Source organism: Devosia sp. LjRoot3 (assembly GCF_964252865.1).
In the GTDB taxonomy this organism is placed as follows: Bacteria; Pseudomonadota; Alphaproteobacteria; order Rhizobiales; family Devosiaceae; genus Devosia.
Genome location: NZ_CAXUPK020000005.1, coordinates 224,589 through 279,765, shown reverse-complemented (window position 1 = coordinate 279,765; position 55,177 = coordinate 224,589). Strand labels below are relative to the sequence as shown.

Below are 55,177 nucleotides of genomic sequence, written 5' to 3'. Positions count from 1 at the left end.
TTTTCACCACTCGGGTCACCGAGGCTCTGCTTGCCGATCACCCCGAACTGGGCGCCGATCTGCTGTCGCGCGTTGTGGTGGAACCCCCGCGAGACCCCGCCCATGGCGATCTCTCGACCAATGCCGCAATGGTTGTGGCCAAGCCCCTCGGCAAGAATCCACGGGAAGTCGCTGCGGCGCTGGTTGAGCGCTTCAAGGCCGATTCCGACGTGACCTCGGTCGAGGTTGCGGGGCCAGGCTTCATCAATTTCCGCCTCGCCACGCCGATCCTGCACAAGGTGCTGAAGGCCATTGCCGAGCAGAAGGACGCCTATGGCAAGTCCAACCTTGGCAAGGGCGAACGGGTCAATGTCGAGTATGTCTCGGCCAACCCGACCGGTCCCATGCATGTGGGCCACACCCGCGGCGCCGTTTTTGGCGACGCTCTCGCCTCGCTCATGGCCTATTCCGGCTATGATGTGACGCGCGAATATTACATCAACGACACCGGCGGCCAGACCATCATTCTCGGCCAGTCGGCGCTGCTGCGCTACCGCGAAGCGCTTGGCGAAACCATTGAAATTCCCTCGGGCTTCTATCCGGGAGACTATCTCGTTCCTGTCGGCAAGGCACTTGCTGCCGAATATGGCGCTTCGCTGCTCGAAAAGCCTGAGCAGGAAGCCGTGCTGATCGCCCGCGAGGCTGCCCTCGCCGAAATGATGGAACTGATCAAGGCTGACCTTGCCCAGCTCAATATTCATCACGACGTCTTCTTCTCCGAACGCACCCTGCATGGCCAGGGCGGCGATATTCAGACGACGCTCGATTGGCTGCGTGAAGAGGGCTTGGTCTACCAGGGCCTGCTCGAAGCGCCGAAGGGCAAGACGCCCGAGGACTGGGAAGAGCGCGAGCAGACGCTGTTCCGCGCCAAGGATTTTGGCGACGACACCGATCGCGCACTGGTCAAGTCGGACGGCAGCTATACCTATTTCGCCGCCGACATTGCCTATCACCGCAACAAATATCTCCGCGGCTTCAAGCACATGGTCAATGTGCTCGGCGCCGATCACTCGGGCTATGTGAAGCGCCTGCAGGCGGCCGTTAAGGCCGTGTCGCAGGGCGAAGCCGATATCGACGTGCGCATCTGCCAGCTCGTGCGGCTGCTCAAGAACGGCGAGCCCTTCAAGATGTCGAAGCGCTCCGGCGACCTGGTCCTCCTTTCTGACGTGGTCGAGGAAGTTGGCGCCGACGCCACGCGCTTCATGCTGCTCTTCCGCCGCAACGACGCCTCGATGGATTTTGACTTCGCCGTCGTCAAAGAACAGACCCGCGACAACCCGGTGTTCTACGTGCAGTACGCGCATGCTCGCGCCTGCTCGATCTTCCGCAAGGCGGGACTCGAAGTGCCGGGGCTCGATTTCAGCGCCCCTGCCCTTGCCAACGCCGAAGTCGAGCGGCTGACCTCGGCTGCCGATCTTGAGTTGATCCGGCTCCTTGCCGCATGGCCGCGGACGGTGTCTGCAGCGGCCATTGCGCACGAGCCCCACCGTATTGCATTCTATGTCCACGACCTCGCCGCGGCTTTCCACGGCTTCTGGGCAAAGGGCAACGACGACCATTCGTTACGCTTTGTTAACGCTGCCGATCCAAAGCTCACTTTGGCGCGACTCGCACTTGTGGATGCCGTACGTCAGGTAATCCGCAATGGCCTTGGAATTCTGGGTGTTTCGGCTCCCGAAGAGCTTTCATAATTCGGGCGCATTAGTGTGAAAACTCGCTGCAAACTCCCCAAAGGAGCTGGCAGCAATCTAGGGGCGCTGGCCGATGACGACAGCGAAACCGAAACATATGGCAGGACAGACCGATAGCGCGGACGACCTGATCGCGGAACTCGCTCGCCTCATGGCTGAGGACGCTCAAGGCGACAAGCCCAAGAGTGAACCGGCTGTGACGGTTCGAATACCGGGCGGCGATAGTCCTGCAGCGGTTGCGCCCCAGAAAGAAGTAGAGGCACCGAGCCGCCCGGTACGTATTCCGGGCGATAATGCTCCTGCTCCTGAACCTTTTGTTTTCGGTTTCGACCGCAAGCCGCAGGCCAGCCAGCCCAAGGTGGATTCGCCGCAGCGCGTGGAGCCAGCGGCGTTTGCTCCTGCCTTTGGTGCCGCCAAGCCGGCCGTGAATGAGGCGCCGGTCGTGGAGCGGCGCTTTACGCCCCAGCCTGCACCCGCACCGACAACGCCCGTCGAGCCTATTGCTATTGCCCCACAGGATGTCGCGCCGCCCGCTCCGGTGTTTGTGCGCGCCGAACCTACGGCGCCGCCGGCCGAAGAGATGCCGGATCTGGATCAGGATAGCCTTGCCAGCCTGATCGCAGCTGAACTGGCCGTTGGCGACGAGCCAGAACCCCGAGTTCAGACTCAGGACGATCCAATCGACGAACTGGACGTAACTGGTGCGGTTCGTGGCCAGACTTTCCCGCGCGAAGCCGATGCCTTTGGTATTCCTCCGGTTTTCGGCCTCGCCCCAAACCTGGCCAACCGGCCTGAGGTTCGCCCTGAACCTGCGGAAGTTGTGGCTCCCGAGGTCAGGCCGGCCGAGGCTCATTCTGCTCCTCAGCCAGTTGAACCGCCGCAACAGCCCAAACCTCAGTCCCTGCCCGATCCTCTCGAAGAGATCGAGCGGCTGATTGGTCCCGCAGCCCGCGTTCAGCAGGCGCCCACGGCCCCTAGCCCGGCCTTGCGCAGCCTCGCGACGCCGACCTTGCCGTCGCGCGAACCCCAGCCGGCCGCTGTGGTGCCACCGGCACAGAACAAAACCCGTGTCTCATCCGTGGAAGAGGCCATTCTGGCCGCTGCCGAGACCAGTGGGGCCCGGGTGGAATGGGTAGAGCCGGCTATCGAAGCGAGCCTGCCACCCGAAGAGCCTGCAAAATCTCCCAGGGCACCACGCGGCCGTGTGCTTGGCTTGACGCGTTCGCTTGCTGGACCCGTCGTCGCCACGCTGCTGCTGGCAGTTGCGGCAGTCGGCCTCTACACGGTCCTCGGCCTTGGTAGCGGCACGCCGGAAGGCCCTGCCCCGCTTGTTGCTGCGGACACAACACCCACCAAGGAAGTCCCCGAGCCGACACCTGCTGCCGACGCAGCCAGCCAATCGGTGGTCTTCAACGAAATTTCTGGCGTCGATACCGGCGCTGAAGAACAGATCGTCTCGCGCGACCAGTCCGACGTGGAGGCAGTGACTCAGGTCGCGGCCGCCGCCGATGTCAGCGAAGAAGGTTTGGTCAACCGCAAGGTTCGTACGGTCACGGTACGGCCGGACGGCACCATCGTGAGCGGCGGCGACAGCCTCGCCGGTTCGGCGATGCTGCCTGTCGATCGTCCCTCCGTGCCGGAGGTTCCTGGCGCCGATTTCTCGACGCCGGATCTGATTGCCAATGCCATTGCGAATGCGCCGGCCGCCATTCCTGAGCCAACGCCAGCCGCTGCGACACCCACGGTCGTTCCCGTGCAGCCCGGCTCGACCGTACCGGTTGTCGACCTGACCGGCACGCCGGTTGGTGGCAAGACGGCGCCTGTTCCGCTCGTTCGTCCGACGAACTTTACACCCCAAGCGGCCGTCGCGGCGCCTGTTGCCGCAACGCCGGCCCCCGCCGTGGCAACTGCGCCTGCGCCGACCTTGCCGACTGTAGCTCCTGCCGCACAACAGCCCCAGCCAACCGCCACGGCGTCAGCCGGCGACTCTGCGCCCGCCTATGTGCAACTGTCGTCCCAGCGGACGGAGGAAGCGGCCCGCCAGACGGCCGAGCAAATCGCCAGCCGCTTTGGCTCGCTTTTTGGCGGCGCCAGCCTCGAAGTCCAGCGCGTTGATCTCGGTGATCGTGGGATTTTCTATCGCGTTCGCGTACCGGCCAATTCGCTGCAGGACGCCAATACGATCTGCTCGAACGTCAAGGCCAATGGCGGCGACTGCTTCACCCTCTAAGGGGGGTTGATGCCGCAGCGCTAGATCGCTGCGGCTACGCGTTCTCAGAAATCGGCGAACTGCGGTGCGATGGACTCGGCCAGCGCTGCTGCATTGGCGCGATCCTCGGGCCGCGCCATTGACGATGCCCGGTTAAGCAGCTCATCGACCTGTGCCTGATCGGCGGTGCCGCGGCAACGGTCGTGGGACAGGTTCAGCCACATGAGCCCTTCGATCGGCTGGGCCTCGATGCCTTCCATGCCGGTAAAGAGCAGGTCGCCGAGGCGGGCCTGCGCCAGGCAGTGGCCCTTGCGGGCGGCAAGCGAAAACCAGCGGGCGCTTTGCAGCGGATTTACGCCCAGGCCTTCGTCCTGCAGATAAAGCAGGCCAACGCGGTACTGGGCATCGGCATCACCAAAATAGGTAGCGGCATGGAGCAGCAGCGCATGCGAGCGCTCGACATCCGCCGGAATGCCGGCATCGGGCACGCCTTGGCGATAGTAGTCGCCCATCTTCACAAAAGACTGCGCAACGATATCGGACTCGACGCCGCGTGGCGCCGCATCGGCGTGCTGATTGGCGATCTGGGCAAAATAGCCGAAGGCCTTTGCAGGATCCTTGGCAACGCCTTCGCCATTTTCATACATGGTCCCAAGCTGCCACATGGCCATGGGCTGGCCAGCAGCGGCCGCATTTTCAAGCGCGGAAAGATAGGCATCGCCAGACACGCCGCCGCCAGCGCCGTCCAGCATATTGGCTAGATCGAGCGCGGCTTCGGCCGCTGTCTGTGCCTGTGCGGGGATCGCTGCTGTCAGAACCGACAGCGCAAGTCCGGTTACCGCGGATGCCAGATAAAAAGCCGGCGATTTCCGCATCTTACTCCTTTTGCCCATAACGGCATGGGCGGGTGCTACAAATATCTGCTGTTCAACCGACATACGCGAGGAATTTGACCCCGATGCCGGCTGAGGAAAAGCGAAGTGTGAAGTTTTGGTAAACTCGCATTGCGGCAGGATTTGAGCCGAGGACATCACATCCCCGCGGGCACCGCCGACGGCCATCAGGCCGCTCAAATATCTGGAACTGATCGTATCCTGTCTGCGCACGTGCTCACCAAGAACTGGCGGATTCCCGCCTATTTTCAAGCAGTCAGGCGCGCCACAGACAGGTCAAAGACGAAGCCCGGCGGCTCCATCCCCGAATTGCCGACACCCGCCCCCGAATGCCTAGCCATCTCGTTTAAGATGAGATTGTGGCGGGAAACATCGCCAAATTCTTTATGCCGCGCGGCGCCGCAGTGAATCCCGGGTGCTGTTGCCAATTCGTCACAGAGATCGAGAGCCTGATTGGCCGGGGCGAACACGGCGTTGTGAAAGAGGCGCGAAGCACCCATACTTCGGCGGCTTTTTGCGCCGCATATAGGAGTTCGAAATGAAAGCGATCCTGTTCCCGATCAACCACACGGAAATTCATCAGGACATGATCGTTAATGCATTCGAAAAACTCCTCGGAAGAAGCGCGCCCGGACAATACTAGCCGCTCTCTTCGCGACACTCTTTCCGACTTCTTCGCGCGGCCCGGCTGTCAACGGGCTCGCAAATTCGTCTCCTATTATCGGCCCTACCGGCACTTGCTGGTCATGGACCTTGTCTGCGCAGCGTTCATCGCGGCAACGGCGATCGCTTTGCCGCTCTGCGCCAACTATGTCACGACGCGCTTGCTGATCCTCGACGACAGCGGCGAGGCGCTCTCGCAGATATTCGCCATGGGCGGCGTCATGATCCTGGTGCTCATTGCCCAGGCCGGCGCAACGTTTTTTGTCGACTATCAGGGCCACGCCATGGGCGCGCGCATCGAGGCCGACGTGCGGCGGGAGCTGTTCGAGCACTGCCAAAAGCTCTCTTTCGGCTTTTACGACCGTAGCCGTGTCGGGCAATTGATGAGCCGGATCACCAATGACACCTTCGCTCTGGGGGAAATGTTCCACCATGGGCCGGAGGATATCGCCATTGGCCTCCTGAAGTTCACTGGTGCGCTCACCGTGCTGTTCTTCATCGATGCGACCCTGACGGGTTACATCGCCATCCTTCTTCCGGTTGCAGTGGTTTATGCGCTCTACTTCAACCGACGCATGAACAAGGCGCTGGCACTGAGCAGGGAGAAGATCGCCTCGGTCAATGAGCGGGTCGAGGATGCTCTGGGCGGCATTCGCGTGGTGCAATCCTTTGCCAATGAGGGTTTTGAGCTCGCCCGGTTTGAAGCTGAGAACCGGACCTTTGTCGAAAGCCGCAAGGATGGCTATCGCAGCGAGACATGGTTCTTCGTGGGTATGGAGGTCTTCGTCCATCTCGTGACGATCATCGTGATCATCGCCGGCGCCATGCGGATCCTTGCCGCGGACATGTCGGTGCCCGACCTGCTGACGTTCCTGCTCTGCGTCGGCGTTCTGGTCGATCCGGTCAACCGTCTCGCCAATATCGTCCGCCTCTGGCAGGAAGGGTCCACCGGCTTCACGCGCGTCATGGAAATCCTCGAACAGGTTCCTGATATCGTGGATGCACCGCATGCCCGCCCTGCCCCGCATTTCCGTGGCAATATCCGCTTCAACGACGTCGGCTTCGGCTACGGCGATGGCCGGACGGTGTTTTCAAAACTGAACATCGATATTGCACCGGGCGAGTTCGTGGCCCTGGTTGGTCCATCCGGGGTCGGCAAGAGTACGCTCTGCGCCCTCATCCCACGGTTCTACGAGGTGGAAAGCGGGGGCATCACGATAGACTGTCAGGATATCCGCGATTTCGAGCTGGCCTCGCTCCGGCGCCAGATCGGTGTCGTGCAGCAGGATACCTACCTGTTCTCGGGCACGGTGGCCGAAAACCTGCGCTATGGCCGGCCGCACGCCAGCGACGATGACGTATTTGCCGCTGCGAAGGCTGCCAATGCCCACGACTTCATCATGGCCCTTCCACAAGGCTATGACACCGATGTCGGGCAGCGGGGCGTGAAATTGTCAGGGGGGCAGAAGCAGCGCCTGACCATCGCCCGTGCTTTCCTCAAGGACCCGGCTATCCTCATCTTCGATGAGGCGACCAGTGCTCTCGACAATGAAAGCGAGCGCGCGGTGCAGATGGCGCTGCAATCGCTCGCCAAGGGTCGCACGACGCTGGTGATCGCGCATCGGCTAACCACCGTGCGCAATGCCGACCGCATTCTCGTGCTCACCGAGGATGGGATCGTGGAGCAAGGCCGGCATGATGAGCTGATGGCGGCAAACGGCTACTACGCTCGCCTTCAGGCGGTCCAGGCCAGCATCTAGGCCTCTTGCCAATGTCTCTCCCCACTGGGGAGGGACAGCACGTCTAGAACAGACGGCTTTTGCGCATCCACCAGACGAGCCCACCGGCCAGTACGATCAGGATGGCGCAAACCACCCAGAACGCCCCGCCGAACTCTGCCAAGGGGATGCCCGAGACATTCATGCCGAGCATGCCGCTGATAAGGGTCAGCGGTGAAAACACCACCGTCACGGCCGCCAGCAGCAGCATGGTCCGGTTCATTTGTTCGGCGCGGTCGTCAACGATTTCTTCGTGCACCAGCACTGCGCGTTCAGACAGGGCCTGCAGTTCGTCGCCAATGCGAGCGGTGCGCATCGCTGCATCGCGCAATCGCAACCGGTCCCGGTCGGAGAAAAAGGATAGGTCCTCGATTTCCAGTGTCGTCAGCGCATCGCGCTGCGGCCAGACGAGGCGGCGGAAGTTGATGAGGGTTCGGCGCAGATGCTCAAGATTGTCCTGCGCCTTCTCCGTGCGATGTGTAATCAGGGTCTCTTCGACCTCATCGAGCCGATCGCCCAGCATTTCGATCAGCGGTTCCAGACGGTCAGTGGCCCGCAGCGCCAGGCGCGCAATCAAGTCCGCCGGCGACACCGGAGCATGGACCGCCTGCTCCCATTTGGACATGCCGAGGAAATCCAGAATGTTGAGCTCTGACGCGATGATGACGCGGCCTTGTTCGATCCACAATGTGAGGAACTGACGACCAACGTCATGCGGCGCGGCGCCCGGGCGAACCACACGCAACATCACCAATGCCCGATCATCCATGACGGTGCATCGCGCTCGCGAAGTTGGCGACGTAAGCAGTCCCGAATTGAACTCGCCAAGCTCCCCGCGCAGCCAGAGCTTGAATTCGGGCGCCTTGGAATTACCGACAACCAGCTTGAAGCCGCGCGGCGGTACGACCGGCGGTATCTCGCTCGGTTCGTACCGCTTCATGCCACCTTCGCCGTCGAAAACGAGGACGGCGCCGACACCTACGAGACCGTTATGCTGGGCGCGGTCGCTGGGCTGCTTCGGGCTGCCGTCCATGTTGTCAGCTCAGGCGCTTGAGGGCTTCGAGGATCTTCTGGCGCCGGTCGACCGCAGCTTCGCGTCGGGCCTTCTGCTCCTCAATCACTTCTTCCGGTGCCTTCGAAACGAACTGCTCATTGCTCAGCTTCTTGTCCACGCCAGTGATTTCGCCGTCGAGCTTGCCCACTTCCTTTTCGAGGCGGGATTTTTCGGCGGCGATGTCGATCACACCGGCCAGCGGCAGCGCGTAGGTGGCATCGCCAACCACGAACTGGGCGGACTCGCCCGGTACCTGGTTCTGCGGCGAAATCTGCTCAAGACGAGCCAGCCGCGTGATCAGCGACGTACCGGCGACGAGACGCGCCAGTGTCTGCTCGCCCGCCCCGGTCACGACCAGTTGCAGCTTGGCGCCGGCCGGCACGTTCATTTCGGCGCGCACCGAGCGAACATTGGAGATGACGTCGATGAGCCATGCCAGTTCGGCGTCGGCTGCTGCGTCCTCAAGACCCTGATAGGTCGGCCATTCGGTGAGGATGAGCAGGTTGTCGCGCTTCGGACCGGCCTTGCCGGTTTCGGCCCACAGCTCTTCGGTAACGAATGGCATCATCGGATGGAGCATGATCAGGATCTGATCGAGCGCCCAGGCCGCGGTTGCCCGCGTTTCCGCTTTGGCGGCCTCGTCCTCGCCGTTGAACACCGGCTTGGCGAATTCGACATACCAATCGCAGAACGTACCCCAGACGAAGTCATAGGCATTGTTGGCGGACTCGTTGAACTTGTAGTCCTCGATGCCCTGGCGGACGCTCGCGAGAGCGCGGACGGTGGAACCGACGATCCAGCGATTGAGCGCCAGCTTGTTGGCCTTGGGATCAAAGCCTTCCACGCGGCGGCATTCGTTCATCTCGAGGAAGCGCGCGGCGTTCCAGAGCTTGGTGACGAAGTTGCGATAGCCCTCGACGCGCGAAATGGCGAGCTTCAGGTCGCGGCCCTGCGCTGCCATAGCGGCCAGTGTGAAGCGGGTGGCATCGGCGCCATATTCGTCGACGAGCTTGAGAGGATCGATGACGTTCCCCTTGGTCTTACTCATCTTCTGGCCCTTTTCGTCACGGACCAGGGCATGCATGTAGACGGTGTGGAACGGCTCCTCGTCGAGGAATTCCAGGCCCATCATCATCATGCGGGCGACCCAGAAGAAGATGATGTCAAAGCCGGTGACCAGAACGTCGGTCGGGTAATAGCGCTTGAGTTCAGCCGTTTCATCCGGCCAACCGAGCGTCGAGAAGGGCCACAGGGCCGACGAGAACCAGGTATCGAGCACGTCGGGATCGCGCGTCAGTTCGACGGCCTTGCCATAGTGCTTGGTCGCAGCTTCCTGCGCTTCGGCTTCGCTATAGGCGACGAAGGCCTCATTGTCCGGGCCGTACCAGGCCGGGATCTGGTGGCCCCACCAGAGCTGACGCGAAATGCACCACGGCTTGATGTTTTCGAGCCAGGCGAAATAGGTGTTTTCGTATTGCTGTGGCACGAACTTGGTGCGGCCTTCGCGCACCGAAGCCAGCGCCGGCTGGGCCAGCACATCGGCCTTCACCCACCACTGGTCTGTAAGAAAGGGCTCGATGACGACGAGTTTGGATTTCTCGTCGTGCGGCACCATGATCTTCTTGTCTTCGATATGGTCGAGACCGCGCGCGGCGTTTTCTTCGGCCAGGGCCGTCAGGTCGGCGACGATCGCCTTGCGCGCCTCGAAGCGATCCAGACCGCGGTACTTTGCGGGAATGAACTCGGCATCGATGATGGCACCGCGGGTCGTGAAGACGTTGATCGGCTCGACGCCGGCGCGCACGCCAACTTCGAAGTCGTTGAAGTCGTGCGCTGGCGTGATCTTCACTGCGCCGGTGCCGAGGGTCGGATCGGCGTATTCGTCGGCAACAACCGGAATGCGGCGACCAACGAGCGGCAGTTCGATGAACTTGCCGACCAGTGACTGATAGCGCTCATCTTCCGGATGCACGGCGACGGCGACGTCGCCCAGCATTGTTTCCGGACGGGTCGTCGCGACAATGATGTAGTCGCGCGTGTCGTGGCCAGTGACGTTGCCTTCTTCGTCCTTGATCGGGAACTGATAGGTTACGCCATCCGCCAGCGGATAACGCAGGTGCCACATGTGGCCCTTGACCTCGATGTTCTCGACTTCGAGGTCCGAAATGGCGGTCTCAAGACCCGGATGCCAGTTCACGAGGCGCTTGGCACGATAGATCAGGTCGCGCTTGTGCAGCTCCACGAAAACCTTGGTGACGGCGCGCACCATCTGATCGTCGGCCTGGCCGCGCTCGCCCATGGTGAAGCGCTCGCGCGAGAAATCAGCCGAAGCGCCGAGGCGCTTGAGCTGGTTCATGATGGTGCCGCCGCTCTCGGACTTCCATTCCCACACGCGGTCGATAAAGGCCTCGCGGCCCATCGAACGGCGGTCCATCTGCTTTTCGGCAAGCTGGCGCTCGACGATCATCTGGGTGGCAATACCGGCATGGTCGGTACCCGGCTGCCAGAGCACGTCCTTCTTCAACATGCGGTTGAAGCGGATGAGAATGTCCTGGATCGTGTTGTTGAGCGCGTGCCCGATATGAAGCGAGCCCGTTACGTTGGGCGGAGGAATGACAATGGTGAAAGTCTCGGCACCCGGCTTTGCGCCCGCACCTGCGGCGAAGGCCTTCGCGTCGAGCCAGGCATCATAGATGCGGCTTTCCACGGCAGCGGGTTCGTAAGTCTTTTCAAGCATAGGTCACTCGCAACAACATTGACCCGCCAGGCAGAACATGGCGGGCCCAATCAGGGTTGGCAACTTCAAGCAAAAGCGCGTCGCAGGGTCAACTGCGACGGGGCAGGAAAAGCACCCTGCCCCTCATATGGGAAATCAATCGCCGCGTGCAACGCGGGCGATTTCCTTCTCGACCATGCGTTCGACGACGGATGGCAGGTTTTCGTCCAGCCATTCCTTCAGGATCGGGCGGAGCATTTCGCGGACCATGGTTTCGATGGTCAGATTTGCATTGCCGAGAGAGGGCGACGGGACAACACCGATGCCGGCAGCGCCAAGCTTGTCGATCGAACTGCGAATGGCGGCCTTCGTGGTCGTCTCGAGGAGACCGTCTGCGATATCGGCGCTCAGCGTTGCATCCGGCATCGGCGAGGCAGCCGCAACGGACGGGCGGGCGAAAGCGATCGGTTCTGCCGCGGTCTCGGCTACGGAGAAGTCTTCATCGATATTGACGGCAGAAAGCACGGGGGCGGCCTCAACTTCTGGTTCGGGCGTAAATACGGGTTCGGCGATCGCTTCGACTTCGTCGACGACGCTCGGCGCAGGATTGAAACTCGGCAATTCCGGCTCGGCGGGCGAGAAGCTGATGTCATCCGGCACAACCAGGGCCGGAGCTTCAACCTGCTCTGAGGTCTCAGCCTGAGCATCGGCCAGCAGCGCATCAAAGCCCATATCGGCCGCCGCTTCCGTTTCCGGAACGATCTGCGCGGACGAAAGCTCTAGCGGCTCATTGTCCTGATCCGCACCAAAGCTCACAGCTTCCATCGGATCGGGAGCAACCTGCAGGGAGGGACGGCGCGGCGCGGCACTCTCATCGTCATCGGCAATGATCTGCCGGATGGAAGACAGAATCTCGTCCATGGAGGGTTCTTTGGCGGCCGGCTTGTTCATAAGTGCCTCTTAAACTCATGCGCGACGCTCGAGAGGGCTTCCGCATGCCACCCAACCCGATTCGTTACTGACACCTTAACTCGTTCTGCCCAGCTTAGGAATCCACAGGACGACGCGCCGGCCAACTTCCACAAAAAGTTGTGGCCGGGACATCCCCGGCCACAAGACTTGGATTCGTTGCGCAGATTACTCGGCGACGGTACGCAGTTCCTGCCAGACGTCCTCGACAGCCTGCGTATAGTTGACCGCGGATTTCACGGTGACCGGCAGGCCAAGGTTCGAGGCCGTCAAACGGCCCATGGCGGAAAGTAGCGAGAAGGTCGCGACCACTTTCGAGGTCTGGGCATTGATCAGCCCTTCCTTGGCACTGGTCAATTCGGCCTGCGAGTTCAGCACGTCGAGCGTCGTGCTCGTACCGAGGTCGCGTTCCTGGATCGTACCGTCCAGCACCGTGGTGCCTGCCTGCACGGCAGCCTGGGCCGCCTGAATCTGGGCGTCAGCGCTCTGAATGCCGGCCCATGCAGAAATCACGGCTTCGCGGACCTGATCATAGGTGGACATGGCTTCCACCTCGGACTTGATCTGACCGAGATTGGCCTTGCGAACGCTGGCACCCAGGGCGCCGCCTGCATAGATCGGCACAGTAACCTGGAAACCGACCGAGCCGCTGAAGCCATCGGTCACGCCGCCATTGGTCCAGCGGCTACCGACCTGCCCAGTTACCGACGCAGTTGGCCCGAAGGCTGCCTCGGCGGCGTCAGTACCAGCCTGAGCAGCACGGATCGCGGCCTTGGACATCATGATGGCCGGGTGGCCGACTTCGGCTTCGGCCAAAGCCGAGTCGATGGAGTTTGGAATGAGGCGCGCATAGTTGTGCGTGGAATTGAGCTGCTGCGGGCGCACGCCCACGAGACGCTGGAAGGTCGCCTGACTGACTTCGAGCGTGCTGAGCGATGCACGATAGGACGCCTCGCCCTGGGCAAGGCGCGCCTGGGCCTGGGCGACGTCGATACGCGTGCCCTCACCCACGTCCAGTCGGTCTTGAGCGGACTGCAACTGCGCCTGGAAGAAGCGGATGTTCTCTTCGCGCAAGGCAACGAGCTGCCGGCCGCTCAGCACGTTCATATAGGCTTGGACGACAGAGAGCAGGACGTTCTGCTCGGAATTGCGGATCTGATACTCGGCAAGTTCGGCAGCAGCCCGGGCGGCCTCGATCTGCGCTTCAGTCTTGAAGTTGTCGAAGATGGTCTGGTTGTAGGAAACGCCGGTGGTGATCGACGGCCCGCCGGAGAATTGGCCGCCAACGAGGCTCCAGCTCTCGGAGCCGCTGATTGAGGCGCCGATTGTCGGTAGCTTGGCCGATTTTGCCAAGGCAATGCTTTCGGCCGAGGCCTTCGCCTCAAGCAAAGCTGCCTGCAGGTCCGGCGCGTGATCATAGGCAGCGGTCAACGCCTGGGTGATCGACTGGGCCTGTGCCCCGCCTGTCGCCCCGAGCGCCAATAGAATGGCGACCGCGCTCGCCGTCACGAACTTATTTACCATAGGTACCCCGCATTCCGACCCTATTACCAATACGCCCGGCATATGGGGTCTACAACCAACCATACCCATGCCTACCAAAAATTAACGTACGCTTCGTTTCAACCCGTGGCCGTTTGGCAACAAATCGACCGCTAAAAAACGAATTCGTCCTTCTGCGCCCAGCTCCACAAGCGCGGTATGGTTGCATCGAACTCTGACGTGAACATTACGCCATCATGGTTCCGGCGGAAAACATGGATGACCGCGATGCCACGACGCAGAATCGGCACGACGATTCGTCCGCCTGGCGCCAGCAGCCGGATCAGGTCATTGGGCTCCGCATCGACCGCGCCCTCAACCAGGATGGCATCAAAAATCTGGCCTGCGACGGCCTCGATATCTCCAGCAATCACGCTGGCATTTTCGATCCCGAGCTGGGTCAGATGGTCATTCGCGCGGGAGGCAAGGCTCGCATCGGCCTCGACGCCGACGACCAGCCCCGCCACCCGAGCCAGCACAGCCGTAGAATAGCCACTGGCAGATCCAACATCGAGGACCCTGTTGCCCTCAGCGATCTCGGCCAATTGCGCCATGCGGCCAAAATGCGCCGGGGACAGAATAAAGCGTTGGGAGGTCAATGGCTGCAGGTCATCGACATAAGCGACGGACTTGCGGCCTTCGGCGACGAACATTTCTCGCGGTACGTCGGCAATGGCGGCAAGCAGCCGCCGCTCCGTAACGCCGCTGGTGCGCAATTGGCTATCGATCATAGCCATTCTTGCGCTTCGATATTCGTCCATCAGCCAGCGATCCGGAACTCGTTGATATGCTGGACGTGAATATAGACGAGCTGATCAACTGGCAAGCCATCGTGGATGGCGGCCGCCGAAACGCGGCAGGAAACAGGGGTCGACCGCGCTGGACTGGCGGACAGGAACAGCAATGTCGGGAAAGTTGGAGGCCGCGTCCGGAATCGAACCGGAGTGCACGGATTTGCAATCCGCTGCGTAACCACTCCGCCACGCGGCCTCTGCGTCTGTACCTATTTGACCTCTCTGGGCGATGCAACAGGATTGTCGCTGCAGGACGAATTTCCCAAAGCTTTGGAAAACGCTTCGTTCAGTTCTCCGGCGCCAGTGGGATCAAGCGGCGTTCCAGACCCTTCTTCTGCTGGGCAAAGTGATCAATGGCGTTGCGCAATCCACGCTTGGCACCCTGGGCTATCCTTTGAGCACGGTACCGGATGGGGTGCCGCTGGGCATAAAGATGCCGCGTACCATCGGCAACGATATTGCTCTTGCCAACACTCGCTGTGCGCTGATCATGCTCCCCGATCTGCTGGCAAAGCGCGGGATCAGTGAGAACACGTGACACAAGGGCCCCTGGCTGCTCGAAGGGGTCGTAAAGCACCAAGTCTACCGGTCGCAGCCTGAGGGCGGGATGTCCGAGGAATTTCTCGGCGGCCGAGCGGGTAATCACGTAACCAGCCGCTCCGATCGGCGTCGAACGAAATCGCCGTAAGGCGATTCCATCCGCTGTCTCCGCGTGCACGGGGTAGACCCTTATCGTGCCACCCAGCGCATCAATACGGATGAGTTCGTCGTCAATCCGGTCGACCGCATCGAGAAATGCGGGGAGGCGCGACGATATCTTCACGTCATCCTCAAAAACCAGCGCCTGGTTGGCGCCCATGTCGAGCATGGTCTGCCAGCATCGTTCATGGCTCAGCGTACAGGCCAGTTCGTTTTTGCGCAGAAACGTCGGTCTCTCGCCATTGCAGTAGAGGTCAATATCCGCGGGGCTAATGTCCGCGGGCGTTACCGCCTCAATACGAATTCCGTTGAGCCCCAGCTTGTGGAATTGGGCTTCCATAAACTCCCGGCGGTCCGGCCGGCTTGCCAGGTTGATGTAGAAGATCGGCAGCATCCAGAACCACTCCACGGGATCTTATCGGCCGCAGACATAGAAAACCGACCGGCGCTTGGCAATGCCATGGCCCCCCTTCACCCCTGCCCAAAGCCAAGCAGCACGTTGACAGCGGCCGCCAGGAGGATGGTGTTGTAAAAGTGGGAAAAGATGAGATGCACCATCACGCGACGCCGCATGGCATTGCTCGATACTTTGGTGTCCGAGGTCGCGACCGACGTGCCAACGGTGAACGAGAAATAGAGGAACGCCGTGCCGTCAGGCGCCTCGCCGCCCGGAAAGTCGAGTCCACCCTCGACCTTTTTGCTGCGCGGTCGATCCGGCACTTGATAATATTCATAGGCATAGTGCAGCGCGCCCATGACCTGCACCGTGAACCACCCCAGAACGACCGACGCAACGCTGGCAATGATCTCGCCCAGTTCCGCGCCATCGTCCTGGTTGAGCGCCAGGAACAGTGAGACTACGGAAGCTACAATGACGATCAGGACGATGAGCAGGATGCCCTTTCCGGGCGTATCCTCCTCGCGGGCATGCTCGTGTAGATAGCTTGCGGTCAGGTGCGGCAGCTTGATAAGTGCCAGGATCAGGTAGCCTGCGAAAAGGCAATTGGCGCCAAGGCTCACCGCGTATTTCGGTACGAGCAGCAGCGATACGACCAGGCCAACGATGCCGAGCAGGAGGCCGAAATAAAACGGGGCGTGTCGCGGCATGACATGCCCGACGGCTACCGCATGCAGGTTTCGCCTCGCCTGTTCCGGCATTCGATAGTTTCCTCCGCGAAATCGCCGCGGAGGAAACGCCGTCAGCCGCTAATGGCTCCCGGCCCGGGCTTTGCTCCCGGCGGCACCTTGCCCATGATGATCATGCCGAGGACTTCGTCCTTGGTGACGTCGCTGGTGCGCGCTTCGCCCACGACCTGCCCGTTCTTCATCACCACCAGCCTGTCCGCGAGGTCGAAGACGTCGTGGATGTCGTGGCTGATGAGGAAGATGCCGATGCCTTCGGATTTGAGCTGCTTGATCAGTTCGCCGACTTGCGCAGTTTCCTGCGGACCGAGCGCCGCCGTCGGTTCGTCCATGACGAGGATGCGCGCATTGAACAGAATGGCCCGGGCAATGGCCACGGACTGGCGTTGCCCACCAGAGAGGGCTTTCACCGGCTCCTTGAAACGGCGGAAATTGGGGTTGAGGCGCCCCATGACTTCCCGCGCTCGCGATTCCATGGCGGCATCGTCCAGCGTGCCGATCGGCGTTACCAGCTCGCGACCAAGGAAAAGATTGGCGGCGGCGTCGACATTGTCGGCGACAGCGAGCTGCTGGTAGATCGTTTCGATCCCATAGGCCTTGGCATCGCGCGGATTGCTGATGGAGGCTGGCTCGCCATTGATCCGGATATCGCCGGCGTCACGCTTGTAAGCGCCCGAGAGGATCTTGATCAGTGTCGACTTTCCCGCGCCATTGTGGCCCAGGAGGCCAACAACCTCGCCGCGGTGAAGGTTGATCGAGGCGTGATCGACGGCCTTGATACCCCCGAAGGCGATGGAGATATCGGTCATTTCGACCAGGGGTGTGCTGGCATCCAGCATGGCGGGCACTCCTAGTGCTTATTCCGGCGGTAAAGCGTGTCGAGCCACACCGCGAAAACCAGAACAATACCGACAACGATCGACTGAAGCGGGCTATCGAGCCCCATCAGCACCATGCCGGATTGCAGCGATTGCATGACCACGGCGCCGAGCAGCGCGCCGGCGATCGTGCCGACACCACCAGCCAGGGACGTGCCACCGATAACGGCAGCCGCGATCACGTAGAGTTCGTCGAGCGTACCAAGGGCGTTGGTTGCCGCATTGAGACGCGCGCTCGAAATGGCGGCCGCGATGGCACAGAGGCCGCCCATCAGCATGAAAATCTTGACGGTCACCCAGCGTGTATTGATACCCGCCAGCTCTGCCGCTTCCGGGTTGCCGCCCATGGCATAGACATAGCGGCCAAAGCGCGTCCGCATGGTGAGGAAGGTCATGAGAACCCCTACCCCAACGGCGATCAACACCGGCACCGCGATGCCATGCGAGATGAACAGCCCGCCTTCCGGCACGGCGATGCCGTTGGCCTTGGCATAGTTCTCGGCAATGCGCACCGGCCAGGGGTAGGCATTTGCCACCCAGATCGCCCCAATGGTCGCGCCGCAGCCAAGAATGGCCAGCGATGCTTCGGCCCAAAGCGGACGTTGGGGGAAATTGAAACGGCGGCGCTGACGGCGACCGAAGTAAAGCCCGGCAACGATGGCCACGCAGGCGATGGCCGCAACAATCCAGCTCCAGGTGAAGCCTATGGAACCAGCCGGCCCGCCACCGATCAGCTGGAAGGTCTGATCCATGGGCGCAACGGTACGGCCCATGGTCACCCACCAGGCGGCACCGCGCCAGACGAGATAGCCGCCGAGCGTAACGATAAAGGCCGGCACGCGCAGGTAAGCGATGATCGTGCCCTGCAGCGCGCCAATGCCGACGCCGACGACAAGGCCGGCCAACAACGACAGGCTCCAGATCAGCGGATGGCCGAGGCCGAGCCCCAGCTGCACCGGCAGGATCTGCGTCTGCATGACGCCCATGACCATGCCAACGACGCCCAGAATCGATCCCACCGACAGGTCGATATTGCGGGTGACAATGACGAGCACCATGCCGGTGACCATCACTGCAACGGAAGCCGTCTGCACCGACAGGTTCCAGAGGTTGCGCGGGGTCAGGAATAGGCCGCCCGAAAAGATATTGAAGCCGATCCAGATGATCGCCAAGGCGCCAATCATGCCCAGGAGGCGCGTATCCACCTCAGTCGCGATGAGGAAGCGCTGAATGGGGTTCTGCGTGAATGTGCTCGGATGGGCTGGCGTGGAAATGGCGTGTTGATCAGCCATTCAGGTCTCCCGTGGAAACGGCGCCCCAGCAAGAAGCCGGGGCGCAGTTCGGTTGCGATCAGGCAACCAGTTTAGCCTTTTATGGGCTCAGTTACAGGCGGCAACCGTACCGGCGGCAACGCCCTGGCACACGACATCCTTGGATACCCAACCAGCGTCAATCACGACATTGAGGTTCTCCTGGGTGATCGGCACGGGCGGGAGCAGCACAGCGTTCATCTCGACGCCCTTCGGGCCATCGGAGAACTTGGTTGCGCCGGTGACGGCATCGAGAGCCGTGCCGCCGCCGAGTTCAACTGCAATTTCCGCTGCCTTCTTGCCGAGTTCGCGCGCGTCCTTCCAGACCGAAACCGTCTGGGTTCCGAGTGCGATGCGGTTGAGGGCAGCGTGGTCGCCGTCCTGACCGGAAACAGGCACGGAGCCGGCGAGACCCTGTGCAGCCAGCGCTGCGATTGCGCCGCCAGCGGTACCGTCGTTGGAAGCGACAACAGCGTCGACTTCGTTGTTATTCGCCGTCAGGAACTGTTCCATGTTCGCCTGCGCGACTTCGGGGTTCCAGTTGTCGGTATAGGCTTCGCCGACATTCTTGATGGCGCCCGAATCGACGGCAGCCTGGAGCACTTCCATCTGGCCGGCGAACAGGAAGTCAGCATTGGGGTCGGCCGAATTGCCCTTGATGAAGACGTAGTTACCTTCAGGCTTTACGGCGAACACGCCCTGAGCCTGCATGCGCCCGACTTCCTTGTTGTCGAAGGTCAGGTAGAAGGCATCGGGGTTTTCGATCAGGCGGTCGTAGCCAACCACCGGAATGCCTTCGGCCACGGCAGCTGCCACCGCAGGGCCGATGGCTTCGCTGTCCTGAGCCAGAACGATCAGGGCGGTTGCACCCTGGCTGATCAGGCTTTCGATATCGGTAAGTTGCTTCGAGGCAGACGACTGGGCGTCAGCCGAAATATACTCAGCGCCGGCCGCCTCAAGAGCGGTCTTGATCGCTGCTTCGTCGGTTTTCCAACGTTCTTCCTGGAAGTTGTTCCAGGAGACGCCGACGACGATTTTGTCCTGTGCCAAGGCGGCACCAGTCAACACGGTCGAGGCAAGCAAGACCGCTGCAAAGAGCTTATTCATCAATGTCCTCCCAATGGGCCATTCGGGCCCAAAATGCCATCCGCAGCCTTCACATCCCTAGGCAGGCGGGCACGCACTAGAGCATTATTTTCAATGCTCGAAAAAAGAAGTCGCATGTCAGATCGCGACGTGTCAACGTCAATTTCGAGTGCCGAACAAATTCAAGGTTGCGTCGAAGCGGCAGCTTTGATGTCTTGGGCTTGGGAGTGAGGGAGTTGACTGCTTGACGCGAACCGTCAGCGATAGCGACAGCGTCCGGCGGCAAAACCGTGGACTGGTCTTGAGTGCCCTGCGCATGCAGGGCGCACAATCGCGCACGGCCCTCGCCAGCCTCACCGGCCTCAGCCACGCCAGCATGACCGCCATAATGTCGGACCTGCTCACGCAGGGCCTCGTCGCGGAGCTGACAGCGGACCGGCCAGATGGGCGGACGCGCGGCCGACCGGCCACTTTCGTCAACTTCGCGCGCAAGGCCGCCCATGCGGCGCTTTTCGAGCTCGACGTCAATCGAGCGAGGCTTTCGCTCATCGACTATGGCGGTGTGCTGGTCGACCGCATCGAAACCGACCTGACGCCGACCACCTTTGCCGGCATCGCGCCATGCCAATTCCTGTCCGACCGTCTCGATGCCCTGCTTGCCCGCACGCCGGCCGCCAAGAAGACACTGCGGCGCATCGCTATTTCCGTGCAGGGCATTTTGGAACGTGACGGTCGTGGGCTGCGCTGGTCGCCGATCCAGCATCTGGCGGGTGCACCCTTCGCGACCGAGCTTTCCGAGGCTCGCGGCCTGCCCGTAACGCTGCACAAGCGCGGACGCCTCCTTGCGGAGGGTGCTCGCTGGCTCGATCCGGCCCTGCATGAAGCCAGTGTTGCCACGGTCTTCGTCGGCTCAACCGTGGCCATGGGTGTTACGTTCCGCGGTCAGATTATGGGCCGGGGCGACGAGGGCGCCACCGAGTTCGGCCACATGAACCACGTTCCCAACGGGGCGCTCTGCCGCTGTGGCATGCGCGGCTGCATCGAGGCCTATGCCGCGGACTACGCCGTGCTCCGCAACGCTTATTCCGTGCCGGAGACCGCGCCCCCTGCCCCGGCCGTACCGGCTCAGCAATATGAAATGCTGATGCAGCGCGCCGAATCCGGCGACCGCAGCGCTACCCACGCCTTCAATCTTGCCGGACGCGCCATCGGTTTTGGGCTCAGCCGCATGCTGGCGATCTACGATCCCTCGCACATCCTGATCGTGGGACCGGGCGCGCGAGCCCTTGAACTCATGCGCCCGGAAATCGATCAGGCCATCAAGGCTTCTCTCGTCGGCAGCATAAATGGCGCGCCCCACATCATCGCGCATCGCGATGAAACGGAACCCATCTTCAAGGGCCTGCTTATGAAGACCCTCAACGACATCGACCAGGTCGATTTCGCGCCGCTTCCGACCTCGGAACGGGCCGGCTGAACAGCGTCAGATCTTCAGCCAGTCGTGTAGCTTGTCGGCCATGGCCGCAGGCTCTTCCTGGCCGCCATGCAGCGTCACATCGGGCGTGGTCGGCACTTCGAACGGGCTGTCGATGCCGGTGAAATTCTTGATCTCGCCGCGCCGAGCCTTGGCATAGAGCCCCTTGGGGTCGCGCCGCTCCGCCACTTCCAGCGAAGTGTCGACATAGACTTCCGTGAAGCGGATATCGCCGGCGATTTCACGCGCCAGCTGCCGTTCCTTCTCAAAGGGCGAGATGAAGGAGACGAGCACGATCAACCCGGCATCCGCCATGAGCTTTGCCACCTCTGCCACGCGGCGAATATTTTCGACACGTGCTGCTTCGGTGAAGCCCAGATCCTTATTTAGCCCGTGGCGCACATTGTCGCCATCGAGGATGTAGCAATGCCGGCCTTCTGCGGTCAGGCGTTTTTCAAGGAGGTTGGCAATGGTCGATTTGCCCGAGCCCGAAAGGCCGGTGAACCAGACGATCTGCGCTTCCTGCCCCTTCTGCTCGGCGCGCACCTGGCGGTTCACGTCGAAGGATTGATAGGTCAGGTTCTGCGCGCGGCGCAGGCCGAACGAGATCGTGCCTGCTGCCAGGGTGGCATTGGAAAGCCGGTCAATGAGAATGAAACCGCCGGTCAGCGGATTGTCGGCATAGGGATCGAAGGCGATAGCGCGATCAGTCGCGATGGTGACGGTGCCAACCTCGTTGAGGTCAAGCTTGTTCGCGGCCACATGCTCGAGCGTATTCACATTGGTTCGGAACTTGATGTCCGTGATCGTCGCTGGGACGGTCTGTGAGCCTACCTTGAGCAGATAGGAGCGCCCCTGATAGGCCGGCTCGTCGTTCATCCAGACCAGGCGCGCCTGGAACTGGTTGGAAAATTCTGGAACAGCGCCCGGATGAGCCAACACATCGCCGCGCGACACGTCGATTTCCCGATCGAGAGCCAGGGTCACCGCCTGCCCGGCAATGGCGCTGTCGAGATCACCGTCCATGGTGACGACGCGCGCGATCTTCGCCGGCTTTCGCGAGGCAGCGACCAGAACCTCGTCGCCGACCTTCACTTCACCAGAAGCAACGGTGCCGGAGAAGCCGCGGAAATCGAGATTGGGGCGATTGACCCACTGCACCGGAAAGCGGAACGGCTGTGCTGCCTTGTCCTGCGCGACCTCGATAGTTTCGAGATAGGGCACCAGCGGCGTTCCCTTGAACCACGGCATGCGTTCGCTATTGGCGAGGATATTGTCACCGCGCAGCGCCGAGACCGGCACTGCCGCCAAGGTCTGGAACCCGAGGTCCCTGGCAAAGGCGCGATAGTCCGCCTCGATCTGGTCGAAGGTCGCCTGGTCGTAGCCGACAAGATCGATCTTGTTGACCACGAGCACCACGTGCTTCACGCCCACCAGCGACAGAATGAAACTGTGGCGGCGGGTCTGGGTAAGCAGACCCTTGCGCGCATCGACCAGCAGCAAAGCAAGGTCGGCATTGGACGCGCCGGTCGCCATGTTGCGGGTGTATTGCTCATGGCCGGGCGTGTCGGCGACGATGAACTTGCGCTTGTCGGTCGAGAAAAACCGATAGGCCACGTCGATGGTGATGCCCTGCTCGCGTTCGGCGGCGAGGCCATCGACCAGCAGCGAGAAGTCAATGCCTTCATCGCCAACCGTGCGGTTGTGGCTTTCCTTCTTCAGGCTCGCCAGCTGATCATCAAGAATGAGCTGGCTGTCATAGAGCAGCCGTCCGATCAGGGTCGATTTGCCATCGTCGACGCTGCCGCAGGTGAGGAAGCGCAGGAGCGACTTGTCGGTCTGCTGGGCGAGCCAAAGGTCGAGATTCGTATCAGGCGTGGCCATGGCGAGGGTCATACTCAGAAATAGCCTTCCTGCTTCTTCTTTTCCATCGAACCGACGGAATCGCTGTCGATCAGCCGCCCCTCGCGCTCGGAGGTGCGGCTCGCCTGCATTTCCATGATGATCGAAGGCAGGTCGGCGGCGTTGGAACGAATGGCACCGGTCAGCGGGTAGCAACCAAGGGTACGGAAACGAACGGTTTCCTGGCGCGGCGTCTCGCCTTGCGCCAACGGGAGACGTCCATCGTCCACCATGATCAAGGTGCCGGAACGTTCGACCACCGGCCGGGGCTTGGCGAAATAGAGCGGCACGATGGGGATGTTTTCCGCATAGATGTAGGTCCAGACGTCCAACTCGGTCCAGTTGGAGATCGGGAAGACGCGCATGCTCTCGCCCGGATTGAGGCGGGTATTGAACGTCCGCCACAGCTCTGGCCGCTGGTTTTTCGGGTCCCAGGCGTGACTGGCATTGCGGTGCGAAAAGACGCGTTCCTTGGCCCGAGACTTTTCTTCGTCACGCCGCGCGCCACCGATCGCCGCATCATAGCGCCCGGCATTGAGCGCCTGGCGCAAAGCGGCTGTCTTCATGATGTCGGTGTAGCGCGAGGAGCCATGGTCAAAGGGATTGATACCGTCCCGCACGCCATCCTGGTTGGTATGGGTGATCAGGTCGAAGCCGTATTCCTCGGCCGTCCGATCGCGAAAGGCGATCATTTCCTTGAACTTGAACGTCGTATCGACATGCAGCAGCGGAAACGGAATCTTGCTCGGAAAAAACGCCTTGCGCGCAAGATGCAGCAGGACGCTCGAATCCTTGCCGATCGAATACATCATCACCGGCCGCTCGAAACTCGCAGCAACCTCGCGCAGAATCTCGATGCTCTCCGCTTCCAGAGATTGCAGATGGGTGAGAGGAGTTGGGGTCACGTTGGTCCAGCCTGTTGATGGCGATCCGGCATATTCAGCTTGTACCTACTTGCGTAGCCCCCTTCCCAGCAAGGTAGAAAATGCCTGAAACGCTGGGGTTTCAGGGGCTTGAGGCAAAATAGTGCGGCGCCGCTTCGCGCACTGATAAACCTCTCCATCTGAGCCCGCGTCACACCCCTGCACCGCTCGCGGCGAGCCACCCACGCGCAAAAATAATTCTGCGCGCCGTTTCGGGCGCTGAGGCAGACATATTGATGGAGGGAAGTGTGGTGCCGGCAACAGGGTTCGAACCCGTGACCCCCTGATTACAAATCAGGTGCTCTACCAACTGAGCTATACCGGCTTGCTGAGGGCCGTTTAGCATTGAGGATCGGTACCCGCAAGGCACTTGGCGCGACGCTATCCGCGTCGCTCGTCATTGGGCGCCCTTTTCTTGGGATCGACAGGCTGCTCGAGCATTTCCTTGTCTCCCTTGTGGCCGAGGTCGTCGACATTGTCGTCCATCTGGTGACCTGGCCGCGTTTCAAACGGCGCGGGCGAAGATTTGTGTTTTGCCATGGCACACCTCCTTCCTAGGGAAGCAACCCGCGAGGGGGATCGAGGTTCCGCCAGCGTTCCTTACTGAACCCAAACCAAACATCCGGTTCACGCCCAGTCGAAGTCACCTCCGGTAGCAAGTGCGCCATCGAAGCGCCGATGCGCTCAAACAACAGAGGAGAACACCATGAAGACTTTTGCCCTTTCACTCTCGCTTGCCGTCGCCTTTACGGGCCTTGTCTCGGCCCTGCCCGCTCAGGCCGCAACACGCAATGTCGAACTGCCGGCCAGCATTTTTGCCGAGCGCTGCGACAAGCACAGCGGCATCTTCAGCATCGAAGGCAACGTCTTGCAGTGCCAGACGCAGACCGTGCCGGTCGCCTGTGCCTATCTCAACGTAAACCAGGCCCAGTGTCGCTGGCCGGGGATCGACAACCAGATCGCCGTCAACCGCGTGATCGGCCTGCCCAGCGCGAACGCGCTCTCCGCCGGTGGTGGTGGCTTTGGTGGCGGCAACATCGGTAACGGTGGCAATGGCGGCGGGTTCTCTGGTCCGGGAGACTTTGTGAACCCGGACAACGATGGTCCAAACTGGCAGGGTCCCAAGGACTTCCAGTCCAACTGATCGTCTGGACACCGCGGCCGCCCCTGCAACGCAGGGGCGGCCGCTCCTTCTCGAAAAACAACCAAAACCCAGCCCCCAGAAAGCTATCGCTCGCCTTTCGGTCCTGCCTTTGCTACTAGCGACCCCATATTCCAGCGGCACTTCGCACTTGGTGGCCACGAGGCACCCAAGGACGAAGCGCGGCGACAAAGATGTGCCTGTTGGCACTGCCTGCATTCGATTTTGGGGGGCAATGTGAGCGGTTCGGCACTTCCTCGCGTAGCAATCGTGACCAATGAAACGCCTGGCTCCGAGGTCGCGGCGGAACGGCTCCGCAAGGTCTTGGGCGACGTTTCCATCGACGATGCCGACTATGTCGTAGCCCTCGGCGGCGATGGCCTCATGCTGCAGACCCTCCATCGCGTGATGCCGCACGGAACGCCGGTTTACGGCATGAATTTCGGTTCGGTCGGCTTCATGATGAACGACTTCGCCGAGGCAGATATTGTCCAGCGCCTGCAATCGGCGCAGCGCACGAAGATCTATCCGCTTTCGATGGAAGTGCTCGACGCGTCCGGCAAGCGGCGCATCGCCCTGGCCTTGAACGAAGTCTCGCTGTTCCGCTCGACCCATCAGGCGGCCAAGATCCAGATTGCGGTCGACAATGAAATCCGGCTCGATGAACTGATCTGCGACGGCATTCTATTGTCCACGCCCGCCGGCTCGACCGCCTACAACCTCTCTGCACACGGCCCGATTCTGCCGATCGAGGCACCGCTGCTCGCGCTTACCCCGATCTCACCCTTCCGACCCCGTCGTTGGCGGGGTGCGATTCTCAGCAATCGGGCGGAAGTTCGCTTCGTGCTGCACGAGGCCGAAAAGCGCCCCGTCAGTGCTGTCGCGGACAATATCGAAATTCAGAACGTGCGCGAAGTTACCGTGCGCGAGGATCGCTCGCACGGTGTCACGCTGCTCTTCGATCCGGGCAAGAGTCTTGAAGAGCGCGTACTCAGCGAGCAGTTCAAGTTCTAGTGCCACTTAGGCTGCGGGCAGTTCCAGCATCCGCTCGGTAGCCGCCGGCGGTAGCGCCATTGCAAGGTGAGTTGTTTCGGCGAAGGCGCGCATAACGCCGCGCGCGGCCTTGCGGGCCAGTGCGATATTCTGCTCGCTGAGATAGGCGAAGGTCTCTTCCAGAGCCGGCGGAATCACACCGTCATGATCGTTGATCAGTTCCTCGGTGAGCGCCGTCACGACGTAGTGACGGGCCGTAATGTCGTCGGCGAGATCAGCGGTTCGCGCGTAAAGAACCAATTGCACCAGCACCTTACCGAGATCGGTTGACAGGCCTGCCCGCGCGAACATGGCCGAAAGCGACGCACGGCTGCCGCCTTCGAGCAGGGTAAAGACCTTCTCGCGCGAGACTTCGGCCAGCTCGGCGACGCAGGAGGCGAAGAACATGACGTGGCCAGTGACAACCGCATGGAGGAGGATGCGCGAATTGAGCTGGCTCGATCCGACCAGCCCCTGCACGAAATCCTGTCTTTGCTGGCATGCCTCGTTTTCGCCGATCGAAGACAGCGCTGTATCGGAGCCATCACGCAGCAAACGGGCCAATCTGTCCGGGGCCAGAGAGCCGCGGACGAGACGCAGCTCTCGCAGGGCTTCCGTAACGCGCTGAACGAGGATCAGGCGAGCGGGCGCCGGCAGATCCGGACGAGACAGCAAGGCACCGCGCATTTGCGCGTCCTGGCCTTCGCTCCTTGCTAGTTCCACCAGAAGCTCGGAATCGATTGCGACGTCTGCGCGGCGCAGAACGTGCTGAGTAATATTCCGATCCTGCCGCGCAATCAGCTCGGCGGCGATTCGGGGCGAAAGCTTGCTGCGCTGGGCGATGGCGAGCCAGATGGACTGATCGCCCTTGCGGATACATCCGAGCAGGTCGGCATCGATAAGTATCGGCGAATACTGCAGAATAGCGCGCGATATGATCGGGCTATCCTGCAACAGGGCAATCATGATCGGCCGCGGTGCATCGAGCGAATGGAGCAGCCCATAGGCCAAGGCGGCTCGCACCTTCACCGAAGGATCATCAAGGAAGTTGATCAGGGCGGCGTAGAGGGCAGCGTGCTCGTCAGCGGGGCCATGGTGGTCGAGAAAAGCCAAGGCAGCCAGGTGAGCAGCGTGACCGCGCTCATCGCTATCATTGGACCGGGACAGCCGGACGAACTCGCTATACTCGATCATTACTCTCTCCACACCCGAGTGGAGAAAGCCTAGTCGAGACTATTTAAGGAACCGTTCACCATAAACAGCAAGCCGCTGTTAACGGGCGTAGAGCTGGGTGAAGAAGGCGGAGCCGCCGGCGGGTGGTGCCTCGGCCTCTTCGGGGACGGTCTTGAAGAGACCAGTGAAGGACATGTTGTCGGTCGAGAATCGCGACGGCACGACGGGGAGCGGTTCGGGTTGTCCGGCGCCCTGCCCGGCCATCTGCTGGGTAGAAAACGCAGCGTTTGTAACACCTTCGTGCTTGGCGACGAGGGTGCGGTAGACGTCCCGAATGGTGCGCGGCTGGCCGTTGCTGTAGAAAATCGCCTGGTTGGCGTCTGCCTGACGGGGAAAGAGGTTGACCGCCAGCTGGTCGGGATTTTCGAGGCCAGCCTTGAACATGCGCTCGGCACCCTCGGCCCCGAGAAAATGGGCGATATAGAGTTCGCCGGCGCTGGGGTTTCGGCCGAATCTGGATTTCAGGTATTCGCCATTGGAGCGGGTGAAGGCGGCGGCAAGGTCGGCGGCAATCTGTGGATCTTCGCGCAGTTTGAGGATTTCGGCTTTGCGCGCGGGGTCGGCGACCGTGTAGCTGCCGTCGCTACGCCGTTGAATTTCATTGGCAATATTGCCGTAGCCCAGGCGCGGGCCTTCCTGCTTCATCACCTGCAGCCAGGTGCCTTCGAGGAACTGGAAGAGGCCGACAGCAGACGAGGTGCTGGCTTTTGCAGACGGGTTGAGGCTGCTTTCGCGCATCGCCGTCTGCAAGAGGTAGGAGAAGTCCACGCCGCTGCGATTGCCGGCCGCGGTGAGCGCGGTGGCCAGATTCTGCGGAACGGAGATGGACTGGACGCCCATTAACAGCCTGAGGTTAGCGCGGAGACTGCGTTAACCTCTGCATTATTATCGCTAACAGACTGTTAACATCGAGCCTGTTACGGGCGCCATTCTGTTACGATTTCGGCCAGGTCCGGACGAGGACGGTCTTCGATCGTGGTTGTCGGGGTACCGATATGAACGAAACCGACGAACCGCTCGCCTTCTTTCGCGCCGAGTGCGGCAGCGGCTTCGGCGTCGAATGTGTACCAGCGGGTGATCCAGGTGGCGGCATAGCCAAGAGCATAGGCGCCGTGGACGAGGTTGAAGGCGACGTTGCCGGCCGAGAGCAATTGCTCGAATTCCGGAATTTTCACATGCGGCTTGGCGGTTGAGATGACGCCGATGACCAGCGGTGCGGGGAGGAACTGGCGGCGCTCGATTTCGATGCCGGCTTCATCAATCTCCGGGCGCTTGCGCTTGGCGATTTCAGCGAGTTTCTCGCCGGCTGCGGCACGGGCATCGCCGGAGAAGAGGACCAGACGCCAGGGGGCAAGCTTGCCATGATCGGGAACGCGCGTCGCGATGGTCAGCAGCGTCTGCAGATCGGCGCCGGTCGGAGCGGGTTCGGCGAGAAACGCCTGACCGACGGAACGGCGAGTAAGAAGGTGGTCACGCAGGGCTGGGTTGGCGGGCATGGTCTATCCTTGAGGGCAGCTTGAAATGGGCGGGCCTACGGAAAATGCTTTGACCCAAACCAGCACCGGTTTTCAAGCCGTTCCGAGTGTGACACAGCTTTTCCGTAATCGCGCTCTATCCTGAAAAGAGTCGGGGCGCCCTGACCTTCTCTATTGGCCCGAACAACCATGCTGCCTGTCTATCGCCTGATTGCCTGTGCCATTCTCGGCTTTGCGAGCGTGACGGTTGCCTCTGCGCCTGTCACCTTCGCGCAAGAGAACGCCGAGATACCGCCCCTGCCCCGGCCGCGCCCCGATCCGAACAATCTGCCACCCCCGGCGGCCGCGCCCGCCGCGGGTACCGCAGCCGATGCCATTGCGGCAGTAACCAGCGTTCCGCAGTCGGTGACTTTGACCGCCCGGATTACGCAGGAAGGTCCGTCTATTCCCGAGGGTGTCGTCTGGCGGGTGTTCGACAGCGTGCCCGATGCTCAGGGAAATATGACGCTCGTCGCCAAATCCGAGGAATCGACGGCGCGGCTCGATCTGCCGCCGGGCGAATATGTGGTGCATGCCGCCTATGGACGGGCGCAGCTCAGCGAATCCCTCTCGGTGGTGCCGGGCAATAATGAAAAGGTGGTCGATCTCGAAGCTGGCGCCTTGCGGCTGAATTCGGCCGTGACCGGTGACATTCCGATCGCGCCTACCCAGTTGCGCTTCGACATTTTTACCGCCGGCGAAGAGGCCAGCCGCGTGCTGATCGCGGAAAATCTGCCGCCAAATGACATCGTCACGCTCAATGCCGGCACCTATCACATCGTCTCGCACTTCGGGACGATCAATGCCGTGGTGCGGGCCGACCTGCGCGTGGAAGCGGGCGAACTGACCGACGCAACGCTCTACCATCATGCGAGCGAGGTATCGTTCAGGCTGGTTTCCGAGGAAGGCGGCGAGGCCATTGCTGACGTCGAGTGGACGGTGAAGACACCGGACGGCGCTACCGTATTTACGGATCGCGGGGCTTTCCCGTCCACCGTGCTGGCCGAGGGCGACTATCTGATTTTCGCCAAGCAAGGCGAGAAGGTCTACAATCGCGAAGTGCAGGTGGTTTCGGGCGGATCGCGTGAAATCGAAGTGCTGACGAGTGTTTATGGCGGCGCCTGAGGGCCGCGCATCCCCACGGTGTCATTCCCGCGAACGCGGGAATCCCTGTTTCGGAAACGGAGGTTCCCGCTTTCGCGGGAATGACGCAGTGGTCGGGGTCAGCCACCGTCGCTCGTTGTCATCACCGGGCTTTTCCCGGTGATCCCTAGCGGAGGCGAGATGGATTGCCGGGACGAGCCCGGCAATGACGACGGTGGGGATAGTTCGCGGGCGACGTGAGATCCGCTACTTCCCGTAGACATCCTTCGGATCGAACAGTTTTGGCAGGCCTGTGTCCTCGAGCTCCGCGATACCGTTTTCCGTCTCGACGCTGCGATAGAAGCAGCTTTTACGGCCAGTGTGGCAGGCGGCGCCGCGGCCGGTCTGGCGGACGGTCATGACGAGGCAGTCCTGGTCGCAGTCGGTGCGCAGTTCGACGACTTCCTGCAATTCGCCTGAGGTTTCGCCCTTCTTCCAGATCGCTTTTCGCGAGCGCGACCAATAGTGGGCGATGCCGGTTTCCAGCGTCAGACCAAGGGTCTCGGCATTCATATGCGCGACCATGAGGACGTCCTTGGTGCCGTCCTCAATCGTGACGACCGTGATGAGGCCATGCGCGTCGAAGCGCGGCGCGAAGACCGTGCCTTCTTCGAGTTCGTCGTGGCTCAGCAGTTTGGGGTCGGCGAAAGCAGTGGTCATGATGCGCACCTCTGGCTCAGGCTTTGAGCCTCTAGCGCGCATCACGATCGATTGCCAGTGCTTCAGCTCTTGAGGCCGAACCAGATTTCAATATCGCCACTGCCGCTGCGACCATCGAAGGCTGGTCCGTAATATTCGAGGAAGCTGTAGGTCGCCTCGCTCGCTTCGTAGCCGTTGGCGGTCAGCCACTTTTCGCCTGCTCCGATGGTTTGGCGGATGGTGGAGAGGTCGCCCTTGTGCAGAAAGCGCGCCCACCGGAGAGCGGGAACCGACACGAGTTCCAGATCGGCCGGGGCTTCGGCACCCGCGCGCATCTCGACAGCCACTACATATTCGAACTTGTCGTCAGCGATCTCCCCGACGATGCCGTAGGCTGCGCCGATGATGGCCCCGTCGATATGACCGATATGGGGCTGGAAGCGCTGCCACTGGGCAGGAAGGCCCGCAGGATTGTTCATGTTGTGACGCTCGGCAATGCCGGCGAAATACATGGCGGGGCGATTTTCGAACCGGGGCGGCTCGACGGTGACTTGGGCTTGAGTATCCATTCTTTGAGGCTCCACGAGGGTGATCCCTTCAAGGTTGCGCCTTTGGCGAACCGCTTGCGGCGTGACGCCGAACTGATCGCGGAAAGCGCGGGTGAATGCCTCATGCGAGCCGTAGCCGGCGTCGAGCGCGACCGACAGGATATCGGGGGCGCCTTCAGCCAATTGACGTGCCGCATCGCTCAGGCGCCTTGCCCGTAGATAGGCCGTGACCGAATAGCCGGTCACCAGGGGGAAGACGCGCGAAAGATAGCTTTTGGAACGCCCGGTCACCTCCGCCAGCTCGACGAGCCCCAGCGGCTCGCGCGAGCGGCTTTCGAGAACCCAGAGCATTTTGGAGACAACTGACATGGCATGAACCCGCTTGAGACGGGTAGTCTATGCCATAAGTGGGACAAGCGCATTTGATCGCGCTTGTCCTAAGCGGGAAGAGTTTAGCGGCGCGAAATCATCGCGAAGAAGCGGTCCTGTTCGACGCGGTCTTCGGCAAAGACGCCGGTGAAGCGATGGGTGATCGTCTTCACGTCGTGAGCGCGAACGCCGCGCATGGTCATGCACATATGTTCGGCTTCGAGCATCACGGCAGCGCCGCGGGGGCCGAGGTTCTCGTTGATGGCGTCGACGATCTGCGCCGTCATGGTTTCCTGTGTCTGGAGACGGCGGGCGAAGACTTCCACAAGGCGGGCGAGCTTGGAGAGGCCAACGACGCCGTCATGTGGCAGATAGGCGATGTGGGCCTTGCCGAAGAACGGCACCATGTGGTGCTCGCAATGGGCATAGAACGGAATGTCGCGCACGAAGACGATGTCGTCGTAGCCGCCGACTTCGCGGAACATTTTCGACAGGACTTCCTTGGCGTCCTGGCCATAGCCCGAGAAGAGTTCCTCATAGGCCTTGGCGACACGCGCCGGAGTCTCCAGCAGACCCTCGCGGGTCGGATCGTCGCCGGCCCAGGCGATCAGCGTGCGAACAGCCGCTTCGGCTTCTTCGCGAGTCGGGCGCGGCATTGAAGTGGACGTGGCAGGCGCGGGAAAAGGTAGCTTTACGGACGCGTCCAATGGATTACTCCTAAACTCGGAACCGGAGTGGCTGCGGTGTCGCGGGCAGTTTGGACGACCAGAGAGCTTCTACCCTGGCAGTCCGTGTCGGACCATCTATATAGAAGGCGTACAAGACGGGAACAAGAAGTCAGATTTCCTTCATGGCGCTAAGCGAGCTTTATTCGGACAAGATTCTCGACATTGCCGGAAACGCATTGCAACCCGGCCGGTTGCCTGCGCCAGATGCCTCGTCGAGAAAAGTCAGCCGCATCTGCGGTTCGGTGATCGAGGTGGATATCGTTGTGACCGACGGTGTGATCACCGGCTATGGGCACGAGGTTTCGGCCTGTGCACTGGGGCAGACCTCGGCGGCTATTGTGGCGCGCGAGATCGTCGGGACACGGGCTGACGATTTTTTGGCGCTGGCGCGGCAAATGCGGGAAATGCTGAAGGCCGACGGGACGCCACCGGACGGAAAATGGTCGGACCTGGCTTACCTCGAGCCGGTGCGGGAGTTTCCGGCGCGGCACGCCTCGACGCTGCTGGTGTTTGATGCCGTTGTCGATGCGATAGAGAAAAGATCGACAAAACAAATCGTTGCATCGACATCCTGATGCAGAACATTGCTTCCTATGTGCTGCGGGCGGTCGACTTTCCGTTCAAGCTCGCGGCGATTTTGCTGATCACGATCTATCGCTACACCCTTTCCGCTTTCGCCGGGCGGACCTGCCGGCACCTGCCGACCTGTTCGGAATATACGCGCGATGCGATCTGGCAATTCGGATTCTGGCCGGGCGGCTGGATGGGGCTGTCGCGGTTCGTCCGTTGCCGGCCAGGTGGAACGCATGGCTATGATCCGGTGCCGGAGGCTGTGCCTGACGAAGCACGGTGGTATCTGCCGTGGACCTATGGCCGGTGGAAGTGACGCCTCTGCCCGCCGGACCTACCCGACGGCAAAGAAATCCTCGCTCCCCTTCGTCGAATAGCTGGGGCCGGTACTGAGGGACCCGCGCAGTGTCTGCTTTGTCCTTCAAGGGCTGGCACGGCGCGAAAAGCATGCTATTCAGGCCGCCTTGCAGCGATTGGCGCTGCATAATTCCAATTTCTGGAGACTGAAAATGTCGATCAAGGTGACGTTCCCCGATGGTGCAGCTCGCGAATTTCCGCGCGGCACCACCGGCACCACCGTGGTCGAAGGGATCTCCAAGAGCCTGGCCAAGAAGACCATTGCCATGCGCTGGAACGGCGTGCTCTCCGACCTTTCGGATGCGCTCGACGCCGATGGCCAGATCGAGTTCGTGACGCGTGATTCCGGTTCCAAGGATGCGCTCGAACTCATTCGTCACGACGCGGCTCACGTTTTGGCCGAGGCCGTGCAGGAACTCTGGCCCGATACGCAGGTGACCATTGGTCCGGTGATCGAGAACGGTTTCTACTACGACTTCTATCGTCAGGCCGGGCCGTTCACGGAAGATGAGCTGCGCATCATCGAAAAGAAGATGAGCGAAATCATCGAGCGCGGTGCGGCCTTCACCAAGGAAGTGTGGACGCGCAACCAGGCCAAGGACTGGTTCGAAGCCAAGGGCGAGGCCTTCAAGGTCGAGCTGGTGGACGCCATTCCGGCTGACCAGTCGATCAAGATGTATGGCCAGGGCCAGTGGAAGGACCTCTGCCGCGGCCCGCATATGCGGACCGTGAAGGATGTCGGCCAGGCGTTCAAGCTGACCAAGGTGGCCGGTGCCTATTGGCGTGGCGACAGCAATCGCCCGGTGCTTTCGCGCATCTATGGTACCGCCTTCCCGACCAAGGAAGAGCTCGACGCTTACCTGACCATGGTGGAAGAGGCGGAGAAGCGCGACCATCGCAAGATTGGCCGTGACCTCGATCTGTTCCATCTGCAGGAAGAGGCGCAGGGCTCGGTATTCTGGCATCCACGCGGTTTCGTCATCTACAACCAGATGGAAGCGTATATCCGCCGTCGTCTCAATTCCTCGGGCTATGTGGAAGTGAAGACGCCGCAGCTGATGCATGCCAAGTTCTGGGAGCAGTCCGGCCACTGGGGCAAGTATCGCGAAAACATGTTCGTGGTGCCCGACCAGGTGCCGAGCACGGAAGATGACAAGCCGATCTTCGAGAACGAAGGCGACCTGCTGGCTCTGAAGCCGATGAACTGCCCGGCCCACGTGCAGATCTTCAACCAGGGCATCAAGTCGTATCGCGACCTGCCGCTGCGCATGGCCGAGTTTGGCTGCTGTCACCGCAATGAGGCCCATGGTGCGCTCCACGGCCTGATGCGCGTGCGGCAGATGACGCAGGACGACGCGCATATCTTCTGCCGCGAGGACCAGATCCAGAGCGAGACGGAGCACTTCGTGCACCTGCTCTACTCGGTCTATGGGCATCTCGGGTTCGACAATGTCGTCATCAAGCTCGCGACGCGGCCGGAGAAATTCGGCGGCACGATCGAGCGTTGGGATGCGGCCGAGAAGGCGCTGGGCGATGCCCTGCGCGCGACCGGCTATGACTTCGAGATCGCCGAAGGCGAAGGCGCGTTCTATGCGCCGAAACTCGAATTCCATCTCAAGGATGCGATTGGCCGTTCCTGGCAGGTTGGTACGCTGCAGCTCGACTATGTGCTGCCAGAGCGCCTCGGCGCGACCTATGTGGCCGAGGACGGTAGCCGGCAGTTTGCCGTGATGCTGCATCGCGCGATTCTTGGATCGCTCGAGCGGTTTATTGGCATCCTGATCGAGAACCATGCCGGCAAGATGCCGATGTGGCTGGCGCCGACCCAGGTCGTCGTTGCGACCATCGTTTCGGAAGCGGATGAATATGGTCAGAAGCTGGTGAACCAGTTGAAGGCCGTGGGCATTCGTGCCGAACTCGACACCCGCAACGAGAAGATCAACTACAAGGTGCGCGAGCACTCGGTGCAGAAGGTGCCGCTGATGTTCGTGGTGGGCAAGCGTGAGGCCGAGGAAGGCACGGTTTCCGTGCGTCGTCTCGGCACCGAGGGCCAGCAGGTTCTGCCATCGATGGAAGCGATCGTTTCGCTTCTCGCCGAGGCAACCCCGCCGGATCTCAAGGACAAGGCGCAGGCAGCCTGAGATGCCGCAGCGTCCGTCCAACCGCGAAATGAAGGCGCTCTATCATCTGGGCGAGGACAATGTCCTCGGCCCGGATGACTTCAAGGATATCGGCGAAAAGACCTTTGCCGGCATGCTGAAGAAGAAATGGGTGGAAGAGGCCGAGCCGGGCAAATTCCGGACGACCGAAAAAGGCCGCATCATCCATGATGAAGAGGTCTATTTCAGCGGACGCTGGAAGCGATAAGGACGGGGCGGGCTGTTGGCTGAGCGCATTGCCATAACCCGCACCGTTTCCATCGATCCCAGCGAGATCGAGGAAACGTTCGTCCGCGGCACCGGAGCCGGCGGGCAGAACGTCAACAAGGTCGCAAGCGCGGTGCAACTGCGCTTCGACCTCGCCAATTCCCCCAGTATTTCAGATGCGATGAAGCGGCGCGTGGGCACGCTGGCGGGCAGCCGGCTGACCAAGGATGGCGTTATCGTCATTGTCGCAAACAATCACCGCGACCAGCCGATGAACCGCGCCGATGCGCTGGAGCGGCTGGTGGAATTGCTGAAGGCGGGCGCCTATGTGCCCAAACCGCGGATTGCTACGCGCCCTACTCTGGCTTCTAAAAAGCGGCGGCTTGATGCCAAGACCACGCGTTCGGGCGTGAAGCAGGGCCGTGGGCGACCGCGGGTCGACGACTAGTTTATTCAAGGACTTTTTCATGAGCCTGAAATTTGGAACCAGCGGCGTGCGCGGGCTTGTGACCGACCTGCAGGGGCAGCCGGCGCGGCGTTACGTGGCGGCGTTCTTGCGGCATTTGCAGGCTTCGGGGCAGATGGCGGGTGGGCGCGTGCTGGTGGGGTATGACCTCAGGCCGTCGAGCCCGGCGATTGCCGAGGACTGCCTTCGGGCAATTGCGGCTTCGGGGTTCGAGCCAGTCGATTGTGGCGCGGTGCCGACGCCGGCGCTGGCTTTGCAGGCGATGAAGACCGGTAGCGCGGCGGTGATGATTACCGGGAGCCATATTCCGGCGGATCGCAATGGACTGAAGTTTTACAAGCCGGCCGGCGAGGTCAGCAAGGACGACGAGGCGGGGATTGTGGCCGCGCTGTCTGACGCAGATGTGCCGGATGCGGCGCATGGCGCCAAGGACGAGCACGACGAGACGCTGAAGGCTTATGGGGTGCGCTGCGTGGCGCTGTTGCCCAAGGGCGCGCTGGATGGCTGGAAGATTGGCGTCTTCGAGCATTCCACGGTGTCGCGCGACCTGATTGGTGAGGTGCTGGCGGCGCTCGGGGCGGAGATTGTTTCGTTGGGGCGGAGCGATGTGTTCGTGCCGGTGGATACAGAGGCGTTCTCTGACAAGCTGTTTGCGCCCCTGCCCGGCTGGGTTCGCGAGCATGGACTGGATGCGATCGTGTCAGCCGATGGCGATGCGGATCGGCCGCTGGTGATGGATGGCAAGGGCAATTTCGTACGTGGGGACGCGCTGGGGCTGTTGGCCGCGCGGTTCCTCGGGGCGAAGGTGGTTGTGACGCCAGTGACGTCCAATTCGGCGATCGAGCGGACGGGATATTTTGATCAAGTCGTTCGCACGCGCGTGGGCTCGCCCTTCGTGGTCGCGGGCATGGACGCGGCGGATGCCGTCGTGGGCTTTGAGGCCAATGGCGGGACGTTTGTGGGTGCCGGTTTTGAGCTGACGGCGCTGCCGACGCGGGATGCGATTCTGCCGGTGATTGCGGCGCTGGGCCTCGCGGCACAGGACGGGATTTCGGTGGCGGAGCTGGTGCAGCGCTTGCCGCTGCAAGTGGCTGTCGCGGATCGCCTGCAGGAAGTGTCGGGTGAGCGGAGCTCGGCGTTTCTGAAGCGGTTGCAGACGGATGGCGGCTATGCGGCGGAGGTGTTTGCGCCGCATGAGATCGCTGATGTGAATGCGATCGATGGGTTACAGTTTCACTTGAAGGGTGGCGAGACGGTGCATTTCCGGGCGTCGGGGAATGCGCCGGAGTTGCGGTCTTATGTGGAGGCTGGGACGGAAGCGCGGGCGAAGGAATTGCTGGCCTGGTCGATGGCGGCGCTGGAGAAGGCGGTTCGCTGACTACCCAAGCAACTGCGTCATTCCCGCGAAAGCGGGCTGGAAACAGAGATCCCCGCTTTCGCGGGGATGACACCGTGGGTGGTGGGAGATCGCAGGTAGCGAATTGCTGAAACATTTGGGGCGGCCAATGGCCGCCCCTTTTGTTTGCTTACTTCGCCGAGGCGGTGATGTTGACCTTGCCAATCAGGGTCGTCGGGTCTTCTTCGGCGGTCATGAAGTCGACCATGCCGAGGCCGGGGTCGGTCTTGGCTTCGATGCCGATATTGAGGGACTTGGCCGAACCGCTGACGAACTGGTTGATCGCCGCGCCAAGCTTGGCGGCATCGGCAGCACCGGCCATCATGCCGATGATGGTGCCTTCGGCCAGACCCGCGAAGACCGGCCGCAAGGTTGCGGGGTCGGCGCCCTGCTCTGCCGCGGCGACGGCCAGGATGATGTCGGAGAGACCGGCGTCGGTGACGTCGAGGTTGAGCGCCTTGATGGCGACGCCCATGCTGGCCATCAGTGCCTCGTCCTCATCGAGCGAGAACAGGGCTTCGGTGGCATTGGCGATGGTGCCGGAGAGAACGACGGTTGCGAGGTCGACACCGGAAACGGAGACTTCTTCAACGTCGATGCTGCTGGTATCGGCATTCCAGGCGGCGGCGAGGCGGAAGCCTGCATCGATGTCGGTGATTCCGAGGGCGATGAGCTGCTGGAGCTGTTCGTCCTGGGTATCTTCGGGCAGTGCGGCGCGAATGCCGCTGGCCGAGGCGTCGATGACGCTGGGGATGCCGTTGATATAGCTGGCGAGCGACAGGTCAAACTCGTCGACATCGGCAACGATGCGTTCGCCGTCGGCATCCGGATCCGGAATGTCGATGGCAAGGCCAGAGAACGAGAAGCCATCAAAAGCGGGAATCAGCGAACGGGCATTGGCTTCGAGCCAGGCTTCATCCACTTCTTCCGGAGCGCCGGCGAGGGCAGCGATCGTGGAAGACAGGTCGAACTGCTTGATGGTGAAATTGCCGAGCGTGATCGAGCCATCACCTTCAACATTGATCAGGAAATCATCCATCGAAATCTGCGGATAGATGCCCGGCGACATGCCGGCCATGATCACATTGCCAATTTCGACATTCATCGGGCGGCCTTCGTCATCCGTGCCGGAGCACGAAAAACCCTCGAAGGTGAATTCCGAGCTTTCGAAGGCGGTCAGGATGTCGGCGTACATCCGCATGAATTTGCCCATCAGGGCCGGATCGGCCATTTCCGGGTCGTCTTCCATCTGCTGGGCCAGCGTCATGATCTCGACGAAGGACGTCTCGATCGGACGGCCGCGCACTTCGGCGCCGCTCACCGGGCCGAATTCACAGCTGACTTCTTCCGCTTCGAACGTGCCGCCTTCCATAAGGAAATCGGCATAGAGGGTCTCCATCTCGGTCGAGCCGCCGCCATCGACGAGGCCATAGATGCCCAGCATACCGCCAATGTTGAAATTGGTGGCCGAGGTGCTACCCATTTCGGCATGACCGTCCGGGACCTCGAAGGTCGAGCTTTCGAGACTGGCGCTGGCAGCAACACCGTCGACCACGTCTTCGAGGATCAGATTGTTGAAGGTGAGAACGCCGTCTTCCTTCACGCCATCGACGGTCGAAGTGACCGTGAGGATGATTTCGGGAACGGTGATGCTGGTGGCATTGAGGCCAGCAAGCGCATCGGCATTCTCGACAAGCGCACCGCTCAGGATCGCCTTGATGGTGTCGGCATCGATGCTGGAATCAACGGCGTCCACGCTGGGGATGGAAACGGCGAATTCCGCCGGCTCGGATGCGACCGTCTGCTCGGCGGGTTTGGATTTCGTTTTCTGTGCCATGGCGGGAGCGGCAGGGAGTGCCACGCTGACCAGACATGCTGCGGCGATCCCTGCCAGGCCACGCCTGGTGACGACGTTCAAAGACATGTTTTTCTCCCAATTGCAGGCGGAGTCTGCACCATGCCGCCCAACTGTCTCGGTGTTAAGGCATATAGGCCTATTTTCGGGCAGGCAAATGCAAGTGGTGTGACGGGCGCGTTTGGAATGTGTCGCGCAAGGCTTTTGGTATTGCGCCAGGGACTGGCCGTGTCCGCTGATGCCTCGACGCCAGTCGGCGCTAGTGCTTCCGCTCGAAAAGCCCCACCATCAGCAGGCCGGCAAAGAACCCGCCCAAATGCGCCTGCCAGGCGACGCCGAGGCTGGCGCCCATCAGAAGTGGCGCCAGAGGCACGGCGGCGTTGAGGATCAGCCAGATCAGCGTGAAGAATCGCGAGCGCGGGTTGATGAAGACTTCGCGCAAAGTGGCGAGACGCCGGCCAAGCACCACCCGCTGGCCGGTCTCGGGATGCTGTGCATAGAGGACCGGCTGGAAGATGAACCGGACTGCGGCACCGGTGAGCCCGGCGACGCCGCCAGAGGCCCCGATGAGATACGCGCCGGAATAGAGCGAGGTAGCAGCAAAGGCCGCGGCGCCAGCGGCGGCCGAAACGAGGAAGATGGCCAGCATGGGCCCTGCCCCATAGCGCCGGACAACCGGGCTGGCAAAGATGACGAGCCAGGCGACGTTGACGAGCAGATGATCCCAGCCGCCATGGAGGAAGGCATGGGAGAACGGCGTCCAGAGCAAGGGAATCGCGACGGAGATATCCTGCGGTGCCAAAACGATACGCAGGGGCTGGAAGGCGAACCAGAAATAGAGCTGAGTCTGCCCAGCCTCGTTAAGCACCATGGTTGCCGCCAGGTGAATCACTGCGAGAATGCCGACGAGAACAGTCACGGCATTGGGCAAAAGGAAGATAGGCTCGCGCGGTGGGCGGCCTTGGGAACCGGGCATCTGCTCGGGTTCACTCATCGTTTTTCTCCCTAAAACCCTACGCAGCGCGGCTTCCGCAAAGCTTTTCCACATTGGGACAGCAGCGTTAACCTTAATTAATGTTTAAGCGGGCAATCGCCCTGCCGATTTGCCATTGTCGTCGGTGCGGCGAGACTCTCTGGGGAGATAGGATGCCGCTTATGAACAAGCGGGTCCTACCATGCAGATGCCGAGCACGAATACGCTCTATACCTATTGGAACACGATTCGTGGCGCCCGCAGCGCGCCCGATCGCAAGGACATCGACCCGACCCGCATTCGCGAAGCGCTTGCCAATACCTTCATCCTCGAACTCAATGACGAGGACAAATTCTCCTTCCGCCTCGCCGGTTCGCACCTTTGCACCAGCTATTGCCGTGAACTGAAGGGCCGCTCCTTCTCCGCGCTCTGGCACGACCGCGACCAGGATGCGATGGAAACACTGATCCGCGCCGTGACGGAAGATCATGCCGTGGCGCTTGTAACTTTCCAGGGTTCGACCGCGCTCCACACCAAGACATCCTTTGAGATGATCCTGATGCCGCTGCGCCACAACGGTTCGAGCCACACCCGCATTCTGGGCGGCATGACGGCGACGGAAGAGCCCTATTGGCTTGGCGTGCAGCCGATCGCCGAGCAGCGGATCACCGGCCTGCGCCTGATCTGGCCGGATGAAATGCCGCGCGAGGAATCGATGCCTGATGTTGCCGCCAGCGTCGTGAACGACATCGGCTTTGCTCCGGCGGCGTCGACCATGGCTATGCCGACGACGCTTTATGGTCGCAGCGCACGCCGCTATGCCCACCTCGCCGTGATCGACGGCGGCCGGAACTAAGATCTGGCGCGATCGGGCTTTGCCGGGTCGCGCGTTTATCTCTCTGTCAGGGCTTCGGTTTCGTCTGAAAGAAACCTCGCACCGACCAGCCCGGGCGCCCCGACACCAACCAAGCGTTAACCGAGAATCGTTACGATGCTTGCACTTTTACGTGCGGGCGGGGACCGGTGAACGCATGCTTAGTGACGATCTCGATTCAGCACGCATGCCCTCTCCTTCGCAGCCTCGTGCGCAAGAAGGACGGTTTCAGCGTGTCAAGGTTTCCATCCTTGGCCGCTATATGCTGGCCGATCGGCGCGAATTTCCCTGTCAGGTTCTCGAAATGTCGCCCGGCGATGCCGTGGTGATTGCGCCTGTGCCGGGGATCGAAGGCGAGCGGATCATTGCCTATCTCGACCATATGGGCCGCATTGAAGGCACCATTCTCAAGCAGGTCGACGGCGGTTTCCTGATGGATATCGCGGCCACGCCGCGCAAGCGCGACAAGATGGCGGCGCAGCTCACCTGGCTGGCCAACAAGGACGTGCTCAACCTGCCGGAAGATCGCCGGCATGAACGCGTTGTGCCCGATCTCAGGCATTCTACCGTCGTTCTTGACGATGGACGGCGCTACAATTGCAAGATCATCGACATTTCGCTCTCGGGCGCGGCCATCGAACTCGATGTGCGTCCGGCCATGGGAACGCCGATCACGCTTGGCCGCATGCGCGCACGCGTCGTGCGGCACTTCCAGAATGGCGTGGCCGTGGAATTTGCGGCGGCGCAGGAAATGCTCAATGTCGTGCAGCAGAACCTGCGCGTGATGAACTGACCTGAGGGCTCAGCCTTAGCGTAAACGCGTCCTTACCTCGGCCGCTAAAAGACAGATCAAACTATCCTAAAACACGCATAAAAACTGCTCGGCAGTTTTCGGACCGGGGCAAGTCGGCCCCCTTAGCGTGGTCTCCATCAGGGAGATCGCGTTATGGCAATCCGAAATAGGCGTCTGATGGTGGCAAGTCTGGCCACTGCAGCGCTCGCAAGCTGGGCACAACCCAGTGCGGCTATCGACTTTACCAATGCAGCCTATGTGCAGGTTGCGAGCACGAATACGTCCATTCCGGTTGGGCATCTGGATTTCTGCCGGTCACGTCCCGGCGAATGCCAGGCTAATGGCGCCGTCGAGGCCGCCGTTACCTTGACCGAAGGCAACTGGCAGCAGCTCGTTTCCATCAATGCACACTACAACCAGACCATCATTCCGGTGACGGATCAGGAACTCTATCAAGTGGAAGAGTTCTGGACCTATCCGACGAGCGGGTATGGCGACTGCGAGGATTTCGTGCTCGCCAAGCGCCAGGCGCTGATCGAGGCCGGCTGGTCGCCCAGCACGCTTCTCATCGCCGTGGTGCGGCAGAGCGATGGCAGCGGCCATGCAGTGCTGATGGTGCGGACCGATCGTGGCGACCTGGTGCTCGACAACCAGGAAAGCGCAGTGCGCGTCTGGAATGAAACGCCCTACCAATATCTCAAACGCCAATCCCAGGCGCATGCCGGCCAGTGGGTCGATATGCTCGATGATCGCATGACGATCGTGGCGGCCAACAACTAGGTTTTCCGGGTCCCGCCCCAAGAATCCCTGATAGGGACCTGATGAACAAGGCCGGCTCTCGCCACAGCGAGGCCGGCCTTGTTGTATTCGAGAACGCCTCTTCGCTTCAGCGAATGGCGAAGACGTAGAGGCTCATGAAGAAGAGGCCGGTGACAAAGGCCCAGCTGAAGCCGACAAGGGCGCCGATAAGCGCCGAGGTCATGGACAGGGTGCTGTTGTCTTCGTGCTGCCAGCCCATGTGCAGCATGATATATGGCCCGCAGATGATGCTCATCACCAGGTGCCCGGCAGCGCCGGCAAGGCTTCGTCCATCCATGCGGAGCATGGCCTGCTGGCGGGACAGCGCCTGATAGAGATGCGTCCCGGCGCCCGCAATGCACAGCCCCACCCCCATGATGAACGCCGCAAGCAAAAGTTCGCGCGTCATCCCTGCCCTCCTATGCCGCCGACCCACGGCAACGTTAATTCTTTGGTAACCATATTGCGGCTGAAGTGATGTGTCACCTCCGCTTCAGAAAACTGGTTAACGCTGGCCATGACTGCCTTGCCGCGCTCCGAACCCCGCAATTCCGGGCTTATGCAGAACCTGGCGGGCATTGCGCTGGTGGTCATGCTGGCCGCTTTGGGCATTGCTTATCTTGTGGATGAAGCGGGCCGATCGGATGGACGCAAGGCGCCATCGCTCGATGATGGCGAGGCGCTGGCGCAGACCGTCGGCGGGCGCGAACTGACGATCCCCAAGAACTGGTTCCGCTTCGGCGAGCAGATGCAGAGCGGCTTTGTCAGCCAGGTCGATCTATCGGTTGAATTGCCGCTTGGCCGGGTCGACGTGACGCTCCTGCCCCGATCCCGGGCGAAGTCCAGCAGCGAGCTGCTCGATAGCGTCTATGTGCACCAATTCGCCAAGGGCACGGAAATGGGCGTGCCGGGGCTCATCGGACAGAAGCTCGAGGGCAATGGCTATGCTGGGGAAGCGATCTGGTATGACGCGCTGGCGCCAAAACCTTTTGTCGCCAAGTGCATAGACGCCATCGAGGCGGATGCGCCGGACAAATGCGTCCGCACCGTGCATCTGGCGAGCGGCCTTGCGGCCATTTACAGCTTTGACGAGACTTTGTTGCCAGCCTGGCGCGATTTCGACGCGGAAATGGGTCAGTGGCTGGAAAGGATCGGCGCCAACTAGTGTCGGCGCCGATCAAAAGTGGTCAGTCGATATCGTCCAGATCGATATCGAGGATCGACATCGAGAACATGTAGGACTTGTCGCCGTCTTCGTCGTCGACGTGGATGAGGCCGATCGACTCATCGCCGATGAAGACTTCCACCGAGTCGTTGAGCTTGGCGCGCGGACGGACGTCGATGTTCTTGTTGTTGAACATGCGTTGCAGGAATTTCTGCAGCTTGATGATTTCGGGATGGTTCACGGCAATCGTCCTGCTGTTGGGTTGGCGCGCAATCTAGTGCCTCACGGGCCGCTGGCAACCCCCGGCACTGTCATTTTAGCGGTGACAACCTGCGGCAAAGACTTGCCCTGCCGGTCAGCCGTTGTCGTGCACGAGCACCATCTGGTCCATGACCAGCGCCGGCTGGGCGCAGCCAGCTTCGCCGATCACCTTGGCCGGTACACCGGCAACGGTGGTGCGCGGCGGCACTTCCTTGAGGACAACCGAGCCGGCGCCGATGCGCGAGCAATCGCCAACGCGGATATTGCCCAGAACCTTGGCGCCAGCACCGATGAGGACGCCATTGCCAATCTTGGGGTGCCGATCCTGATCGGCCTTGCCGGTGCCACCGAGGGTGACACCCTGCAGCAGGGAGACGTTGTCCCCGACCACGGCCGTTTCGCCGATGACGAGACCAGTGCCATGGTCGAGCATGATGCCCTTGCCCATGGGGACGGCGGGATTGATGTCGACCTGGAACACCTGGCTGGCGCGGCTCTGGAGGTAGAGAGCGAAATCGCGGCGACCGGCCTTGAACAGGGCATGGGCGAAGCGATGGGTCTGGATGGCCTGGTAGCCCTTGAAATAGAGCAAGGGCTCGATGGCCCGGTGGCAGGCGGGATCGCGTTCGAGGGTGGCAGCGAGATCGACGCGGGCGGACTCGCCGATGGTCGGATTGTCGCGCAGCACTTCGGCAAAGGTCTGGCGGATGATGTCGGCCGAAACGTCTTCATGGTCGAGGCGCGAAGCAAGGCGATGCGCCAGCGCTTCCTCGAAGGAATCGTGGTTGAGCACGGTGGTCAATGCCATCTGCCCGAGAGCGGGATCGGAATCGATGATCTGACGAGCGCCGACGCGCACGGCTTCCCAAACGGGATCAACCGATTTGATCTGCGCCGACTTCTGGGCATTGCCGCTCATGGCGTCCAACTCCGCTTTATCGAGACTTACCGATATAAGGCATTTGGTTGTTCAACACAAAGCCCTGACGCGCACTTTGGTTCACGGTTGCGGGGGAATGGGAAATGTCCTGCTTAGAAACTCCAGGGCCGCCGCCTTGAATTTGGTATCGCCGGTAGCGCGCATGTGATCGCGCTTGGGGATGGTGAAGGCCTCGCCGTGCGGGAGCAATTCAGCCAACGGCTCCGGTGGTCCGGCCATTTCGTCGGCTTCCCCCACGGCAACGAGGACGGGAACCTCGATTCGCCGGACGTCGGCGCGCGCCATCGGCTGGCGCGAGGTTTCCATGCAGGCGGCGAGTGCCTCGCGGTCCGAGCCGGTGTGGTCGGCGAAAATGCGGAACTGGCGCGCGGTCGGATGAGTCAGATCGGCAAGGCGCGGAGCGCGCAGACCGGCGATGATGTCGTTGCCGTCGGTCAGGCCGTTGATGAGATTCATGCCCATGCCGCCGAAAATGGCGGCGGCGACGCGCTCTGGATAATTGAAGGAGAGGAAGGCGGCGACGCGGGCGCCCATGGAATAGCCGAGCACCGCAACGCGCTTTTCGCCGAGGTGGTCGAGGAGAGCGAGACTGTCTTCCATCATCCGCTCTGGATAATAGGCGTCGGGATCGTGTGGCTTGTCCGATTGGCCGTGGCCACGGTGATCGAAGGTGATGGCTTTGTAGCCCGCACCAGCAAGGGTCTCGACCCAGCCGGTGTCGATCCAGTTGACCTTGCCGCTTGAGGCAAAGCCGTGAATGCAGAGCACTGCAGGCCCGTTCCCGGCGGTTTCGTAGGCGAGGGAATATCCGCTGGATTGGAATTGGGGCATGGGCGGGCTCCTTTTGCGGGAGTGTTTAGCTGGCTCGGCGTGGGTGTGCCAGTGAGTCACGGCTGTTTCTGCGCCTTGCCGCATACCCCCACCCTTGATCCCTCCCCACAAGGGGGAGGGAGACGATGGAACCGCGACGACTGAGGCAAGCGGCTCCCTCCCCCTTGTGGGGAGGGAATGAGGGTGGGGGTGCGGCAAACTCCGCGCCCCGAACCTCTTTCTTTCGGAGCATCACTTGGCTATGGTCCGGCGCAAAATACCGACCCCACAGGTTTGACCATGGCACACGGCACCACGCCCCATTTCCACAACACCGAAGGCCTCCGCAGCATCGAGGTTGGCTCCAAGGAGTTTCAGTGCGTCGGCGCCCTGCCCCCGTTCGATCATCCGCATATCTTCATCGATATGGGCAAGGACAACGAAGCGGTCTGTTCCTATTGCTCGACGCTCTATGTCTATAAGCCGGAGCTGGGCGAAGGTAACGCCAACCCCGCTTCCGCGATCTTCAAGGCGCACGCTGCCTGAGTTTGACCATGCCCGCCACGGGCCGTAACTATGTCATTGCCGGAGCGGGTATTTCCGGCCTTACGCTGGCGCTGACCCTGGCAAAGTTCGGGGCGACGGTGGTTGTGCTCGAACGCAATACTGGGATTCAGGAGGCCGGGGCCGGCCTCCAGATCAGCCCTAATGCGCGCCGCGTTCTCGACCGGCTGGGCCTCTCTGACTCCCTGTCCCGGATTGCGCTGGAACCGACCGCGCTCGACACCTATCAGCACGGGCAATCCAAGCCGTTCTTCAGCATGGAGTTCGGCGAGATCATGGAGCAGCGCTTTGGCGCGCCCTATGCCGTGATGCACCGGGCCGATCTGGCCGATGCGCTCTACAAGGCGTCGCGACGCTTTGCCAATATCGACATCATTTTTGGCGTTCGCGGCTGGGACGTGGTTTCCCATGCGCGCGGCGTCACCGTTGCCGTAGACGAGGCCAATGGCCAGACGCGGACGACGCGCGCCAATGCCTTCATCGGGGCCGATGGTGTCCACTCGCAGACGCGTAGGCAGTTGCTGGAAGGTCCGGAAGCGCAATTTGGTGGGCGCGTTGCCTGGCGCACTCTTGTGCCGGCCGATTCGATCGCGAGCCAAATCGCTGGAGATCGCGTCTCGGTGTTCTTCGGTTCGGGCCATCATCTCGTCTGCTATCCGCTGCCGCACCGGAAGCAGGTCAATCTGGCTCTGTTCCTGCCGGGCAAGGCGGAGGACAATCCCAAGAAGCCCAAACTGAAGGGCAAAGGTGCACTCGGCGTGATTCTGGCTGCTGCCGGCGAAAGCTGGACGCCGTGGCCGCTCTACACGGTGACAACACCCGTCTGGCACCGTGGGAATATTGGCATCATTGGCGACGCGGCACATGCCATGGTGCCGTTCCAGGCGCAGGGCGCTGCCATGGGCATCGAGGATGCGGCAACGCTGGGGCCGCTGCTGGTCGAGCACACCGAACCAGAATCCGCCTTTGCGCGTTACGCTGCTCTTCGGCAACATAGAGTCGCCCGCGTAGCGAATCTTTCGGCCAGCAATGGCCGTATTTTTCATATGAGATGGCCGCTATCAGTCGCGCGGGACACGGTCATGCGGTTGCAGGGGCGGCGCGCCCATCTCGACAGGCTGGGCTGGATCTACGGATATGACGTAGCGCCGGGCGACATATCGCACTAGCTGCCAGCCCTTGCGTTGCAGGGGCGGCCCGTGTCAATTGCGCGACACTAGGGTTAGGTGGTTGAAAGGGAACGGAATACCGCATGCAAGCTGCGACACGCTCCCGACTGACCCTTGCCTGCATCCTCATCACCATTCTGCTCGACATGATCGGCGTGGGCATCATCGTGCCCGTGCTGCCCGAGCTGCTGGAGGAGTTGACGGGCGGCAGCGTTGCCAATGCAGCTGTTATCGGCGGCTATCTGGTTTTCGCCTATGCCTTGATGCAGTTCGTGTTTTCGCCCGTGCTCGGCAATTTGTCGGACCGGTTCGGGCGGCGGCCGGTGCTGTTGGCGTCGCTGCTGGGGCTGACTTTCGACTACCTGATGATGTCGATCGCGCCCTTCGTCTGGTACTTGTTCATCGGCCGGATCATCGCCGGCATTGCCGGCGCTGCACTGGCGACGGCAACGGCCTATATGGCCGACATCACCCCGCCGCATAAGCGTACGCATCGGTTCGGTCTTATCGGCGCCGCCTTTGGGCTGGGCTTCATTATCGGTCCTGTCATCGGCGGCGAGCTGGGCGAACTTGGTCCACGCGTGCCGTTCTTTGCGGCGGCGGGTCTCGCCTTCGCCAATTTCCTCTTCGGGCTGCTGGTGCTTCCGGAAAGCCTGCCGAAGGCCAATCGGCGCAAGTTCAATATCAAGCGGGCCAATCCCCTGGGCGCCGTGATGGCGCTGCGGCAATATCCGTCGGTGCTGTGGCTGCTGGCGGTGCTCTTCTTCCTGCAGCTCGCGACGCAGGCCCTGCCGACGATTTTCAGCTATTTCACGGTGGAGGTGTTCAATTTTACCTCTTCCACCATCGGCCGCACATTGGGGGCCTTCGGCATCGGCTTTGCCTTCAGCCAGGCTGTGTTGGCTGGACCGCTCTCGAAAGGAATCGGTGAGCCGGCCGTGGGGATTGTCGGGCTGCTGTTCGCCGCAACGGCCTTTGCCGGCATCGCCTTTTCCGCCGACGTCTACCAGCTTTACCTCTTCATCGCGGTCGGAACCGTGAGCGGCCTCGCGCCGCCCGCGATCAATGGCGTGCTGTCCCGGCAGGTGCCGGACAATGGCCAAGGCGAACTGCAGGGCGCGGTGAATGCGGCGAGTTCGCTGGCGACGATCATCGGCCCGCTCGGGGCGACGCAGATCTTCTCCTACTATACGAGCGCGCCAGAAACCGGGCACTATTTCCCCGGAGCCCCGTTCGTCGCTTGCGGCATTGCCGTGGCCATCTCTCTCGTTATTTTCGGCATTGCCGCCTGGAAATTCGAGCTGACGCACCGGCCAAGTGTCGCCGACCACCCGCATGTGCCGGACCTGCCACCACCGGGCCAATTGCGCGTAGCTCCCATCGAGGACGAGAATGGAAATCAGACCCGCAACTGAAACCGACCGGACGGCCGTCCTCGGCATCGTGGGACCCGTGCTGCGCGCGGGCGAAACCTATGCCATCGACACAGACCTGAGCGATCAGCAGGTGCTCGACTACTGGTTCCTGCCGGCGCACGAGGTTTTCGTGGCGGAGGACGAAGGTGTCATCCTCGGCACGTATTACCTGCAGGCCAACCAGCGTGGCGGTGGGGCGCATGTGGCCAATTGCGGCTACATGGTTTCGGCTCAAGCACAGGGCAAAGGCATTGCCGGGCGCATGTGCGAGCATTCGCAGGTGGTGGCGAAGGAACACGGATTCCGCGCCATGCAGTTCAACCACGTGGTCTCGAAGAATACACGGGCCGTTGCGCTGTGGCAGAAGCTCGGATTCGAGATCGTCGGCACGCTGCCGCTGGCGTTCAAACATCCGGTTCACGGCTATGTGGACAGCTACGTGATGTTCAAGGCACTCTAATCGCGCCTTCGTGACTGCCGCTCGGGGAGCAGCAGGCGCAGACTGCTGGCGTGCATGACGCACGACAGGAGATCATTATGACGCTGCCCCGATTTGGTCGCCGCTCCCTGATCCTTGGCGGAGCCATCCTTGCCGCGACCACCCTTGCCGGCACGGCCCTCGCCCACCATGGCTGGAGTTGGGCCGAGGCCGGCATGATCGAGCTGACCGGCACGATTACCAGCATAACCATCGCTCCGCCCCACCCGATTATCGAGGTGGATGCCGAGGGTGAAATATGGACCGTGGAACTGGGCAATCCCACCCTGACCGAACGCTCGGGCTTTGTCGAAGGCGCAGCCGAGGTCGGGCAGGAAATCATCGCGCTCGGCAATCGCGATGCCGACGGTTCGCCGCGCATGAAGGCGGTTCGCATCACCATCGGCGACAAGGTCTACGATATCTATCCTGATCGCATTCCGGCCCAATAGGCATGTGGGACGCGCTGTCGCATTGGCCCGGCGCCGTGGCGTTGCGGCAATCCTCGACGCTCTATCTCTTCGTCAATGCCGCTCATATCCTGGGAATCGGGTTGATCCTCGGGCCGATCCTGGCGCTCGACGCCCGGGTGCTTGGTTGGGCGAAGACGGTGCCGCTCACGATACTCGGGCCGTTTCTTTCGGGCACTGCGAAGCTCGGCGTCGTCGTTGCCGTTCTGACGGGCATCGTGCTCTTCAGCGTGCGGCCGGCTGACTATGCCGACAACCCCGCCTTCCTGAGCAAGATCGGGCTTGTCCTTGTCGCCGTGGCCAACGCGGTCGCGGTAGACCGCAGCAGGGCCTGGCGCGACGCGATAGCTACCAACGAAATCGCCGCACGCCTGCGGGTGCAGGCGGCGGCGTCCGCTGGTCTGTGGATCGCGGCCCTGGTTGCGGGCCGCTGGATCGGATTTTTGTAGCTTACTTGCCGAGGGTGCTCGGCCAGGTGCCGTGCAGGTCGCTGCCGCGGCCTTCGATTTCGAAGCCGTGAGCGCCGAAGAAATCGCGCTGGCCTTGCGTCAGGTTGGCCGTACCCTGGGCCTGGCGGTAGCTGTCAAAGTAGCTCAGCGAGGCCGAAAGGCAGATCATCGGGAATTCGCCGACGGAGGCGGCGGCCACGACCTTGCGCAGGCTCGGGTGGCTATCCTTCATGATGCCGACGAAGTCGGGCACGACGAGCAGATTGGTGGCTTCGCCCTTGGCGTAGGCCGAGGACATCTGGTCGAGGAAGCGCGAGCGGATGATGCAGCCGGCGCGCCAGATCTTTGCGATCGTTGCCAGCGGCAGCGACCAGCCGAATTCTTCCGAGGCCTTGTTGATGACGGCAAAGCCCTGAGCGTAGGAAACGATCTTGCCGGCGAGTAGCGCCTTTTCGAGATCGGCCAGGGTCACGTCGGTCTTGGCGCGGTTCGGCTTGCCATAGATGGCTTCGGCGGCGACGCGCTCGGATTTTCGCGAGGACAGCGAGCGCGCGGCGACAGCGCCTTCGATGGCGGTGGCGGGCACGCCCATCTGCTGGGCGACGACGGCGGACCACATGCCCGTGCCCTTCTGGCCGGCCTTGTCGAGGATGAGATCGACGAGGGGCTTGCCCGTCTGGTCATCAACGGCGTCGAGAACGTGGCCGGTGATTTCGATCAGGTAGGAATTGAGCGGACCCTTGTTCCATTCCTTGAAGACATTGGCGCATTCCTTGGCCGACATGCCGAGGCCGTCGCGCATCACGCCATAGATTTCGGCGATCATCTGCATGTCGCCATATTCGATGCCGTTGTGGATCATCTTGACGAAATGGCCGGCGCCACCTTCGCCGAGATAAGCGCAGCAGCTCTCGCCGTTGAACTGGGCCGCGATCGCGGTAAGGACCGCTTCGGCATTGTACCACTGTTCCTTGGAACCGCCGACCATGATCGAGGGACCATGGCGAGCGCCTTCTTCACCGCCGGAAACGCCGACGCCGAGATAGCCGATGTTCTTGGGCTTGAGGTAGTCGAAGCGGCGCTGCGTATCGGTATAGAGCGAGTTGCCGCACTCGATGATCGCGTCGCCCGGCGACAGGTGCGGCAGGAGCTGCTCGATCATGTCGTCGACCGGCTGGCCGGCCTTGACCATGATGATGATCGAGCGCGGTGCCTTCACTGCCTGCACGAATTCGGCAAGGTCGTACTTCGGGATGGTATTCTGGTCGAGGCCCTGTGCCTTGGCTTCCGCGACGAACTCGTCGATGCGGCCGGCCGAGCGGTTGTGCACGGCAACGGTGTAGCCTTTTTCGGCGATATTCAGCGCCAGGTTCGAACCCATAACCGCCAGGCCGATCAGCCCGATATCCGCAGTTGCCATGAAGCTTTCCTTCCGAGGTCTCGTCGCCATCCGAGGCGTTTTGGGCCATGCGCAGGGTGCATAGCACTCGGCGGCGACAATGACCATAAAGCGCAAGACGAGGAAAGTGCGGATCGCGCAAATTTCGACCATTTCACATTCTTGTATGGAAGATTTGACCATGGCTTGCCTTGCAGCGTGGCGGATGGCTAAGAAGGCGGGAGGCACAGAGGAAGAACACCCATGACCGAACGCTCGCCATTCGACTTGACGGGCCGGCGGGCCCTTGTAACCGGGTCGAGCCGCGGGCTGGGCTTCGCCATGGCCAAGGCACTGGCCGGGGCCGGCGCGAAGATCGTGCTCAACGCGCGCGACGAGGTGGCGCTGGGCGCCGCTGCGGCGGATCTGGCGGAGACCGGAGCGGATGTAACCGCCCTCGCCTTCGATGTGACGAGCCCGGAAAGCGTCGGCGAGGCGGTGCGGCATTGCGAAAGCGAAATCGGGCCGATCGATATTCTGGTCAACAATGCCGGGATGCAGATTCGGGGGCCGCTCGAAACCTTTCGGCATGATGATTTCGAGAAGATCATGGCGACGCATGTGACGGCGACCTTTTCGGTCAGCCAGGCCGTGGCGCTGGGCATGATCGAGCGCGGTCGCGGCAAGATCATCAACATCTGCTCGATCCTGACCGATCATGCGCGGCCGACTGCGGCGCCCTATGGCGCGGCCAAGGCAGCGATTGCGAACCTGACGCGCGGCATGGCGGCGGACTGGGCGCGCAAGGGGCTCAACGTCAATGCCATTGCGCCGGGATACTTCAAGACTGACCTCAATGAGGCGCTAATTGCCGATCCGGCCTTCAATGCCTGGGTGGAACAGCGTACTCCGATGGGGCGTTGGGGTGAGGTGGAAGAACTGGGCCCAGCCGCAATCTTCCTCGCATCCGATGCCTCCAGTTTCGTGAACGGACACATTCTCTATGTCGATGGCGCCTTCACCGCAGTTGTCTGAACCAGCCCGGATCATCATCGTGATGGGCGTCAGCTCGTCCGGGAAATCAACCGTGGGCGCGGCGCTCGGGCGCGCTTTGCACGCGCCGTTTCTCGATGGCGACAAGTATCACCCGGAAGCCAATGTCGAGAAAATGCGCGCCGGTATTCCGCTGACCGATGAGGACCGCTGGCCCTGGCTGGAAGCGCTGGCAGCGGCGCTGAAGGAAGCGGCGGAGAAGAAGAAAGGCGTAGCGGTTGGGGCCTGTTCGGCACTGAAGCGGGCCTATCGTGACTTCATTACGGAAAAGGCCGGCGAGCCGGTGCTGTTCGTCTATCTCGATGGCAGCCGGGAAGTGATCGGCGAGCGGATGGCCAAGCGCAGCCACGAATATATGCCGACGAGCCTGCTCGACAGCCAGTTTGCGACGCTAGAAGTGCCTGATCCTGCGGTTGAGAATGTGATGGTGGTGCCGGTGACCGACCCGGTCAATCGCATTGTCACGACGGTTACCGGATCGCTCGGCCATCTCAAGAGTTTCAAGCGCTGGCAGTAGCGCGTCGACCGAAACGCCCCTGCCCGTAAGCCACGACAGCGGCAGCGGCGACGACGACCAGCGCACCGGCCAGAGCCCAGGGCGTCGGCACATTGCCCAGCAGCACGAGGTCGAAGCCAAAGGCCCAGATGATGCCGGTATATTCGTAGGGTGCCAGCACCGATACCGGCGCGCGGGCGACCGATTCCATCAGCAGGACATGGCCAAGCCCACCGAGAAGCCCGGCGCCGGCGAGGAGAGCAAATTCCTGGGGTTGCAGCTCGACCCAGCCGAACAGCGCCGAAGCAAGGCCGACGGCGGAGCAGATGAGCGCAAAGGACAGCGCGATGCTGGCGGGCGGTTCGGTGCGGGTGAGATCTTTTACCTGCACGCGGGAGAGCGCATTGGTGGCGGCCATGGCGATGCCCGCGCCGATGCCGATCAACGTGCCATCACGCAGCTCTGCCCCGACCAGTGTCGGATAGAGCATGAGCAGGATGCCGGCAAAGCCGAGCACCACGCCGACAAAGATGGTTGCCCTGGGCCGCTCGCGCAGGAAAAGCATGGCGGCGGCAATCGAGAGGATTGGCGCCAGATAGGTCAGCGCGGTCGCCAGGCCCACCGAGAGATAGCGCAGCGACGCGAATGAAAAGAACATCACCGCGCAGCCGAGAAGCCCGCGCACCAGATGCTTGTGTGGGTAGCGCGTGCGGACGGACTGGCCGAGCTCGCGACGAAGGGCGAGATAGATCAGCGTCGGCGCAAGGGCCACAAAGCTGCGCCAGAAGATGATCTGGCCGGTGGGCACCGTGCCGGCGACTTCGTGGATGGCCGCCGACATGGCGGACATGACGGCAAGCCCGCCCGTCGAAAGCCAGAGGGCGGCGGCGATATTCTGCTTGGGCATGGGCGGGGTCACAAGGCGAGGATGCACCCTGTCTAAGGGTGTGCCCCCTGCCCCGCAAGCCGGATCAATGATTTAGGTGGCGTCGAGAACCGCAGCACCACGCGGCGCGATGCGATAGCCGACCTCGAGACTCTCCGTGAGCCCAAGGGCTTTCAGGCGGCGGACGCGGGTCTTGAAGAGCTGCTTTTCCATGCCGAGGCGATCGGCCAGGATTTGGGCGGACACACCGGGATTTTCGCGGATGATGGTCAGGATGGCCCGGGTCCAGGGCTGGGCGGCATCCATCCGTGCCAGCTTCGGTGCGATCCCATCGAGCTTGTCGACGGCCTCTCTGAGGGCAATCCGCGGGTCATCGCCGGCAAGGTGCAGGCGTATGCGATAGAGCTGCCCCTCGCCTCGGAGGGCGGCTGCAAGGGCAGCTAAATCCTGGAAACCGGCGCGGCTGATATCTTCGGCGCTGATGGCGTCTAGGCTGACCGGATCGACTTCATCGATGGCAACCAAGCCAACAGCGGTCAGTAAAGTGCCGCCTGCCTTGACGGTGGGCCGCTTCCAGCGGCGGAACTGAGTATCGATCCGCGCATCGCGAATGGCTTCGAGATCGGCGACCCTAATGAGCATCTCGGACCTCCCGCCCCAAGACCTAGCTCAGGACGGGAGGCCCGGGAACCGATTACTGCGCTGCGTAACCGCCATCCACCAGGTGATAGGACCCGGTGATGAAGGAGGCAGCATCGGAGAGGAGGAAGAGGGTCAGCGCAGCGACCTCGTCGGACTGGCCCAGGCGGCCAACCGGATGCAGGGCGCGCAGGCCATCGAAAACTTCCTTGGGTGTTGCCGAACCGAGGAGCGGTGTTTCGATGAAGCCGGGACCGACGGCAGTGACGCGGATGCCTTCCTTGGCGTAGTCGATAGCCGCGGCTTTGGTGAGGCCGACCACGCCATGCTTGGCCGAGACATAGGCAGGCGCATTGGCAAAGCCATTGGTGCCGAGAATGGAGGCCATGTTGACGATGGCACCGCCGCCCGCTTTCAGCATGGCGGCGATTTCGTACTTCATGGAA

Annotated in this window: 56 protein-coding genes and 2 tRNA genes (2 of these 58 only partly in view); 25 read left to right on the top strand and 33 right to left on the bottom strand. The window is 61.8% G+C overall.

Annotated features, from left to right (window positions below; all coding sequences use genetic code 11):
• On the top strand, positions 1-1,730 hold the 3' portion of the coding sequence (argS, locus tag ACSQ2A_RS18710; protein ID WP_436073442.1) for an arginine--tRNA ligase. It extends 16 nt beyond the left edge of the window; the window shows 1,730 of its 1,746 coding nt (coding positions 17-1,746); its start codon lies off the left edge, out of view; it ends in the stop codon at positions 1,728-1,730.
• A gap of 73 nt (positions 1,731-1,803) precedes the next feature.
• Positions 1,804-3,960, top strand: coding sequence for an SPOR domain-containing protein (locus ACSQ2A_RS18705; protein WP_436073441.1), 2,157 nt, complete (start codon positions 1,804-1,806; stop codon positions 3,958-3,960).
• A 44-nt stretch (positions 3,961-4,004) separates the two neighbouring features.
• On the opposite strand, the gene ACSQ2A_RS18700 is transcribed toward ACSQ2A_RS18705, so the two are convergent.
• Together ACSQ2A_RS18700 and ACSQ2A_RS18695 are read right to left on the bottom strand one after the other, a co-directional pair.
• A complete protein-coding gene (locus tag ACSQ2A_RS18700; RefSeq protein WP_295411757.1) occupies positions 4,005-4,814 on the bottom strand; it encodes a tetratricopeptide repeat protein in 810 nt (269 codons plus the stop codon).
• A gap of 266 nt (positions 4,815-5,080) precedes the next feature.
• Positions 5,081-5,332: a hypothetical protein gene (locus ACSQ2A_RS18695; RefSeq protein WP_436073440.1), complete on the bottom strand. Its 252-nt coding sequence runs from the start codon at positions 5,330-5,332 to the stop codon at positions 5,081-5,083.
• A gap of 246 nt (positions 5,333-5,578) precedes the next feature.
• On the opposite strand from ACSQ2A_RS18695, the gene ACSQ2A_RS18690 reads away from it, so the two are divergent.
• A complete protein-coding gene (locus ACSQ2A_RS18690; protein ID WP_436073439.1) occupies positions 5,579-7,255 on the top strand; it encodes an ABC transporter ATP-binding protein in 1,677 nt (558 codons plus the stop codon).
• 43 nt (positions 7,256-7,298) lie between these two features.
• Here the strand turns inward: ACSQ2A_RS18690 and ACSQ2A_RS18685 are convergent, their stop codons facing one another.
• The 11 genes from ACSQ2A_RS18685 to xylF form a co-directional block, all read right to left on the bottom strand.
• Entirely contained in the window at positions 7,299-8,306 is a 1,008-nt protein-coding gene (locus tag ACSQ2A_RS18685; RefSeq protein ID WP_295411755.1) for a CorA family divalent cation transporter, read from the bottom strand.
• Positions 8,307-8,310: 4 nt separating this feature from the next.
• The gene (locus tag ACSQ2A_RS18680) at positions 8,311-11,064 is read right to left on the bottom strand and encodes a valine--tRNA ligase (protein WP_436073438.1); all 2,754 of its coding nucleotides are present in this window, start codon (positions 11,062-11,064) and stop codon (positions 8,311-8,313) included.
• Between the two features lie 135 nt (positions 11,065-11,199).
• A complete protein-coding gene (locus tag ACSQ2A_RS18675) occupies positions 11,200-11,994 on the bottom strand; it encodes a DUF2497 domain-containing protein (protein ID WP_295411753.1) in 795 nt (264 codons plus the stop codon).
• 186 nt (positions 11,995-12,180) lie between these two features.
• Positions 12,181-13,536, bottom strand: coding sequence for a TolC family outer membrane protein (locus ACSQ2A_RS18670; RefSeq protein WP_436073437.1), 1,356 nt, complete (start codon positions 13,534-13,536; stop codon positions 12,181-12,183).
• Positions 13,537-13,667: 131 nt separating this feature from the next.
• Positions 13,668-14,291, bottom strand: coding sequence for a protein-L-isoaspartate O-methyltransferase family protein (locus ACSQ2A_RS18665; protein WP_436073436.1), 624 nt, complete (start codon positions 14,289-14,291; stop codon positions 13,668-13,670).
• Between the two features lie 179 nt (positions 14,292-14,470).
• A tRNA-Cys gene (locus tag ACSQ2A_RS18660) sits at positions 14,471-14,544 on the bottom strand.
• Between the two features lie 90 nt (positions 14,545-14,634).
• Positions 14,635-15,441: a glycosyltransferase family 25 protein gene (locus ACSQ2A_RS18655; RefSeq protein ID WP_436073435.1), complete on the bottom strand. Its 807-nt coding sequence runs from the start codon at positions 15,439-15,441 to the stop codon at positions 14,635-14,637.
• Between the two features lie 77 nt (positions 15,442-15,518).
• On the bottom strand, positions 15,519-16,205 hold the full coding sequence (locus tag ACSQ2A_RS18650; RefSeq protein WP_436073434.1) for a DUF1345 domain-containing protein: 687 nt from the start codon (positions 16,203-16,205) through the stop codon (positions 15,519-15,521).
• A gap of 41 nt (positions 16,206-16,246) precedes the next feature.
• The gene (locus tag ACSQ2A_RS18645; protein ID WP_295411747.1) at positions 16,247-17,029 is read right to left on the bottom strand and encodes an ATP-binding cassette domain-containing protein; all 783 of its coding nucleotides are present in this window, start codon (positions 17,027-17,029) and stop codon (positions 16,247-16,249) included.
• A gap of 11 nt (positions 17,030-17,040) precedes the next feature.
• Complete coding sequence (locus ACSQ2A_RS18640) at positions 17,041-18,360, bottom strand: sugar ABC transporter permease (RefSeq protein ID WP_436073433.1); 1,320 nt, start codon at positions 18,358-18,360, stop codon at positions 17,041-17,043.
• A gap of 87 nt (positions 18,361-18,447) precedes the next feature.
• A complete protein-coding gene (gene xylF, locus ACSQ2A_RS18635) occupies positions 18,448-19,485 on the bottom strand; it encodes a D-xylose ABC transporter substrate-binding protein (protein ID WP_295411745.1) in 1,038 nt (345 codons plus the stop codon).
• 223 nt (positions 19,486-19,708) lie between these two features.
• On the opposite strand from xylF, the gene ACSQ2A_RS18630 reads away from it, so the two are divergent.
• The gene (locus tag ACSQ2A_RS18630; protein WP_295411744.1) at positions 19,709-20,941 is read left to right on the top strand and encodes an ROK family transcriptional regulator; all 1,233 of its coding nucleotides are present in this window, start codon (positions 19,709-19,711) and stop codon (positions 20,939-20,941) included.
• A gap of 6 nt (positions 20,942-20,947) precedes the next feature.
• Here the strand turns inward: ACSQ2A_RS18630 and cysN are convergent, their stop codons facing one another.
• The 4 genes from cysN to ACSQ2A_RS18610 form a co-directional block, all read right to left on the bottom strand.
• Entirely contained in the window at positions 20,948-22,834 is a 1,887-nt protein-coding gene (gene cysN / locus ACSQ2A_RS18625) for a sulfate adenylyltransferase subunit CysN (RefSeq protein ID WP_436073432.1), read from the bottom strand.
• 2 nt (positions 22,835-22,836) lie between these two features.
• A complete protein-coding gene (cysD, locus tag ACSQ2A_RS18620; protein WP_436073431.1) occupies positions 22,837-23,745 on the bottom strand; it encodes a sulfate adenylyltransferase subunit CysD in 909 nt (302 codons plus the stop codon).
• Between the two features lie 267 nt (positions 23,746-24,012).
• Positions 24,013-24,088 (bottom strand) — tRNA-Thr (locus tag ACSQ2A_RS18615).
• A gap of 56 nt (positions 24,089-24,144) precedes the next feature.
• The gene (locus ACSQ2A_RS18610) at positions 24,145-24,303 is read right to left on the bottom strand and encodes a hypothetical protein (RefSeq protein WP_436073430.1); all 159 of its coding nucleotides are present in this window, start codon (positions 24,301-24,303) and stop codon (positions 24,145-24,147) included.
• A 166-nt stretch (positions 24,304-24,469) separates the two neighbouring features.
• Here ACSQ2A_RS18610 and ACSQ2A_RS18605 point away from each other — a divergent pair, with 166 nt between their 5' ends.
• A complete protein-coding gene (locus ACSQ2A_RS18605; protein WP_295411740.1) occupies positions 24,470-24,907 on the top strand; it encodes a hypothetical protein in 438 nt (145 codons plus the stop codon).
• 234 nt (positions 24,908-25,141) lie between these two features.
• On the top strand, positions 25,142-25,918 hold the full coding sequence (locus tag ACSQ2A_RS18600) for an NAD kinase (RefSeq protein WP_436073429.1): 777 nt from the start codon (positions 25,142-25,144) through the stop codon (positions 25,916-25,918).
• A gap of 6 nt (positions 25,919-25,924) precedes the next feature.
• On the opposite strand, the gene ACSQ2A_RS18595 is transcribed toward ACSQ2A_RS18600, so the two are convergent.
• From ACSQ2A_RS18595 to ACSQ2A_RS18585, 3 genes are all read right to left on the bottom strand, one after another.
• Positions 25,925-27,130, bottom strand: a complete 1,206-nt coding sequence (locus ACSQ2A_RS18595) for a DUF2336 domain-containing protein (protein ID WP_436073428.1) — start codon at positions 27,128-27,130, stop codon at positions 25,925-25,927.
• A gap of 78 nt (positions 27,131-27,208) precedes the next feature.
• A complete protein-coding gene (locus ACSQ2A_RS18590; protein WP_295411737.1) occupies positions 27,209-28,009 on the bottom strand; it encodes a transglycosylase SLT domain-containing protein in 801 nt (266 codons plus the stop codon).
• Between the two features lie 77 nt (positions 28,010-28,086).
• Positions 28,087-28,665, bottom strand: a complete 579-nt coding sequence (locus ACSQ2A_RS18585; RefSeq protein WP_436073427.1) for a nitroreductase family protein — start codon at positions 28,663-28,665, stop codon at positions 28,087-28,089.
• Positions 28,666-28,833: 168 nt separating this feature from the next.
• Here ACSQ2A_RS18585 and ACSQ2A_RS18580 point away from each other — a divergent pair, with 168 nt between their 5' ends.
• Positions 28,834-29,808, top strand: a complete 975-nt coding sequence (locus tag ACSQ2A_RS18580; protein WP_436073426.1) for a hypothetical protein — start codon at positions 28,834-28,836, stop codon at positions 29,806-29,808.
• Positions 29,809-30,033: 225 nt separating this feature from the next.
• Here ACSQ2A_RS18580 and hisI read toward each other — a convergent pair whose 3' ends face one another.
• The 3 genes from hisI to folE all read right to left on the bottom strand — a co-directional run bounded on the left by hisI (position 30,034) and on the right by folE (position 32,089).
• Positions 30,034-30,486, bottom strand: coding sequence for a phosphoribosyl-AMP cyclohydrolase (gene hisI, locus ACSQ2A_RS18575; RefSeq protein WP_436073425.1), 453 nt, complete (start codon positions 30,484-30,486; stop codon positions 30,034-30,036).
• A gap of 62 nt (positions 30,487-30,548) precedes the next feature.
• Positions 30,549-31,382: an AraC family transcriptional regulator gene (locus tag ACSQ2A_RS18570; protein ID WP_436073424.1), complete on the bottom strand. Its 834-nt coding sequence runs from the start codon at positions 31,380-31,382 to the stop codon at positions 30,549-30,551.
• A gap of 83 nt (positions 31,383-31,465) precedes the next feature.
• A complete protein-coding gene (gene folE / locus ACSQ2A_RS18565; RefSeq protein WP_436073423.1) occupies positions 31,466-32,089 on the bottom strand; it encodes a GTP cyclohydrolase I FolE in 624 nt (207 codons plus the stop codon).
• Between the two features lie 143 nt (positions 32,090-32,232).
• Here folE and ACSQ2A_RS18560 point away from each other — a divergent pair, with 143 nt between their 5' ends.
• The 6 genes from ACSQ2A_RS18560 to ACSQ2A_RS18535 all read left to right on the top strand — a co-directional run bounded on the left by ACSQ2A_RS18560 (position 32,233) and on the right by ACSQ2A_RS18535 (position 37,247).
• Positions 32,233-32,685: an iron-sulfur cluster assembly scaffold protein gene (locus tag ACSQ2A_RS18560; protein ID WP_436073422.1), complete on the top strand. Its 453-nt coding sequence runs from the start codon at positions 32,233-32,235 to the stop codon at positions 32,683-32,685.
• Positions 32,685-32,996, top strand: a complete 312-nt coding sequence (gene yidD, locus ACSQ2A_RS18555) for a membrane protein insertion efficiency factor YidD (protein WP_436073421.1) — start codon at positions 32,685-32,687, stop codon at positions 32,994-32,996. The genes ACSQ2A_RS18560 and yidD overlap by 1 nt, the downstream gene beginning before the upstream one ends.
• A gap of 193 nt (positions 32,997-33,189) precedes the next feature.
• Complete coding sequence (thrS, locus tag ACSQ2A_RS18550; protein WP_436073420.1) at positions 33,190-35,178, top strand: threonine--tRNA ligase; 1,989 nt, start codon at positions 33,190-33,192, stop codon at positions 35,176-35,178.
• A 1-nt stretch (position 35,179) separates the two neighbouring features.
• A complete protein-coding gene (locus ACSQ2A_RS18545; RefSeq protein ID WP_295411728.1) occupies positions 35,180-35,404 on the top strand; it encodes a hypothetical protein in 225 nt (74 codons plus the stop codon).
• Positions 35,405-35,419: 15 nt separating this feature from the next.
• A complete protein-coding gene (arfB, locus tag ACSQ2A_RS18540) occupies positions 35,420-35,851 on the top strand; it encodes an alternative ribosome rescue aminoacyl-tRNA hydrolase ArfB (protein ID WP_295411727.1) in 432 nt (143 codons plus the stop codon).
• A 19-nt stretch (positions 35,852-35,870) separates the two neighbouring features.
• Positions 35,871-37,247 carry a phosphomannomutase gene (locus ACSQ2A_RS18535; RefSeq protein WP_436073419.1) on the top strand — a complete coding sequence of 459 codons (1,377 nt, stop codon included), beginning with the start codon at positions 35,871-35,873 and terminating at the stop codon, positions 37,245-37,247.
• A gap of 148 nt (positions 37,248-37,395) precedes the next feature.
• Here ACSQ2A_RS18535 and ACSQ2A_RS18530 read toward each other — a convergent pair whose 3' ends face one another.
• Complete coding sequence (locus ACSQ2A_RS18530) at positions 37,396-39,189, bottom strand: hypothetical protein (protein ID WP_436073418.1); 1,794 nt, start codon at positions 39,187-39,189, stop codon at positions 37,396-37,398.
• A 190-nt stretch (positions 39,190-39,379) separates the two neighbouring features.
• On the bottom strand, positions 39,380-40,114 hold the full coding sequence (locus tag ACSQ2A_RS18525) for a rhomboid family intramembrane serine protease (protein WP_295411724.1): 735 nt from the start codon (positions 40,112-40,114) through the stop codon (positions 39,380-39,382).
• Positions 40,115-40,295: 181 nt separating this feature from the next.
• On the opposite strand from ACSQ2A_RS18525, the gene ACSQ2A_RS18520 reads away from it, so the two are divergent.
• The 3 genes from ACSQ2A_RS18520 to ACSQ2A_RS18510 all read left to right on the top strand — a co-directional run bounded on the left by ACSQ2A_RS18520 (position 40,296) and on the right by ACSQ2A_RS18510 (position 42,540).
• Positions 40,296-40,949, top strand: coding sequence for a PAS domain-containing protein (locus ACSQ2A_RS18520; protein ID WP_295411723.1), 654 nt, complete (start codon positions 40,296-40,298; stop codon positions 40,947-40,949).
• Between the two features lie 205 nt (positions 40,950-41,154).
• Positions 41,155-41,760 carry a PilZ domain-containing protein gene (locus ACSQ2A_RS18515; RefSeq protein WP_295411722.1) on the top strand — a complete coding sequence of 202 codons (606 nt, stop codon included), beginning with the start codon at positions 41,155-41,157 and terminating at the stop codon, positions 41,758-41,760.
• Between the two features lie 153 nt (positions 41,761-41,913).
• Positions 41,914-42,540 (top strand): transglutaminase-like cysteine peptidase, encoded by a 627-nt coding sequence (locus ACSQ2A_RS18510; protein ID WP_436073417.1) that lies wholly within the window; start codon positions 41,914-41,916, stop codon positions 42,538-42,540.
• Positions 42,541-42,646: 106 nt separating this feature from the next.
• Here ACSQ2A_RS18510 and ACSQ2A_RS18505 read toward each other — a convergent pair whose 3' ends face one another.
• On the bottom strand, positions 42,647-42,967 hold the full coding sequence (locus ACSQ2A_RS18505) for a DUF6949 family protein (protein WP_295411720.1): 321 nt from the start codon (positions 42,965-42,967) through the stop codon (positions 42,647-42,649).
• 108 nt (positions 42,968-43,075) lie between these two features.
• Between ACSQ2A_RS18505 and ACSQ2A_RS18500 the strand changes: the two genes are divergently transcribed.
• Positions 43,076-43,723, top strand: coding sequence for a hypothetical protein (locus ACSQ2A_RS18500; RefSeq protein ID WP_436073416.1), 648 nt, complete (start codon positions 43,076-43,078; stop codon positions 43,721-43,723).
• A gap of 22 nt (positions 43,724-43,745) precedes the next feature.
• Here ACSQ2A_RS18500 and ACSQ2A_RS18495 read toward each other — a convergent pair whose 3' ends face one another.
• From ACSQ2A_RS18495 to ACSQ2A_RS18485, 3 genes are all read right to left on the bottom strand, one after another.
• On the bottom strand, positions 43,746-43,964 hold the full coding sequence (locus ACSQ2A_RS18495; protein WP_035083286.1) for a DUF3126 family protein: 219 nt from the start codon (positions 43,962-43,964) through the stop codon (positions 43,746-43,748).
• A gap of 114 nt (positions 43,965-44,078) precedes the next feature.
• The gene (gene cysE, locus ACSQ2A_RS18490; RefSeq protein WP_295411718.1) at positions 44,079-44,903 is read right to left on the bottom strand and encodes a serine O-acetyltransferase; all 825 of its coding nucleotides are present in this window, start codon (positions 44,901-44,903) and stop codon (positions 44,079-44,081) included.
• An 81-nt stretch (positions 44,904-44,984) separates the two neighbouring features.
• Positions 44,985-45,755, bottom strand: coding sequence for an alpha/beta fold hydrolase (locus ACSQ2A_RS18485; protein ID WP_436073415.1), 771 nt, complete (start codon positions 45,753-45,755; stop codon positions 44,985-44,987).
• A 279-nt stretch (positions 45,756-46,034) separates the two neighbouring features.
• On the opposite strand from ACSQ2A_RS18485, the gene ACSQ2A_RS18480 reads away from it, so the two are divergent.
• The 6 genes from ACSQ2A_RS18480 to ACSQ2A_RS18455 all read left to right on the top strand — a co-directional run bounded on the left by ACSQ2A_RS18480 (position 46,035) and on the right by ACSQ2A_RS18455 (position 50,279).
• Complete coding sequence (locus ACSQ2A_RS18480; protein WP_295411716.1) at positions 46,035-46,280, top strand: zinc-finger domain-containing protein; 246 nt, start codon at positions 46,035-46,037, stop codon at positions 46,278-46,280.
• Between the two features lie 8 nt (positions 46,281-46,288).
• Positions 46,289-47,467 (top strand): FAD-dependent monooxygenase, encoded by a 1,179-nt coding sequence (locus ACSQ2A_RS18475; RefSeq protein WP_436073414.1) that lies wholly within the window; start codon positions 46,289-46,291, stop codon positions 47,465-47,467.
• Positions 47,468-47,550: 83 nt separating this feature from the next.
• Positions 47,551-48,882: a TCR/Tet family MFS transporter gene (locus ACSQ2A_RS18470; protein WP_436073413.1), complete on the top strand. Its 1,332-nt coding sequence runs from the start codon at positions 47,551-47,553 to the stop codon at positions 48,880-48,882.
• Positions 48,860-49,342 (top strand): N-acetyltransferase family protein, encoded by a 483-nt coding sequence (locus tag ACSQ2A_RS18465; RefSeq protein ID WP_436073412.1) that lies wholly within the window; start codon positions 48,860-48,862, stop codon positions 49,340-49,342. The genes ACSQ2A_RS18470 and ACSQ2A_RS18465 overlap by 23 nt, the downstream gene beginning before the upstream one ends.
• 77 nt (positions 49,343-49,419) lie before the next feature.
• Entirely contained in the window at positions 49,420-49,812 is a 393-nt protein-coding gene (locus tag ACSQ2A_RS18460; RefSeq protein WP_436073411.1) for a DUF6152 family protein, read from the top strand.
• Between the two features lie 2 nt (positions 49,813-49,814).
• Positions 49,815-50,279, top strand: coding sequence for a DUF2214 domain-containing protein (locus ACSQ2A_RS18455; RefSeq protein ID WP_436073410.1), 465 nt, complete (start codon positions 49,815-49,817; stop codon positions 50,277-50,279).
• A gap of 1 nt (position 50,280) precedes the next feature.
• Here the strand turns inward: ACSQ2A_RS18455 and gndA are convergent, their stop codons facing one another.
• On the bottom strand, positions 50,281-51,699 hold the full coding sequence (gndA, locus tag ACSQ2A_RS18450) for an NADP-dependent phosphogluconate dehydrogenase (RefSeq protein ID WP_436073409.1): 1,419 nt from the start codon (positions 51,697-51,699) through the stop codon (positions 50,281-50,283).
• Between the two features lie 222 nt (positions 51,700-51,921).
• On the opposite strand from gndA, the gene ACSQ2A_RS18445 reads away from it, so the two are divergent.
• Together ACSQ2A_RS18445 and ACSQ2A_RS18440 are read left to right on the top strand one after the other, a co-directional pair.
• Positions 51,922-52,692 (top strand): SDR family oxidoreductase, encoded by a 771-nt coding sequence (locus ACSQ2A_RS18445; protein ID WP_436073408.1) that lies wholly within the window; start codon positions 51,922-51,924, stop codon positions 52,690-52,692.
• Entirely contained in the window at positions 52,661-53,227 is a 567-nt protein-coding gene (locus tag ACSQ2A_RS18440) for a gluconokinase (protein ID WP_436073407.1), read from the top strand. Before ACSQ2A_RS18445 ends, ACSQ2A_RS18440 begins: the two co-directional genes overlap by 32 nt.
• Here ACSQ2A_RS18440 and ACSQ2A_RS18435 read toward each other — a convergent pair.
• From ACSQ2A_RS18435 to ACSQ2A_RS18425, 3 genes are all read right to left on the bottom strand, one after another.
• The gene (locus ACSQ2A_RS18435) at positions 53,211-54,113 is read right to left on the bottom strand and encodes a DMT family transporter (RefSeq protein ID WP_436073406.1); all 903 of its coding nucleotides are present in this window, start codon (positions 54,111-54,113) and stop codon (positions 53,211-53,213) included. The two genes, ACSQ2A_RS18440 and ACSQ2A_RS18435, sit on opposite strands and share 17 nt — an antisense overlap.
• A gap of 72 nt (positions 54,114-54,185) precedes the next feature.
• Complete coding sequence (locus ACSQ2A_RS18430; protein WP_436073405.1) at positions 54,186-54,734, bottom strand: winged helix-turn-helix domain-containing protein; 549 nt, start codon at positions 54,732-54,734, stop codon at positions 54,186-54,188.
• A 52-nt stretch (positions 54,735-54,786) separates the two neighbouring features.
• Positions 54,787-55,177, bottom strand: partial view of an SDR family NAD(P)-dependent oxidoreductase gene (locus ACSQ2A_RS18425; RefSeq protein WP_436073404.1) — the 3' portion only. The gene runs 365 nt beyond the window's last position; only the last 391 of its 756 coding nucleotides appear in the window; its start codon lies off the right edge, out of view; it ends in the stop codon at positions 54,787-54,789.

Coding starts and splice junctions, on each gene's coding strand:
- ACSQ2A_RS18705 (WP_436073441.1), top strand. CDS start 1,804: ATGACGACAGCGAAACCGAAACATATGGCAGGACAGACCGATAGCGCG.
- ACSQ2A_RS18700 (WP_295411757.1), bottom strand. CDS start 4,814: ATGCGGAAATCGCCGGCTTTTTATCTGGCATCCGCGGTAACCGGACTT.
- ACSQ2A_RS18695 (WP_436073440.1), bottom strand. CDS start 5,332: ATGGGTGCTTCGCGCCTCTTTCACAACGCCGTGTTCGCCCCGGCCAAT.
- ACSQ2A_RS18690 (WP_436073439.1), top strand. CDS start 5,579: ATGGACCTTGTCTGCGCAGCGTTCATCGCGGCAACGGCGATCGCTTTG.
- ACSQ2A_RS18685 (WP_295411755.1), bottom strand. CDS start 8,306: ATGGACGGCAGCCCGAAGCAGCCCAGCGACCGCGCCCAGCATAACGGT.
- ACSQ2A_RS18680 (WP_436073438.1), bottom strand. CDS start 11,064: ATGCTTGAAAAGACTTACGAACCCGCTGCCGTGGAAAGCCGCATCTAT.
- ACSQ2A_RS18675 (WP_295411753.1), bottom strand. CDS start 11,994: ATGAACAAGCCGGCCGCCAAAGAACCCTCCATGGACGAGATTCTGTCT.
- ACSQ2A_RS18670 (WP_436073437.1), bottom strand. CDS start 13,536: ATGGTAAATAAGTTCGTGACGGCGAGCGCGGTCGCCATTCTATTGGCG.
- ACSQ2A_RS18665 (WP_436073436.1), bottom strand. CDS start 14,291: ATGGCTATGATCGATAGCCAATTGCGCACCAGCGGCGTTACGGAGCGG.
- ACSQ2A_RS18655 (WP_436073435.1), bottom strand. CDS start 15,441: ATGCTGCCGATCTTCTACATCAACCTGGCAAGCCGGCCGGACCGCCGG.
- ACSQ2A_RS18650 (WP_436073434.1), bottom strand. CDS start 16,205: ATGCCGGAACAGGCGAGGCGAAACCTGCATGCGGTAGCCGTCGGGCAT.
- ACSQ2A_RS18645 (WP_295411747.1), bottom strand. CDS start 17,029: ATGCTGGATGCCAGCACACCCCTGGTCGAAATGACCGATATCTCCATC.
- ACSQ2A_RS18640 (WP_436073433.1), bottom strand. CDS start 18,360: ATGGCTGATCAACACGCCATTTCCACGCCAGCCCATCCGAGCACATTC.
- xylF (WP_295411745.1), bottom strand. CDS start 19,485: ATGAATAAGCTCTTTGCAGCGGTCTTGCTTGCCTCGACCGTGTTGACT.
- cysN (WP_436073432.1), bottom strand. CDS start 22,834: ATGACCCTCGCCATGGCCACGCCTGATACGAATCTCGACCTTTGGCTC.
- ACSQ2A_RS18610 (WP_436073430.1), bottom strand. CDS start 24,303: ATGGCAAAACACAAATCTTCGCCCGCGCCGTTTGAAACGCGGCCAGGT.
- ACSQ2A_RS18605 (WP_295411740.1), top strand. CDS start 24,470: ATGAAGACTTTTGCCCTTTCACTCTCGCTTGCCGTCGCCTTTACGGGC.
- ACSQ2A_RS18595 (WP_436073428.1), bottom strand. CDS start 27,130: ATGATCGAGTATAGCGAGTTCGTCCGGCTGTCCCGGTCCAATGATAGC.
- ACSQ2A_RS18590 (WP_295411737.1), bottom strand. CDS start 28,009: ATGGGCGTCCAGTCCATCTCCGTTCCGCAGAATCTGGCCACCGCGCTC.
- ACSQ2A_RS18585 (WP_436073427.1), bottom strand. CDS start 28,665: ATGCCCGCCAACCCAGCCCTGCGTGACCACCTTCTTACTCGCCGTTCC.
- ACSQ2A_RS18580 (WP_436073426.1), top strand. CDS start 28,834: ATGCTGCCTGTCTATCGCCTGATTGCCTGTGCCATTCTCGGCTTTGCG.
- hisI (WP_436073425.1), bottom strand. CDS start 30,486: ATGACCACTGCTTTCGCCGACCCCAAACTGCTGAGCCACGACGAACTC.
- ACSQ2A_RS18570 (WP_436073424.1), bottom strand. CDS start 31,382: ATGTCAGTTGTCTCCAAAATGCTCTGGGTTCTCGAAAGCCGCTCGCGC.
- ACSQ2A_RS18560 (WP_436073422.1), top strand. CDS start 32,233: ATGGCGCTAAGCGAGCTTTATTCGGACAAGATTCTCGACATTGCCGGA.
- yidD (WP_436073421.1), top strand. CDS start 32,685: ATGCAGAACATTGCTTCCTATGTGCTGCGGGCGGTCGACTTTCCGTTC.
- thrS (WP_436073420.1), top strand. CDS start 33,190: ATGTCGATCAAGGTGACGTTCCCCGATGGTGCAGCTCGCGAATTTCCG.
- ACSQ2A_RS18545 (WP_295411728.1), top strand. CDS start 35,180: ATGCCGCAGCGTCCGTCCAACCGCGAAATGAAGGCGCTCTATCATCTG.
- ACSQ2A_RS18535 (WP_436073419.1), top strand. CDS start 35,871: ATGAGCCTGAAATTTGGAACCAGCGGCGTGCGCGGGCTTGTGACCGAC.
- ACSQ2A_RS18530 (WP_436073418.1), bottom strand. CDS start 39,189: ATGTCTTTGAACGTCGTCACCAGGCGTGGCCTGGCAGGGATCGCCGCA.
- ACSQ2A_RS18525 (WP_295411724.1), bottom strand. CDS start 40,114: ATGAGTGAACCCGAGCAGATGCCCGGTTCCCAAGGCCGCCCACCGCGC.
- ACSQ2A_RS18520 (WP_295411723.1), top strand. CDS start 40,296: ATGCAGATGCCGAGCACGAATACGCTCTATACCTATTGGAACACGATT.
- ACSQ2A_RS18515 (WP_295411722.1), top strand. CDS start 41,155: ATGCCCTCTCCTTCGCAGCCTCGTGCGCAAGAAGGACGGTTTCAGCGT.
- ACSQ2A_RS18510 (WP_436073417.1), top strand. CDS start 41,914: ATGGCAATCCGAAATAGGCGTCTGATGGTGGCAAGTCTGGCCACTGCA.
- ACSQ2A_RS18505 (WP_295411720.1), bottom strand. CDS start 42,967: ATGACGCGCGAACTTTTGCTTGCGGCGTTCATCATGGGGGTGGGGCTG.
- ACSQ2A_RS18500 (WP_436073416.1), top strand. CDS start 43,076: ATGACTGCCTTGCCGCGCTCCGAACCCCGCAATTCCGGGCTTATGCAG.
- cysE (WP_295411718.1), bottom strand. CDS start 44,903: ATGAGCGGCAATGCCCAGAAGTCGGCGCAGATCAAATCGGTTGATCCC.
- ACSQ2A_RS18485 (WP_436073415.1), bottom strand. CDS start 45,755: ATGCCCCAATTCCAATCCAGCGGATATTCCCTCGCCTACGAAACCGCC.
- ACSQ2A_RS18480 (WP_295411716.1), top strand. CDS start 46,035: ATGGCACACGGCACCACGCCCCATTTCCACAACACCGAAGGCCTCCGC.
- ACSQ2A_RS18475 (WP_436073414.1), top strand. CDS start 46,289: ATGCCCGCCACGGGCCGTAACTATGTCATTGCCGGAGCGGGTATTTCC.
- ACSQ2A_RS18470 (WP_436073413.1), top strand. CDS start 47,551: ATGCAAGCTGCGACACGCTCCCGACTGACCCTTGCCTGCATCCTCATC.
- ACSQ2A_RS18465 (WP_436073412.1), top strand. CDS start 48,860: ATGGAAATCAGACCCGCAACTGAAACCGACCGGACGGCCGTCCTCGGC.
- ACSQ2A_RS18460 (WP_436073411.1), top strand. CDS start 49,420: ATGACGCTGCCCCGATTTGGTCGCCGCTCCCTGATCCTTGGCGGAGCC.
- ACSQ2A_RS18455 (WP_436073410.1), top strand. CDS start 49,815: ATGTGGGACGCGCTGTCGCATTGGCCCGGCGCCGTGGCGTTGCGGCAA.
- gndA (WP_436073409.1), bottom strand. CDS start 51,699: ATGGCAACTGCGGATATCGGGCTGATCGGCCTGGCGGTTATGGGTTCG.
- ACSQ2A_RS18445 (WP_436073408.1), top strand. CDS start 51,922: ATGACCGAACGCTCGCCATTCGACTTGACGGGCCGGCGGGCCCTTGTA.
- ACSQ2A_RS18440 (WP_436073407.1), top strand. CDS start 52,661: ATGTCGATGGCGCCTTCACCGCAGTTGTCTGAACCAGCCCGGATCATC.
- ACSQ2A_RS18435 (WP_436073406.1), bottom strand. CDS start 54,113: ATGCCCAAGCAGAATATCGCCGCCGCCCTCTGGCTTTCGACGGGCGGG.
- ACSQ2A_RS18430 (WP_436073405.1), bottom strand. CDS start 54,734: ATGCTCATTAGGGTCGCCGATCTCGAAGCCATTCGCGATGCGCGGATC.